Below are 50,697 nucleotides of genomic sequence, written 5' to 3' on the forward strand. Positions count from 1 at the left end.
CCTGCCTCGGCGGCTGCCAGGAATATGTAGAGCTTTGCCCAGAATCCTACCACAAATGGAATGCCCCCCAGGGAAAGAAGGAATAAGAGCATAGCCAGGGACAAGAAAGGTGCACGACTGTGAAGACTTCTGTAGGAGTCGAGCTCATCGCTCCCGGTAGCCCGGTGCACCGCCTCGGCCACCAGGAATGCACCCATGTTGGAAAAAAGATATGCCACGAAATAAAAGACGCTCATCTCCAGGCCGAACTTCGAGCCGCTGGCCAGTCCGAGAAGCATGTAACCGATATGGGCAATTCCGGAGTAGGCAAGGAGCCTTTTAATATTGCGCTGGGGCAGGGCCAGAAGGTTTCCTACTATCATGGTTAGAGCGGCGAGCCAAATTGCGTATAGTGTCCAGGCAGGAGCCAGAGGCTCTAGCGCCTCGAAGAAGAATCGGAAAAGTATTCCAAACCCGGCTATCTTCGGCGCTACTGAAAGAAAGGCTACGAAAGGGGTGGGAGCGCCCTCATAGGTATCCGGAACCCAGAATTGAAAGGGAAAAGCGGCAATCTTAAACCCGAACCCGGTAAGGAGCAGGATAAGCGCCAATGTACCCAGTGGGTCGTTTAATCCATTCAAAACATGTTCAGGGGACCAGCTCGTCGTCCCGGTTGCGGCGAAGAAAATCCCTATCCCTAAGAGCAGCAATGCAGATGAAACGGTCCCGAAGAGAAAGATTTTCATGGCCCCTTCCACGCTTCTTGAATTTTTTTTGTCGTACCCGGAGAGCACGTAAAGAGGAACGCTCATAAGCTCAAACCCGACAAATAGGAGGAGAAGCTCTCTTGACGAAACGGTTATCATCATGCCCAGGAGAGAAAAGAGAAGTAGAAGGTAATATTCCCCCTCTCTTCCCGCAAGCAGTTTCTCTGTATGGCTTAACGAACCCAACACGGCAAGGCCGGTGGCTATTATGAAAAGCTGTTTTAGAGTAACCGCAAACGAATCACTGATAAATGTCCCGGAGAAAGCGGTTCCGTAAATTGAATCACTGCCACTTATTCCCAGAATAAATATCAATAGAAGAAGGGTTAAGACTCCGAGAACCCGTTTTCTGTCCTGATTCAGAAAAAGGTCTAAGAGGAAAATTCCCAGTATTCCTATGGTGAGCGCTATTTCCAGAGAAAGCGGTTTAAACATGTCCGTTTTACAGTTGCTCTCTTACTTCAGTATCTCCTTCAAGAAATCCATAACCGAAATATCGACCAGGTCTAGAAGCAATTTCGGATAGAGTCCGGTCACGATTAAAACCGCAGATAAAAAAAGGGGAGCGACCCACTCCACACCGATTGCATCCCTCAAGTCCTTCGAATCTACTTTGCGAGAAGAAATATTTTCCGGACCGAAAAAAATCCATTTAAGAACCCGGAGAACATACACCGCTGTGACAAAGGCTCCGAAAACTGCCGGGATGAGCCACCAGGAATAAGACGATTTCCAGGCCCCGAGAAAGACCAGCAGCTCGGCCACAAAGCCGCTTAAACCGGGAAGCCCGAGTGATGTAAGCCCGCCTATGGCAAAGCATGTGGCGATCCCGGGCATACGCCTGGCGAATCCACCCATCTCCAGTATTTCCCGGCTGTGAGCCTTCTCGTATATAAGCCCTACCAGGGCGAAGAGAAGACCGGTCATGATACCGTGGGAGAACATCTGAAAGACCGCGCCGTTCATGCCCATCTCATTTAACGTGGCCGCTCCAAGCATCACTATCCCCATGTGAGAGACCGATGAATAGGCAACCACGTACTTCAAATCCCTCTGCCACATCGCCCCAAAGGCCCCATATACGATATTTATCACGGCAATCGTTCCGATTAGCGGAGCGAACGTTTGTGCCGCTTCCGGAAGAAGTCCCATACCCATCCGTATTATCCCGTAGGCGCCTAGCTTCATCAGAACCCCGGCGTGCATCATGGAGGTAGCGGTAGGCGCCGCCGCATGGCCGTCCGGAGACCAGGTATGTATGGGCCATATACCGGCAAGGCTTCCGAACCCGACGTACAATAGTAGAAAAAGCCAATTCTGGAGCGATGGGTCGAGACTAACCCCTGCCAGAGCTATGTAATTGAATGTTTTAAGTCCGGAAAAGCTGTATAGCCCGAGGAATGCAACCAGGATAAACGCCGAGCCGAAAAGGAGATATAGGGTCAGCTTCATGGCTCCATATTCCTTGCTCCCCAGGCCCATTTCCTTGATGGCGATGGCAAATGGACCCTTCGGCACTACGCTGGTGGAAGAGCCCCATATACCGATAAGGAGGTACATGGGAAGAACGGCAAGCTCGTAGAATAGAAAGAAGAGAAAGAGGTCAAGACAGGCAAAAACACCGAAAACCCCGGTAACCAGGAGGAGAAGGAGAATGTAGTATTCCTTACCCCTGAAAGGTGTCGTCCAGGAAGCAAACACACCGGCAATCAAGATGAAGGCAGTGAGAAGAATCAGTATGATACTCATCCCGTCTGCTCCAAAGTAATAAGAAATCCCCAGAGTCGGCACGATCGGAAAGAATTCAACAAACTGAAAACCCGCGGAGACGCGGTCGTAATATAGAACTAGGTATAAGCTTCCCAGAAAGGATACGAGTGAGAAAAATAGGGCGGTAAGCCTGACTCCGAGATTAAACTCTTTAGGCAGCAAAAGGAGAATAACAGCCCCAATAAACGGAGAAAGAATAATCAGGGAGAGAATTGGAAAGGTCTCACCTATCACGTCTGATATTATCCTCCTTGGAGCCCGTCAAGAGATCATACTTCACGGCGTTTTCTATTTTCTTGGTTGCGCTCCCACCGGTCGGAGATACTCCAAACGCAAGCCAAATGAGAAGAATAAGCGCAGCGATTATACCGTAGAGATAATCCTGAATACGGCCGGTTTGAATCTCCCTTAACCCGCGGGAGGACTGTCTTATAGACCAGGAGACGGCGTTTACTAGGCCGTCTACGATGTATCTATCAAACCAGCCGCAGAGAACGGAAAGGCCGTCCAAGACCCTCCGGTATAGCCATTCGTATATATCATCCAGCCAGAGCTTTTTCTCGAGCGCCAATGTGATAGGAGAAAAGGTTTCGGCTACCCGTGAGGGGTTGAAGAACTTTTTCTGATAAAAGAGCCAGGCCATTCCTATCCCCAGGACGGAGATAGCTAGGGGCAAATATGCTAATAAAGAGTGAAAGGATTCCGAGCCATGTTCCAGGAATTCAAAAAAGGTTTCTTTCGGAAATCCGCCCGCCAGGGCGAGCAGCCCTAGAACCCACATGGGGAGGGTCATGACCCATGGAGATTCATGCGCGTGCCCCTTCGGCTCTTTGTCTCCCACGAACACGACGAAGAAGGCACGGAACATATAAAAAGCGGTGAGAAATGCGGTGAGAAGAAGTATTAAGAAGTGAACGGTAAATCCTTTGCCATGCATCCAGACGAGAATCTCGTCTTTTGAAAAATAACCGGAAAAGGGAAAAATCCCGGAGAGGGCCAGGGCCCCTATGAGAAAGAGCATGGTGGTCTGGGGCATCCTCTTTGCCAGTCTTCCCATCTCCCAGATGCTGTTCGTATGAAGGGTATGGATTATGCTTCCTGCAGCCAGAAAGAGAAGGGCCTTAAAAAAGGCATGTGTAAAAAGGTGAAATAGGCTCAAGGCCTTTCCACCGGCGCCGGCGACGGCCATCATGTAGCCGATCTGAGAAACCGTAGAGTAGGCTAAAATACGCTTGATATCCCATTGAATAAGGGCCAGAGCCGCTCCTATCAGAGCGGTAATAGAACCTATCCACAGTATGAAAGAAAGCATCTCCGGGGATAACTGAAAAAGAGGAAAAAGGCGAATCACCAAATAGACGCCGGCTACCACCATCGTGGCTGCATGAATCAGGGCAGAAACCGGGGTCGGCCCCTCCATCGCGTCGGGAAGCCATACGTGAAGCGGGAACTGGGCGCTCTTTCCCATGGCCCCGAAGAATATGAGGAGCAAACATAGGAATAGATATGCGCTGGAGAGTTCCTGCGCTCTCACAAACAGCTCGGAGAGAAGAAAAGTACCCGTAGCACCCCATAGGATCACCATTCCTATGGCAAACCCAACGTCCCCAAACCGGGTTATCCAGAAGGCCTTAACTGCGGCGCGTGCCGCCTCCGGCCTCTGATACCAGAACCCGATGAGCAGATATGAGCAAAGACCGACCAGTTCCCAAAATATGTATATCTGAAGGAGATTGGAGGAAGCCACGAAGCCGAGCATGGAGAAGGCAAAGAGGGAATGGAACGTATAATAACGCCCGAAGCCTGAAGGCGTCTCTTCATTCATGTAGCCCAGGGAGTAAACCTGAACGATTAAGGCCACTAGAGCCACCACAAAAAGCATCACCACCGCCAACGGGTCGAGAGAGAAACCAAAATGGATTGGGGAGAATGTCTTTAAAGGAATCCATTCGAATAGCAGGGGCTCAAAATTGTGAACCCCTACACCCAGGGTTCTAACCAGAAGGAAAATCGAGGCTAGGGTCGAAACCAGCATCGAAAAAATGCTCACACCGGCTGCCCCTTTTTTACTCTTCCTTAAGGGCGGGATCAATCCGTTCAGGGCAAAGGAGACAAAGGGCGGAATGAGTATTAAGAGAAGAAGAATCGAGGTCATTTAGTTTTTCCCAGTTTCAAGTTGATTATTACTGCACCTCGTTGTAGGTTTAACACCAACGCCGCGAACACTACCCTCCCCTTGTCATTGCGAGTGATAGCGAAGCAATCTCGCATTTTTCAAAGGATTGCTTCGGTCGTTTCTCTCCCTCGCAATGACAGCGGAAATCCTGTGGCAAACCGAAGTGAATTCTCAAGCCAAACAACCCAGCCTTACATAAACTCATCCTATCCCTTCATCAAACTAATCTCGTCTGCCTCGACTGTTTTTCTAACCCTCTCCAAAAGGAGAAACAGAGCGAGCCCTACGGCTACCTCGGCAACGGTAATGGCAATGGCAAAAAGAGCAATTATCTGTCCGGTAAGTACTCCATAAGCCCAGGCAATAGAAACCACTGCCAGGTTGGCCGCATTAAACATGAGCTCGATCCCCATGATTACCGCCACCAGGTGTCGACGGCTCAAGACTCCAAAAAGTCCGATGGAGAAAACCAAAAAAGCTACCCAGAGTACGAAATAAAAGCTCATGTCCCCTCCCCGTCTCTTCTCTCCCGACGAGCCAGAACCAGCGCCCCCACTATTGCCGCCAGAAGAAGAAGAGAAAGCACTTCAAAAGGCAGAACCCATTCTCGAAAAAGATGCTCGGAGAGTGATTCAGAAACGTTAAATTGAGAAGAAGGCTTTGACGCGGCTAAAGACCGTATCTTGGGAGAGGTCCAGGTGAAGTAAACCAGAATGAAAAAAAAGAGTGAGGAGGCCATGAGAGCGGGCACTAGGGCACGATGGGTCTCCTCATGCTTCTTTACCTCTACAGTCTCCGTCAGCAAGATTACAAAGACTATCAGGGTAATAACCCCGCCGGTGTATAGAAGTATCTGGATGCCGGCAAGAAGCTCCGCTCCAAAAGAGATGTAGTATAGCGCAGTAAGAAGAAGGGAAAGAGCCAGGAAAATAGCACTTCGAAGTAAGCGCCTGGAGAAAACTACAGCGATCGAAGAGGCTACTATACCCAGGCCCAAGACCGAGAATGTGATGGTTTCCCCATTCACTTGAGGATCCGCCTTGTCATTTTTCCTAAACCGCTAGTCCTTAATCATTGTTCGAGTACTGAAAACGTATTACTTTTTAGGTTCGTGCAGGTCCTGCAATTTAAGCCCGGTAGCCCATGCGGCCCGGTAGACATTTTCATTCATCATGAGCTTATCCTTGTCTAGAATAAAATCCTCTCTTCTGGTTACTGGTGTCTCCATTCCCTGAAGCATCACTATAGCATCGGTCGGACAGACCTGGACACACAACTCGCACTGAAGGCACCCTTGGAGGTCTAGGACGAAGCTCTTCGCCCAGCCTCTTCCATCGTGTTTTTCCATCTCTACGTCTATGACCCCGGAAGGACAGATCTTCTCGCAGAGCTTGCATCCGATGCAGTTTTCATCACCGGTCTCCTTATCGGTAGTGAGGGCAAAAGTGCCGCCGCGCCATCTATCCGGTATGGGTCGCTTGACCATCGGATATTGAACCGTCACCGGCTTACGAAATAGATTCCTTAACGTAAACCAGAACGCCAAAAGCGTGAATTTAGCTAGCCGAATTTTGCTGACCTTGTATGCCATTACTAACCCCTCTTTACATTTTCAAGCTCACCCACAGACCGGCGAGAAGTAGGTTGGCCAGGGTAAGAGGCGTCAGAACCTTCCAGTTAAGCATCATCAACTGGTCGATTCTCACCCTCAAAAAACTCCACCTGATCCAAAGAACGCAGAGAAACACGACAATCGTTTTGATGGCTACCCAAACACCTCCGGGGAAGAAGGGGCCGAGCGGGCCGCCAAAGAAAAGAATACTCACCAGTAGTGAGATAGCTAGGAGGTGGACGTATTCCGCCAGATAAAAGTAAGCGAATTTCATCCCGGAATACTCCACGCTGAACCCGGCAACTAACTCCGACTCCGCCTCGGATAGGTCGAAAGGAATACGATTTCCCTCGGCTAGAGCGGCCAGGAGAAACGTCAAAAAAGAGACCTGCCCTACCAACGGAAAAAGAATAAACCAGTAACCCTCTTGAGCTTGAATAATATTCAGAAAGCTTAAAGAGCCGGCAAGCACTGCCGGGACAAGGAGCGAGAGTAGAAGCGGAACCTCATAAGCAACTACCTGTGCCGCCGATCTCAGCGCCGATATAAGCGCATACTTATTGTTTGAAGCCCATCCGGCCATGAATATACCGATCACGATTAGGGAACCGGTTGCGCTAAAATATAGAAGCCCCAGGTCAATATTGACCAGCACCCAACTGGCGGTAAGAGGGAGAAATGCAAAACCTATAAGGCTTGCTATTACCACCCACACCGGCGCCAGATTAAACAGGAACCCGTCCGATTTGGACGGGGTAATATCCTCTTTGATGAATAGTTTTAGGGCATCCGCTATCGGTTGAAGCCAGCCATGAGGGCGCCCGACCAGGTACGGGCCTACACGGGACTGAAGCCTTCCGGCAAACTTCCTCTCCACCCAAGTGAGATATGTAACTACTCCCAGGATTGCTCCAAGCAACATTATTCCATGTGCGACGGTTTCGGCGGATATCATCTGTCCACGTCTCCAAACACCGGGTCTAAAGAGCCCAGTATGGCTACTGCATCGGCCACCAAGTGTCCGGGCAGGATATAGGGAATAAGGGCGATGTTCGAGAATGAAGGGGACCTTACCTTCACCCGGTAGGGCTTGGAACTCCCATCTGAGACGATGAAGATTCCAAGCTCTCCGCGCGGAGATTCCACTTGAGCATAGGCCTCTCCCTTAGGCGGCTTGAGCAATAAAGGGCTCTTTACCGGTTTTCGAGAATGGATCGGCCCCTCCGGAAGCCCTCCTATCGCCTGATCGATGATGGAGAGGGATTGGAACATCTCCTCTAACCTGACCTGGTAGCGGTCATAGGCATCTCCGTCCTTTCCCACCGGGATCTGAAAGTCAAAATCGGAATAATCTGAGTAGGGTTTGTTCTTCCTTATGTCATAGGCCACCCCGGAGCCACGGAGGACGGGGCCGGAGGCCCCTACTTCCTTCGCAAGCTCTAGTGGTACTACACCAACACCCTTGGTGCGCTCTAAAAAAACGGGATTATTTTCGAGCATATCTTTATACTCGCCTATTCTTTCCTTAAGGTAACTCACTGTTTGAGAAACATCGCGATCAAACCCTGAATAGACATCGTATCTCACGCCGCCAACCTGGTTCATATTGGTGTGAAAGCGCGTCCCGGTGAGGGATTCCATCAGGTCAAGAACCTTCTCCCTCTCCCGAAAGCAGTAGAGAAAGAGGGTGGACCCTCCTCCCAGAGCGCCACCTAGGTCGAGTCCAAAGGTGCCGAGCCAAACCAGATGAGAAGCAACCCTTTGGAGCTCTGCTACCATCACCCGTAGGTAGCTCGCCCGCTTCGGTACCTCGATACCGGCCAGCTTTTCCACGGCAAGGACAAATGCCAGGGAATTGGCGGTTGGAGAGAGATAATCATCGCGCTCATAAACCGGGGGCAACATATCATAGTCCAACGTCTCCGAAAGCTTCTCCACGCCGCGGTGAAGATATCCGATATGGGGAACGACTTTTACCACCGTCTCTCCTCTGAGATGAAGCTCCATCCTAAAAACACCATGCGTCGAAGGGTGCTGCGGGCCCATATTCACGGCCAGCTCCCCAAACTCGCGCTCTATTACCCTTTCTTCCATGCCTCATACTCCTCTCTGGACGGACGGTAAGGTAGTTTTGGCGTGTCCATAAGGTAGCTTTTTTTCAAAGGGTTGCCCTCCCAATCATCGGGAAGAAGGATACGGCGGAGGTCCGGATGTCCGGTAAATTCAACCCCAAAAAGGTCATATACTTCACGCTCATGCCACTCCGCGCCCCTATATATATGTGTGATAGATGGGACAATAGAATTGGATGGGTCAACACTCACCTTCCAGTTTTGCTCATCGTTATTCTCTAGTGAGCGAACGCTATACACCACATCAATCCTGTCCATATAATCAACGGCGGTGATGTATGCTAAAAAATCAAAACCTCTATTCTTCAGGTCGCTGGCATAAGCCTCCACCTCGCCGGGTAAGATATATGTTCCGGTCCTGGGCATATCTACCATTTTTAAGGTTTTCGATTTAGACGATTCTGGCTGCAAGCCGTTTGAAGCTATATTCAAATGCGGTCTTGTCTTTCCCTCGGCGATAATGCCTTGAAGCTTGATCAGGCCTTCCATGAAGGCTTCCGGAGTGGGAGGGCAGCCGGAAACGTAAACGTCCACCGGGATGACCCAGTCAACACCGGGGACGACGCTATAGATGTGGCGATAATGGTCCCCGGATATGGCACAGCTCCCAGCAGCTATTACCCACTTGGGGAAGGGCATCTGGTCATAAAGTTTTTTTATGCGCTCGGCCATCTTAACCGTAACGGTCCCGGCTATTATCATCAAATCCGATTGTCTCGGAGAAGCCCGGGTGATTGCTCCAAAACGGTCCAGGTCAAACCGGGAGGCAAAGGTGGCCATCATCTCGATAGCACAGCAGGCCAGACCAAAGCTCAAGGGCCATAGACTCGATTTCTCCGCCCATGAAAAGATTTTTTTTGTCGAGGTAAGAAGAATGTTTAAGCCGGGCAGGCTAATTAAATCGCCCAGTGCTTCCAGCCCTGACCGGGGTCTCTGTCCGTCTACTGGCGTTCCCATTTTAAATCTCCCTTCTTAAAAGCGTAGAGCCATCCCAGAAAAAGGATGGACAGAAAAATAAGCATCTCTATAAAGGCAAGGAGCCCCAATTTTGACAGTGAAAGCACCCAGGGAAAAAGGAAGGCTACCTCCACATCGAATAAGACAAATACAAGGGCAATCAAGTAGAAGGAAATGGAAAAGCGCGTCCAGGCGTCGCCTACCGGGTCTTCTCCACACTCGTAAGGCTGGACCTTGACCGGGTCTATGTTTGGGTCTCGAAACCTGATTAACTTGGCCAGTAAAAGTGTGCCTACCGCAAATGAAAGTACTATACAGAAAAAGAGGAGTAAATTTAAATATGAAATCACTTATGTCCTCCTTAACCAATGAAGTGATACTGGCTCGTTATAAACCCGGCAAACACCTCTTCAGGAACCTCAGTTTGCAAATCCATGTTAATAACTTATATCAACCAATCTTAGTCGAATTTTCCGATAAAGTAAATGTTAAGCAACATATATATTATGTCCTACTTTTCCTCACCATTCACTCTTAGGCTATGTTTCGATGTTTGTGACGGTTCTTGTATGTGCAAAAGCTTGAATAAATCGGTTGCAGAGATTCTCCCCTTTCCATCATTCCCGCGCAACCGGGAATCCAATTTTTAATTGTGGATCCCCGATTACAGATTTCGGGGATGACATGCAGAGAGTAGCCTCGGTTGATTCCCGGTTCAACCGGGGAACAGGGATGACATGTGGAGAAGTGCTCCAATCTAATCTATGATTAGGATTGTGCTTGCAAAGTGTAGGGAAAGACCCTGCAACAAAGCAATCCCATTTCTAAAAACCAATGTCATAAGGACATACAGGGCTTAGGTGAACGGATATGATTTGGACACATTTACATAACAAACACCTAAGAAGGCAACCTGATTCGAAATTATCCGTTTTATCTGTAAAAGCCCTATTTTACAGGGATGGATTGTTTGATTCCTGATTATTTTGGACAGCAGTGAGGTGGGATATTCTTGCAGGAGATCAAGTAGGGGGCTCAAAATTTTGAACCCCTACGTTAGATACAGTCTTGGAATGGCCTTCTAATTTTACTTCACTTCCCACACGTCGCCGGAATATAGCAGGCGGTTAATATCCGGCGATAACTTCTCCTTGGCCCTTTTTATCTGCGCCTGTATCGAGTCCTCAAAGGTCGGCTGCTGAACCCTCCTGAATATCCCCATAGGCACCGGATACTCCGGCCAGTAGAGTCTTGAAAGAGAAAGGGCCAGAGAGAGGTTCGTCTCATCGTAAACCGTTATGTCGTCGGGCGGATTTCCGGATTTAAACTCCACTATCTCGATCCTTCCATCTTTAAACTTCAAACCCCTATCATTGTTCTTACCGAACAGGAGCGGCTTGCCGTGTTCCAGGACGATGTTTCTGTCCTCCCTTACGTCTTTCTCCGTGAACTGGTCGAATACCCCGTCGTTATACACATAGCAGTTCTGGTATATATGTATGAAGGAGGTCCCCTTGTGCTTGTGCGCCTCCACTATCAGCTCCACCAGGTGTTTCACATAAGCCGCCGATGTCCTAGCCACAAATGTAGCCCCGGAAGCCAGCGCCAGAGCCAACGGCTCTGCCGGCTCCTCTATCGTCCCCATCGGAGCGGATTTGTTGACAGTTCCCCGGTCACTCGTCGGTGAGTACTGCCCCTTGGTCAGGCCGTACACCCGGTTGTCAAAAAGAAGGATGTTTATATCCACATTCCTCCTCATTACGTGTATCAGGTGGTTTCCGCCTATGGATATGGCATCCCCGTCTCCGGTCATCACCCAGACCGATAGCTCCGGATTGGCTACCTTCACCCCGGTCGCCACCGGGATGGGCCTGCCGTGTATGGTGTGAAACCCATAAGTGGTCATGTAATAAGGCAGACGTGCGGCGCAGCCTATTCCCGATATTACCGCGTGTTTCTCCCTCGCTATTCCGATCTCGGCCAGGGCCGTCTGGAAGGCTTTCAGTATGGCGTAGTCCTCACACCCGGGACACCATCTTACGTCCTGGTCCGATTTAAAATCGTTAGGCTTATATTTTATTTGCTCTCTTTCTTCTACTGTCGTGCTCATTTTCTTCTCTCTTACCTCTCTAAATTGAGTTCAATGAATCTTTAACCCTTTATACTCCTCCTTGATAAATTCTAAAAGCTCTCCCACACCGAAAGGCTTCCCGGTTACCCGGTTATATCCAATTGCATCAACCAGATACTTTGCCCGCAGCACCAACTGCAACTGCCCCAGGTTTAGCTCCGGCACCAGCACCTTCTTGAACCTCCGGAGCACCTCTCCAAGATTCCGGGGAAGAGGATTCAGGTATCTGAGATTCACCATTGCTACCTTCATTCCATCGCCGTTTGCCATCTCCACCGCCGCTTTTATATGTCCGTAAGTGCTCCCCCATCCCACTACCAGCATATCCGCATCTGCAGGCCCGACCACCTGCACGTCCGGTATGTCTTGGGCCACCCTATCTACCTTTTCCGACCTCATCTTGGTCATCAGGTCGTGGTTCTCCGGGTCGTATGAAACGTTCCCGTAAATATTGCTCTTCTCCAGCCCTCCTATCCTGTGCTCAAGTCCCGGCGTCCCTGCCTTCACCCACGGCCGGGCCAGGGTCTTCTCATCCCGAATATACGGAAAGAACCCTTCTGGGTCGGTCCGGAAATTTATCTCTATCGGCGGTATATCGTCTAGCTCCGGCAACTTCCAAGGCTCCGATGAATGCACCAAAAACTGCTCCGAAAGCACCAGCACCGGGGTCATATACTTCGTGGCTAGCCTTACCGCCTCGATGGAGATCCAGAAGCAATCGGAGGGCGACGACGGGGCCAGTATTATGATGTGAGAATCGGATGGCCTCCCGTATAGAGCAAACAACAAATCCCCCTGCTCCGTCTTGGTAGGCATGCCCGTGGATATTCCCGACCTCTGGTAATCAAACACCACTAAAGGCAACTCGGTCATTACCGCCAGATTTAGAGACTCTATCTTCAGGGCCAGCCCCGGGCCGCTCGTCCCGGTCACGCCCAGTGCACCGGCATAAGATGCTCCTATGGCCATGGTAATGGCCGCTATCTCGTCTTCCGTCTGTATGGCTATGGCCCCGTGATGCTTCAGTGCAGAAAGAATATGCAGGACCTCGCTGGCCGGGGTTATGGGGTATCCGGAATATATGAGAGGCAGGCCCGACTTGTGCGAGGCGACTACCAGTCCATAAGCGGTGGCCAAGGCCCCGTTTATATTCCTATATTTACCCGGCTCTAACCGGGCCGGGGGAATCTGATAATGAACCGGGAATATCTCCATGGTGTCGCATATGTTATAACCGGCTTTGAGCGCATTCAGGTTTGCCTCTAATATTTCCGGTTTCGATGAAAACCGCTTGTTTAAAAAATTAATAATCGGCTCAAGTGGCCTTGAGAACAACCAGGATATGATCCCCAACGCTAGAAAATTCTTACACCTGAGCTTGTCCCGGTGCCCTATGTCCGTCTCTTTGAGCGCTTCCAAGGTCAGTTTGGTGATGGGAATCTTATAAACCTGATACGAGGTTAGTGTATCGTCTTCGAGCGGGTTAGTGGAGAATCCGGCCTTTTTCAGGTTCTGCTCGGTGAACTCATCCTCATTCACTACTATCGCCCCTCCCGGCTTCAGTGAGGACAGGTTTACCTTGAGCGCCGCAGGATTGAAGGCCACCAGCACGTCTGGATTATCGCCCGGGGTGTACACATCGTATGCGGCGAATTGGATTTGATAGGAAGAAACTCCGTAAGTCGTCCCCTGTGGCGCCCTTATCTCCGCCGGAAAGTCAGGCAATGTGGCAAAATCATTACCGACGACGGCGGTGACGTTTCCAAACTGGTCTCCCATGATCTGCACCCCGTCCCCGGAATCACCGGCGAACTTCACCGTTACTTTTTCTAATTTTTCTACCTTTTCCATGTGTTATATCCCTACCCGATAGCCTAAGATTATAGCCTTTTTATTATTAACAAGCCACAGGCTTACCATATTATTATAATGGAATTATCGCACGTTGAATTAACCCTTGTCAAGAAAAGGAATTTAACCCATGCCCAAGGTCGAAATAAGCGCCTCACGGCCTTTATCACAACGCTCGCCCTTCTACCCCGAGAAATAATTAATGTGAATCCAACAATTACTTGGGGCGAATCTTAGCCGGCAGTGAGCTAGTCGAACTGTATTCGCACGGTTTTTAACCGGTGAACACAAGGTTCACCCACACAATAAACACCCCTTCTCCTTCAGTGTCATTCCGAACCTTGTCCCGAATGAATATGAGGGAGCACGTGAGGAATCTTAAAGCTATTTCATTAATAATTCCAAGTTAAATCCAGTAAAAGTAGAAAACCCTCTTACTTCCTGAAAGGGATTGAAAGTAGCCTGTTAAAAAGTTTACGGGTTGGCTGGTTGAAAATACAGCTTTCCAGGAATAAAATCGACACCGTAGATTCCAGGCTCCATAACCAGCCTTTCAAAATCATTTCTTCCCATCGATATCGGTAAATTCACTTCTTAGTTTTCTTATTTAACACCCAAACACGCTAACTTACACAGTCTCTTACATGAGATCTAAGGGTTTCAAGAAACTCTGTTCTTTCGACAAGAAACACATGAAAAGAATTGATCGGATAGAGCTTTTCGAACCCTGAAAACCAAAGCCATATTTCTGTAATTTTAGAGACCCTATCCTAACTATATGGAATTGAAAAGAAATCTGTTAAAAGGTTTACGGGCTGGTGGGTTTGCCGGTTGAAAATAAAGCCGCCCCTGGAATCAAATCTATTCCGCAGATCCCCGGTTTAATAATCAATCTCTCAAACCTATCTTCTTCCCTCAAGATCGGTAAACCCAATTCATACATACCATACCCCAACATAAACTAGTAAACACGCAAACAGGCTGGCCAGTGTAGCCGCCTGCGGGGCGAACTAGCGGAAATAACCTTTTGAGGCGGTAACCGGCCTTATACAAAGGCGAACACACCCTTATTTTTCCGGGTGTCGAAACCCACAGTGCAATAGGGAACTAATTAGAAAATCTCAAAAAGGAATCTAGGAATAAGCTTACATGTCAGGCGAAGTTGTTAAGTTACCTTCCCGCCTAGAGTAGAGCTTACCAACTGCGGTGGCCACCTCCACGGCTGCCCCCGCTGCTTCCACCCCTTCTCCCTCCGCCGCCGCCGGGCCTTCTTCCCCTACCTCCAGCCCCCCCGCCTTCCCGACGATCGGTTCTAGGACGGGCTTCATTGACGTTTAATGTTCGTCCCTTCAACTCTTTCCCGTTCAACCCGTTGATTGCCGCTTGAGCACTCTCTTTGTCCGGCATCTCCACGAATCCGAATCCCCTGGATTCGCCGCTGAACTTATCCTTGATGATGTTTACTGATGTAATCTGTCCGAAACCCCCGAAAAGCTGTCGCAGATCATCCTCAGTAACGTCACGCGACAAATTACCCACGTATATATTCATTTATGTTGACCTCCTGTTTTGTTCACCGTGAGGTGAACATCTATAACTCCGCCTAACTCTACTTATATCAGGAAAGGAAGGTATTTTCTTTCCGTCCCATGCAGTATAACACGAAGAATAAAGAATATATATGGGCTAAAGCAATTTCCCTTGACATATTCCATTTAAGACTAAGATAAGGCAAGTAACGGTTAGGTTATGAACATAGAAAAGGGGCTAAGCCCCCTCTTTATCTCATCCCCTACTCTGATGATACACCGCCACCCTCCCTTTTCCCATAAATCATCCTTTATACCAAGTTTCGACAGGCACCCGCACCGCGACAACCTCTGCCCTCACCCGCTCATCTCCCCTAGAGAATAAAGAACAAAGAACGATGGTCTTTTTTCCTTTGACCTCTTTAATCCGCGAGCGCAGGGTAACTTCCTCTGCTATGGGAGTCGGACGGAGGTAATCTATCTTGAGAGATGCGGTAACGTACCAGATGAATGGGTCAGTGTTGATCTCTCTCTTCTCTCTACTGTAGGCATCGGCAATTGCTGTGCAGATAGAGTGGCAATCTATTACGGTGGCGATTATCCCGCCGTTAAGGAAGTCCTCCGGCCCGGCCATGTGATATGCTCTGGGCTTCCAGGTGCATACATATTCATCGCCGGAGGAATAGCTCTTTAAATGAAGTCCGTGCTCGTTACTACTCCCGCAGCCCCAGCATTTATTTCGATCCATATAATCCTGGATGGCAATTCGATTCATATGTGCGCTCTTTTTAGATTATTTGTTACGGGAATTGCAGAGAGTATACACCAGGAAGGAATCCCCGCAAATGAACCACCCTGCAGCAAGCTGCAGGGTATCCGAAAATTTCCCCTCCCTTGATGGGAGGGGATGAAGGGGAGGGTGAATCAACAACAGGCTTAATCCTCCCCCATCGAGGAGGAGGATGGATAAGGTAACCCTGTGGCAAGCCACAGGGAACTCTCAAGTTAAAACGATGTCATACATATCATCATAATGTGATAGAATGTTTAAGTTAAAATAAGAACGAGGAATTAACATGATCCCGGCAGAAGAAACCTTTGACCGCACTTTTACTTTTGAGCCCCGTTTTTCCCAGGAAGATCCACCGGAGACGCTGGTAGCCCTGGTTCAGCAGTTCAATCAGATGACCAAGTGAAGCGTGTTATACCCGGGAATATAAGACCCGAATCAAGCGCCCTCCCCAGGATCCGTAAAGCTGTTTTTATTTGCGGTTACCCTAAATACTTATCATAAACTTCCTTAGCCCAGAAAATTTGCGTACCCGATGAGAGAAGCGCCGTCATCATGATTGCTTCTCCAATTTCCTCTTTGCTTATTCCCAAAGCTATCGCTTTTTTTATCCGCGACTCGGTGCAGTGCGGGCATCTGCCATGCACCGATACGGAAATAGCGATAAGCGCCTTTGTTTTTTTATCCAGCACCGTGTCACCCTCTACCGCATTATAAAATTCCCACCAGCCATCGGCCATCTGTGGTGCGCGTTTTTCAAACCATCTCTTATCATCAGCCATTTTTCATTCCTCCTTGGCAGGTTATTTTTGTCTCTAAAGGGTAACACATCGATAAACCCTGTTGAACAGAAATTCTGGGTTAAATGATTGCTGTCCAAAATAATTAGAAACCAACTGTTCACACTCGTAAAACAAGTACTTTGGATAGATAAAAACATCTTTTTTTTCAAAATTCGGGTTCCCGTCCTGACAACCTTTAATCCTCTCCGGCAAGGGGGGAAGGAAAATTTTTGGCGTAAATTCCTTTGCCCTTGATGGGGGTTAGGATGAGGGTAAATGAAAATGAGCAACCCCTTGTCTTTCCCCCTGCTTAGACATGCTCGGATAAGCCGATAGCCCCGTTCGTCCTGAGCTGGTCCCCCGGTTTAACCGGGGGAAGGACGAACACCTCAAGGAACACCATCCTTCGATGTCGCTCAGGATGGTCGGATTCGCATCCGCTGTTAAAGTGTTAGAAAAAACCGTTCATTCTGAGCTTAGGTACCCCGGTTTTAAATCCTCTCCCCATGTCATCCCTGAATGTTACCCGCCAAAAGAGAGCGGGCACGAGCTTTATCGGGTGATCCACCCTGGTTGTCATCCCCGAATGTTCCCCAATAAAAACACTTGGGGACAGGATTAATCGGGGATCCATACTTAAAACAATGGATTCCCGCTTGCGCGGGAATGACAAATCGGCAGATTCCCACTTAAGCGCGTACCCGAAGATATTAATCGGGTAATACTTGGGAACGATAACATGAAAATAGGAGAAAATCTCTGGGACCGAATAAGATTCCTCATATAGTTTACCCTGAGGAGCCGAAGGGTTCGGAATGATATGTCATAATGGATTGCAGGTCAGACTCCACTTTGCGTCCAATTGAAGTACACAGGATTAATCATTGTCGTCATGACACATATATTAGGAATTCTCTAGTCAATTTTAAGGATACACAAGTCGGTTGACATCATTCCAGCACTGTGATAGCTTGCCTGAAACAAATAGAATTGGAGGTTCCCATGAAGTACCTGCATACTATGATTCGGGTGGGCGACCTGGAAAAATCCATACGATTCTATACCGAGGTTCTGGGACTCAAGCTTCATAGAAAGCAAGATTATCCAGGAGGAAAGTTCACTCTGGCTTTCTTGGGCTACGGCGGGGATACCGAGCCATTCTTAGAACTGACCTACAACTGGGATACAGATAAGTACGACCTGGGAAACGGTTACGGTCATATGGCGTTTGGGGTGACGGACATTTATGAAACCTGTAAAAAGATTGAAGCGCTCGGCGGAAAAATCGTCAGGGCGCCGGGTCCGATGAAGCATGGACAGACCGTTATTGCCTTCGTGGAAGACCCGGACTCCTACAGAATTGAGTTAATAGAGCGGAAAGATGATTCCGGAGAATATTGACCTGCTGCTCACAAACTTTTTCCCGAATAATTGAGCAGAACCCGGTTTGAACAGACGAGAATGACTTATCTAGCAATCAAGGCAACTAATAAAGTATTAAGTTATCAAGGATAAGATAATTTCATCGCCCCACCCTTATAACCTTATATTTCCGTTTGATGCATGTGGTTCCTTGGGACCCTCCCTCCCAATAACCAACTCAGATCCCACTGCGCATCAAATACTACACCCCCCCTCAAGGGGGGAGGATGGATTTTGTCCCAGGGTACTCAAACTAAAGATAAATGATGTTCGTTGCCAACCTTTTCCGAGTGGTTAATAGCAACCTAGGCCCGGGAGGCCAAAGTTTACTGTTCCACTATTTGCCCTTTTAAGCTCCCTACCAAATTGAGCAGCTCTCCCTTTTCCTTATCCGGCACCTTGAATTTATCGAGAGTTTCAGTGAGAAGCTTTACGGACAGATCCCAGTCGCTCTCGGTTATACCAAGCCCGGTATGCGAGGTTTTCATATCGCGCCCGGTGTATAGACAGGGTCCGCCGGTAGCAGAGCAGACAAAATCTACGGTGAGCTGCATGGCTTTCCTCTTAGAATCGGTGCTAAGTCCTATAAAATATTTTCCCAACTGCTCATTCGGCACCATTCTTCCAAAAAAATCTTCCACGACCAGGGCAATAGCGTCGTAGCCGCCTAGTCTTTTGTAAAGGGATTCTTCTTGCTTATCCTCGGCGACTGTCGGCGAGAAACCCCAACTGCTAACCAAGGCTAAAACCAGGAAAAAAGACAATACTCTACCTTGCCGTTTCATCTTACTCCTCCTTTTGTGGGTATTAAAAAATAATAAGCAATCTTCTAGGAATCAGCTTACACTGGACTAGGTGCATCCGTTTTTTATTATGTCAAAAATAGAGGAGGTTTGTCAATACTCCTATTGTGTATTGTGCGCCCTAAAAGGATATGGGCTGGGTAACTTCTAAAGCAGCGGGGGGAGAAATAAAAACCGGGAAGCAGGGTAGTGGCAAAGTAGAGAGATAAGCACTATTTCCTACCCGTGCTCCCCGAAGGTTTCAGTTAATTTGCCAATTATTTTGATGTTGTAATCGAATTAAGGCCTCCCGCTTGAGTGCCATACTTATCAGGTCAACCAGGCCAGCCAGCTCCTTTCTGTTCAGGCGAACGGAAATAGATCCAGTAGTTATATGGAACTGAGAACAGCACTGGCATCTATGAACCATTCCCAGCCTGTTATGTGTTAATAATTTCAGTTTATGCGTCATTGCCGTTCAACTCTCTCCCGTTTAAGTCGGATATGGCGCTACGTTCAAGGGCCTCGATAAGCATCTCGGCTAGGTCGAGTAAATCCCGGTGATCCAGCCTCAGGGTTATATTCCCCAAAGACAGGTGGTAATAACTACAGCAGGCACATTTACAGACGCTACCAATTGCCGACCTTGAAAGAACTAACCCCTCCTCCCTATCGGAGTGAATCCTGCTCATCGGATTCCCCCTTGAAAGCGAGGTTCGGTGTAGTTTCTATTGACCTTAAAGCCCTCAAGCAGTAATATACTAAATATATTAATATTGAAAATCAATTTCATTATACAACAATTTACCACACTGATTCCACCTGTCAATAGACTTTAATAAAAAGGCGCATATTTTAAGTGAATGCTCAACCTAAAGTACTTATTTGTTTAAATTCCTATGATTTATATAGTGGATATAGTGGGTTACACGGATTAAATTGGGTTTAAAATCACCGGGGGAAGTACCACTCAACGTTCCGCAGTTATAAAAGCTAAAAAATGAATCCCTTAAGTGGTGTTCTTTCCCAAAATCCGGTTATTGGCCATGGCTCGTGGATAGGTGTCATCCGGATTCCCTTCTATGGATTCGACCACCTTATTGAGCGTCTCGGCATAAGACTTTAGCTCGGCATAACTCAAACGCAGGGTGACATACCCGAAGGTGACATAATATCCCCCACAGCTACACTCCTGGATGTTACCATAGGGAAATGTAGATAATGTCTTTCTGATGCAGCTCTCACTCATAGCACACTCCTAACTTGGTTTATTCTTTCCCTATATTCTCTATTAAGAAGTTTTATCGAAAAAGAGCCTTAAAGAATAACTCAGATTCAAATCCGGTCTGCTAAAACTTACCTAAAGCTAATCAAAGGTTCAAATGATTGTTATCCTTGCATGAAACCAATGTATTAAGTAATCTGATTTGGCGGTTTATTAATTGAATAAATTTTGATCGAAGAAGCATGCGATTTCCGGAGTATTTTAAAGACAGCACAAAACCGATTATATCTTTTGAACTCTTTCCGCCAAAAACCGACCAGGGAATGAAGGCGTTGCTTCGGGTCATTCCGGAGCTTATTGACCTGGGCCCCGATTATATAACCGTAACGTATGGAGCCATGGGGTCTACACAGAAAATGACGCTTCAAATCGCATCGCTCATAAAAAACGGCTACAACATGGAAACAGCATGCCACCTGACCTGCGTGGGGGCTTCCCGCACGGGGCTGGATGAAATTCTTGAGCAGATTTTTACCGCCGGAATCCGAAATATAGTGGCTCTACGCGGTGACCCACCTATCGGTGAAAAAAACTATGTTCCACCTCCAGACGGTTACTCCCACGCATATCAGTTAGTAGAGCACATAAGACGCTTTGAAAAAAGGAAAGGTCAAGAGCCGTCAGGAATTGCTGTAGCCGGTTATCCCGAGAAGCACATCGAAGCGCCAAGCATGGAATCAGACATTGCCAACCTGAAACGCAAGGTAGAAGCCGGAGCCGACCTCATCATTACGCAGCTCTTCTTTGATAACTCCTATTTTTTTAACTATGTAGACAAAGTCAGGTCCGCCGGTATAAATCTACCGGTAGTCCCGGGGCTGATGCCTATTCAATCATCGAGACAGATCAAAAGGATTACCTCTATGTGCGGCTCCACCATACCTCCAGAACTTCAGGAAGAGCTGGACACCGCCCTTGATGACGATGAAAAGGCCAGTGATGTAGGGGTGAGACAATGCATAAGACAGGCTCGGGAGCTGCTCGCTAGGGGCGTTCCTGGACTCCACTTTTACGTACTCAACAAATCAAACCAAATGAAGCGGATCATGGAGGCGCTAAGGCGGTAGTATAGCCAGGAAAAGATTCTTCGACGAGAAATGTAGTGCAAATTAAGGCGAATAAAAATAAGCAGATGCAAGATTCATGATGCATGATCTTAAAAAAGAAAATTCATGAAATCTTTTACCTGCATCTTATATCAATGCCAATTTTACACGGAATACTCTTAAGTAACCCGTATCCTTTCGTTTCCGCCAATGGCAAAATTGTAAGACATGCCCGAAACCAAAACCCTTTTTAACACGGTTGCGAAAAACTACGACATGCTGAACACCCTATTCAGCATGGGGATAGATAGGCTGTGGAGAAAAAGACTGGTGCAGGAAATAGGAAACGCCGGCCTGGTGCTGGACATCGCTACCGGAACTGCGGAAGTGGCCGTTGAAGTTTTAAATCAACTAAAAAACAGCTACGCGGTCGGGGTAGACCCTAGTTTAGAGATGCTGGAGATCGGGAGGAAAAAGCTCCGCACACATGGGATAGACAAGAGAGCGATCCTCCTGCCGGGGACGGCGGAAAACCTGGCATTCAAGGATAACACCTTCGATGCCGTAACCATCGCCTTTGGGATTAGAAATACGGTTGACCCCAAGAAATCACTCATGGAGATGAACCGGATCCTTAAACCGGGGGCAAAAATCGCCATTCTAGAATTCGCTGTGCCCAGGAATAAAATCTTTAGCCCGGCATACATGTTCTATCTAAAGAATCTCATGCCCCTGGTCGGGGCGCTCTTTGGGACAAAAAAGGAATATAAATATCTGGGTGATTCCATCTCCATATTCCCGCAAAGAGAATCCTTCATCCAGCTAATGGAAGAGTGTGGATTCGATGTAAAGAAAACAATCGAGCTTACCATGGGAACAGTGATTATCTACGTTGGGATAAAGAAGGGCTAGGAAATAACCGCTGGCGCTAAGCGACGGTAGTTTCTATGCCCGATTTTTTCTCGCTAGAGAAAGTATTAATCGGATAACATGCGGAGATAGAATTAATCGAGCATCCTTCTTTTTAAAAACTGGATTCCCGCTTCCGCGGGAATGACACCCCAACCTGTCATCCCAGTCCTCCGGCTAAACCGGGGGATTGATTGGGAACTCTCTTTGATTGTCATCCCCGAGTGTTCCCGGCTAAAGCTTGTATCCGAAAGTATTAATCGGATAATATGCGGAAACAAGATTAATCGGGGATCCATCGCCTCCTGTCATTCCCGAAATCTTTAAATCGGGAATCCATCTTTTGAAAAACTGCATTCCCGTTCCCCGCATACGCAAGGACAAGCCTCACGGTAATGACCATTTCTTGTATGCCTCCTTCGCCAGCCCGCTCATGTCGTAATGATTGACTATCGGTTCATAATAGGGCAAGTCGTAGTTCAGCGGGTCGTGTATCATTTCCGGAGCCACCTTATTAAGCTCAGGGACATACTTTTTTATGTATTTGCATTCCGGGTCGAATTTCTGAGATTGTAAAATAGGGTTGAATATCCTGAGCGGTTTTGGGTCCGCTCCTACCGAGGCCGCCCACTGCCAGTTCCCTATGTCCACGTTTTCATCGTAGTCCACAAGATAGTGGAAAAAATGGTTATCGCCCCATCTCCAGTCTATCAATAAATCCTTGGTCAAGAATGAGGCCACTATCATCCTCACCCGGTTATGAATCCAACCCTCTTCCTTGAGCTGTCTCATTCCGGCATCGACTATGGGATACCCGGTCCTGCCCTCCTTCCAGGCTTCATACCATTTCTCGTTATTCATCCACTTAATACCTCTTCTCTTCTCCTGGAATTCCAGATCCCTGGTCTCCGGAAAGTGATGCATTATGTGGTACCAGAATTCTCTCCAGGCCAGTTCCGAGATAAAGGTGTTTGCGCCGTCGGCCAAGGATGAGGCGGTGCTATAGATTTTCCTTATAGATACAACGCCAAACCTTATATACGGTGAGAGTCTCGATGTTCCGTCGATGTAGGGGAAATTCCTGGTCTGGTCGTATCGGCGGAAATCAAACTCCCTAAGCCTTTTTTGTGGAAAGTCCATTTGCCAGTGTTTGTTAGTGGGAAATCGGTAATCCCGTTTTATTCTTTCTAACGAATCTATTTCCAGAACGGGTGAATTGATCTTTGTAATCTTGAGCAAATCACCCCTCTTATCAACCCCGGACCAGAGCTTGTAGAAGGGTGTAAACACCTTTCTCTCTGCTACCCTATCCGGCGGCACTAAGAACGTGTCCTCGTATTCCTTAAATTCCACCCCGTTCTTCAAGCACAACATTCTGACCACCTTATCCCTTTCCGCCCCGTCAAAACCGTAGGCCTTGTTGAGATAAAGAGCATCCGCTTTCTTTCTCTCGAATAAATCCGGGAATATTTTCTCTGGATCACCCTCGACAACCATCAGATAGGAACCAGCGGCCTTAAGCTCATTTTCCAGATTTTGGAGGGCTTCCATCAGGAAACCCAGTCTATGGTTGTCCGGGTTCAGTTTTTTTAGTATTTGTGGGTCCAGTATGAATAGGGGAATAACCTCTTTACTTTCCTTGACCGCATGATAGAGCCCGGTATTGTCCTCTACCCTTAGGTCCCTTTTAAACCAGAAAATCGTGCGCTTATTCATTGTCCATTACCGTATTAGTGCATTATTATCATTCTCAGTGGTACTGCTTGAGGGTACTTAATATATAGGGAAATTCAAAGAAAAACGGCTAGGGGGATTACCGCTGATGATAAAGACTATATGCAGGAAACAAGCCTTACCAAGTATACAACTCTTATGTCATCCCCGTCCCCCGGTTTAATCAGGGGATCAATCGGGGATCTACTCCTCTCTGTCATGCCCGAATGTTCCCCGCTAAAGCTTGTATCCGAAAGTATTAATCGGATAACATGCGGGGACAGGATTAATCGGGCATCCATCTTTTGAAAAACTGGATTCACGCTCCCGGATCATGGTCGAGGACAAGTTCTGCGGGAATGACAAGAGGGTAAACAACCGTATATTAGAACCGATCATTAAAAATCATTAAGACGGAATTCTAAGACTGCCAGAAGATAGAGAATCTTTAGCTTTATATATTGCTTTAAGACATACTACTTGACTTCCTATCCGATGTGCCGCTTTAAGAAGTCTAACGTAGTCTGGTTAAATTCCTCGGTCTTCTCGTACAGCCCGGCGTGAGAGCAATTCTTATAAACCAACAATTCAGAATTCTTTATGTTATTCTTCATCGCACCGGCAAAGCGCGTTGAGCATACCATATCAAACTCACCAAAGGTTATAAAAGTAGGCGCTTTTATCTTTCCTAGATGAGATTCACAGTCGTGAGCTATTACCGCATCAGACTGTCTCATAAATGCATCCAGGGGCTGCACTGGTCTTCCTCTTACAAAATCAGAAAGCGCCTTGATATAATCGGGTTTTGCGGCGTAAAGTTCTGGGGTAAAGCACCAGGGGAAAATGCCCTTAATAACCATTTCTGGAACACTCCCCAGAGCTTTTGCTATTAACTGCCAACCTTCTACAACGACTTTTAGATAAGGGTCGGTCTTTTGCCATGAACTGTGTAATGATAACGACTTAACCTTGTCCGGATACTTTGCCGCAAGCCACATACCCACCGCGGCACCCAACGAGACTCCCGCTACATGGGCTTTTTCTATTCCCAGTGCCTGCATTAATCCAGCAACATCATCAGCGAATAGCTCGGTAGAGTAGATACCTTCCGGCTTATCGCTTTCGCCACCTCCTCTTAAATCTATAGAGATACAGGTAACGTGCTTAGAATACTCCGGGATTTGAAAGGCGTAACAGGCATTGTCGGCGCTCAAAAAAGGTATAAGAATAAGAGGCTCCCCAGTTCCTTGCTTCTCATAATTCATATTTATACCATTTGCTTTAACTTTAGGCATTTTTTCCTCCTCGCTGGCTCATGTGAACCAGATGTATGTATAGGCCCTATTATATAACAAAATATAGTTTCTAATCAATTTCAAACCCGTCCAAAATAAAAGATTGCTTCACGGGGATCCGAGGTAATAAAAAGCCGTTCACCCTGAGCTTGGTCCCCGGTTAAACCGGCGGAAGGGCAAACACCTTACGTTTTAAATTCATCCTTCGATTAGACTCAGAGCCTGTCCGGAGTGGATCCCCGATCAAACCGGGGAAGGCATGAGCGGACGTACATCCGCTCAAGATATTGTTAATAAAATCGAGTTAGCGAGAACAATTACTTCTTAGAGTACTTCTCAAAAAAATTCCAAATCAATTCTTCCGCATAAATTTCGGTGCCAGCCTCACTAGAATGAGACTCCGTTAACTTCGTTCGCTTCATGAGACGAGGCCAGTTATGTCCGCCACCAATAATCCCGTAGAGCACTACCTCTGTGCTATCTCTGCAACCACTGTACGTCTTCCTCTTCACAGCTCTATTATTACTGGCTATATAGTCTTCCTCGGAAGATTTAGGGCAACCATTTATGTCACTCCACTTGCTCACTGTGGTCGGAATGGAAAGGATTCTCCACCCGGATATGCCTACACCCCTCACCTCTCCGCCTTGCCACGGTACAATAGAATCCTCAGTGCCGTGTACGTGCATCACCGAAACCGCCCTACCTGGATTGCAACTTGTAGATAGCTTCTCTGCCATGGTCCCGGCTACGGATGCAACAGCGGTTATTTTCTGAGATAGCTCACAGGCTAGACGTTGTACGAACATGCCCCCGTTGGAGTATCCGGTTGCATATACTCGACCGGAATCTATTCTGAACTCATTGCCGAGTTTATCAATGAGTGCGGAGACGAAACCCACATCATCGACCCCCGCCCTACCTGCCGGAGTCGCTCCGCTGCCGTCAGCCCAGCTCGCCTCGTAGCCGTCCGGATAGACGACCAGGAATCCCCTCCGGTCCGATAATTCGTTAAAGCCTGTTGCCACTTCCATCTCCCTGCCGCTTCCTCCGAGGCCATGAAAGACAAGCAGTAGAGGAACTGGTTTAGTCCGGTCATAAGAGGTGGGAACGTGGATGCGATAGGTTCGCTTGATTCCACCAAAATCAAGCGATGCATTATCGCTCACATTATATGCTTTATCCTTTCCAGCAATGTAGTAAGAGATGAAAAAAGCCAAGCCTAGAGATACAACTATGAGAAGGAACCTTCTTAGAGATTTGTGCTCAATCACCTATTCCTCCTCTGCTCAGGATTTTTGAATTGCGGTTGAAGCTTGGGAATCAATTTACCGATTCCGTTTATGTTATCATTCATAAATAAAAGACTATTGTCAACGTAAAATTCAAGTCTTTGCCAACAGCAGGAGATGAAACCTTAAAGTATTGGGTTCTTTTACTATTTCACCGAACCCTTAAAATGTATAGTAATCAAGCAGTCCGTAGAAAACTCCACGTTATGGCCTTGCGACGAAGCTGCTCGCAGCAGGGTATCCCAAAATTTCCCCTCCCTTGATGGGAGGGGATTAAGGAGAGGGTGAAAACACTTTCTATCACCTTGTATCCTCCCCCAGGGGGGATAATAATGTGGTAACTGTGTAGCAAGCACGATGGATTTTATTAAATTAAAATGTACTCAACAAAGAAGAACATCCTAATAACCGGGTTGCCCGGCATCGGGAAAACGACGCTTATGAAAAAACTCTCAAGCGAGCTGAAGGATCTCAATCCTGTGGGTTTTTATACCGAGGAAATAAGAGAGCAAGGTGTGAGAAAGGGATTCGGGCTCATCAGCCTTGACGGCAGAAAAGGCCTTTTATCCCACATAGCTATAAAGAGCCCTTATCAGGTGGGTAAATATAAGGTTGATATCAAAGGCTTCGAAAGTTTTCTAGATTCATTACAATTCTTCAACCTCTCGACCGGTCTCATCGTAATTGATGAAATAGGAAAGATGGAGTGTCTATCAGCTAAATTCAGAAAACTGGTAGAACAGGTCCTAGATTCTGACAAATTAGTCATTGCCACCATTGCGCTCAGGGGCGGTGGTATTATCGAGAAGATTAAGAAGAGAAGCGATGTAAAGCTTTTTGATATGACGTTGAGCAATAGGGATTCACTGCTGGATGAAATATTAAAAGAGGTGAAATCGGTATCGGCATGAACTGGAGCGATACCATAACGAAAATCCCTTTTCTCATCTTCCCCCTGCTTTTACCGGGAAATGCCTATCCATGGTCGACCCACTCGTTGATTACCGACATATCCCTCTCCGGCATTAAAGGAAATCTTTCTTCCGCTAAACACAGGGAGTCCTATCCTCCGTTTGAGGATAACTCCATTAATAAGAACTACGACCTTCTTTATGGGCATAAGTTGTTATCACCGGGTGAATTACTGGATAATGACCTCGATGAAAAAAGACCGGCGGGTGTAGAGGTCCCAAATGAGTTTCTTCCAATATTTAATCTACTGGCTATTTATTCCTCGGAGCCGGAATGGGGAATGGACAGGAATGTAGATACGGGCTTCGTTTCCGGGTTTATGGGCGGCTCGCAGGGTATGAGACATATGTATTATCCCGCTCTCTCAATCCATTTCCCTTTGTTTTTAATCCCGATGGGCAAAGCGCCGGAGAGAGCAGAGCATTATACTAAACTGGCTATCCGCGCATTCAGGGAGGGTAATCAATACTGGGGATGGAGATATGCCGCCTGGGCCCTCCATTACCTCCAGGACTTGGGCCAGCCCTACCACACCCGGCAGACCTATTATAAATTCATAGTCTTGTCCTCCCCGGTCAAAGGCACCACCAGGGTCACCAAAAACTACCATATAGGCTTTGAGAGGTTTACTTCATTCTTGTTGACAAAAGAATTGAACGGAGAACTTCCGCCCACACTTTTAAACTCGCTTCTTGAATGCAACTCCTTGAAGATAGAAGGGAGCATAGAAGGCTTTGCCAAAAATGTAGCAAAGCTCTCTAATAAAATGTCCGGAGATACATTCACCGTATCTATCAATCTCTTCCCCGACGAGATGATGGAGCCACGGAAAGTAAGTATCGATCGGGGTGAAGCGGAGAGATTAATCCAATCCGAGAATTTCAAGAATTACCTCGAAGTTGCCTCAAATGCCTTGTGTATTACCGGCGACATCACCAGGAAGTATGTAAGCTGGATGTGGAAGCAGTTTGAGCAGGCTAAGGACGAAAGTAAATTCTGAGAAACTTTTTACTGTAAACATCACATTCAAGAGCGGCGGTGTTATCGAGAAAATAAATACCATCATTCCCCAAGTTACCTCATTAATACCTTCGGGCATAAGCTCTAGCTGGAAGCTGTCTTATGTAGAGGCGCAAAATCTTGCGTCTCTACAATGGATGCACACTTAATCCTATCCCCAAACTTATTAATTTGGAACGTTCGGGTATGACAAGGAGAAGTGGATAGCCGATAAAACTTGTCCCACATGTTCAAAGCGGGCAGTATTCGGGCATTGTACACGAGTTAATCAATCCTAACCTTGCCCAACTGATTTTATCACGGCATTATTTTAATGGAAGCAAAGCCTAGGTTTTACTTCCTGGACTCCTTCGCTTCGTCTTCCCCAAGCCCAGCCTTTCATGCGTGAACCATTCCTTGCCCTTCTTTATGGCAATGAATTTTCCCCTGTTTATAAGGGTTCTCATACTGTCGGGCGAATAGCCGAGTATTTCCGCCACTTCTTTTGCCGGCTTGAGTTGAATACTCCTTTTTGCCTCCATCACATTTATGAAGATTCGGTCGAGACTGACCTTTAAAGCTTCATTTATAATCCGCTCCATTAATTTGGTCTTCATTGATCCTAATGACTTCAAAATTTTGTTCTTATCAAAGCCTCCCCGTGTGACCTTTTGCAGTACTCTATCTCCCTCCTCCAGGGCTTTGGAATAAACTTTTCTATTAACATCGTCTCCTTTTAAAATAATCGGAGGATAACCCCTTGATACAAAAAGGTAGTTAAGTATGATCCTTCCAGTCCTTCCGTTTCCATCCTCAAAGGGGTGAATCGTTTCAAACAAAATGTGCTGGGTAGCAATTAATTTTATAAAATCGGCAGTATATATGTTTTCTTCAACATATTCTTTATATAACCTCAACCACCTCTCGATATCATAGGAAACCGGTGGATTTATCTTTGCTCCTGCTACCCGGACGTCTCCCTTCCTGTAATCCCCTGAATTATTGATGCCTTCAAAAATCATCTTTTTTATCTGTTTAAACATAGATAAACTGAAAAGAAATTCTCCCGTTTTGAAGTTTTCATAAGCCATACCATAAAAGTATTTTGCCGCCCGAAAATAATTAAGAGCCTCCCTTTGGTTTTTCTTGAGTGGCACACCTTTGGCTAATACCTCTTCAAGTTCGTCCTCAGATATGAAAACACCCTCTATCATAATCGAGTTTCGCGTTTCCTCCTTAAGGATGTATAGCCATTCCTCGTTTATTATCTCAGGCTCAGGAAGCCCGCCCAGCTCGGTTAAAAGCTCTTTCCTCTCTCCTATGAAATTGTTTCGCATAATAGTAGTTTATTTTAAATATTACGTAACATCAATGAGTTAGATGTGTTTCGTAAAACCGCTTTTTTTGAAACGAAACAGTTTTTAGGATCCAAGGCTTTTAGTATGACTTTACTCTATCTCCTTAATTATCATTCTTCACACCTTGCCCAACCGATTTTATCACGGCATTATTTGTTATGGAATTGGAGAAAAGATCGGCAATTTGCAGAAAAGTTAGTTTTCCTTATTCGGTAAGGGAATTGGATGGATTCCTGCTTCCGCGGGAATGACTCTCCTATGACCTAAGCCCATCAAGGAGGTATTCAATGGCTGAAAGAGTGGCATTAGTAACCGGTGGAGCCAAGGGGATTGGGCGGGCGATAGCATTAGATTTGGCGGACAGGGGTTGGTCCATAGCTATCTGCTACCGAACAAGTGAAAAAGAGGCAAAAGAAACTGTAGAAGCTATCCAGAAAAAAGGTACCCGTGGACTCCGAGCAAAGTGCGATGTATCCGATTCAAGGGCTGCGGGTGACCTCGTCAAGCATGTAGAGAAAGAGTGGGGACGCATTGATGCACTAATTAACTGCGCCGGGCCTTATCACCGGGTGAACATCCTCGATGAGACGATCGAAGGCTGGCATTCCATGTTCGATAACAACCTCCATCCGGTTTTCTATCTGAGCAGGGCGGTAGCACCGGGAATGAAAGAGCGCAGGTGGGGAAGGATTATAAATTTCAGTATGGCCAATGCAGACAAGCTCTCCGCCCAATCCGACATTACTGCCCATTATATTGCTAAAGCGGGAATACTAATTTTAACCAGGTCCTTGGCCCGCACGCTGGCGCCTTTTGGAATCACTGTAAACGCAATCTCCCCCGGTTTTATCAATTCAGGAAGCGCGCCGGAAGAAGAGCTTTCTAAAATGGTAAAGATGATTCCGGCAGGATACGTGGGGAATCTGAAAGATGCGGTGGAAGCGGCACGGTTTCTCCTTTCGGAGGAGGCGAGTTATATTAACGGTGCAAACATTCACCTGAGCGGTGGGTGGGGGTTGTAGCAACCATTCAAATCCGGGCGCTCCAATTTCATCCTCTAATTGATTCATCCTTCGACTTTGCTCAGGATGAACGGATGCATAAAGAGAACGGTCTGATCATGTCGAAGCAATTATGCTCCGACGGTATAATAATGACACTTAAATACACAAACTTTAAATTTATAGAACGACCATGAGCTTACGATTTGTTGTACATGAGCACGATGCTACACACCTTCATTACGACTTCCGTCTGGAAATGGACGGGGTTCTTCGCTCCTGGGCAATTCCCAAGGGCCCTTCCATGGACCCTGCCGATAAGCGTCTGGCGGTACTGGTAAACGACCATCCGGTGGGCTACATCGATTTTGAGGGGATAATACCAAAGGGAAGGTATGGAGCAGGCCCGGTGGTTGTTTGGGATTATGGAACCTATGACCTCATCGAGAGAAAGAAGGATAAAATCGTTTTCTTCCTCAGGGGCAAAAAGCTGGAAGGAACCTTCACCTTGGTCCGGTTTAAGGGAAAGGAAAGGGAGTGGCTCCTCATAAAACAAAAAGATGAATTTGCTGTCCCCGGATGGAGGCTTAAAAGTGACCTCACCCCGGAAAAACTGGCAGGGCTTAAGGAAAGGTTACCCACTTGCGAGACCCCGTAAAACGAAAAAGAAACAATTACTGAAGAAAATAATTAGGAACGCAGCCTGTCCGAGCTGGTCCCCGATTTAATCCGGGAAGGATATGCTTTCCCTACAACCGTTTATCAAGTGTTTTCCCTAAACCCTAAAAACTAATCACCAAAAACTAATCACTGTCTTTTTAAGGGGCAAGCCTTTCTATAATCCAGCTTCCGTCTTTAACCAACCTATAGCGTAAGCGGTCATGGAGCCTATTTGGGCGGCCCTGCCAGAACTCTATTGATTCCGGCGCCAGTCTATATCCTAACCAGTATGGCGGCCTGGGAACATCCACATCGCTATATTTCGCCTCGAGCTCTTCCATACGATTGTCCAGAACTTTCCGACTTCTTATTACCCGACTTTGCTGAGACGCCCAGGCCCCTAGCTGGCTCCCCTTGGGTCTGGTCTTGAAATATGAATCAGCCTCCTCATCCGACACCTTCTCCACCCTTCCCTCGATCCGCACCTGCCGCTCCAGTTGAGACCACCAGAATACCAGGGCCGCCCTGGGGTTTTGACCGAGGTCCTCCCCCTTATTGCTCTCCGCATTGGTATAAAAAACAAAACCGCCCTCATCAAAGCCCTTGAGAAGCATCATCCGAGCCGACGGCTTTCCGCCCCGGTTAGCGGTAGCAAGGGTCATCGCGTTTGCATAAACCGGGTCCGCTTTCAGTGCTTCTTCAAACCACTTTTGAAATTGCCTGAAAGGATTTGAATCAAGGTCGCTTTCCCTAAGCTCCCGGAGCTTAAATTCTTTGTTAAAATCTGCCTTGGGTGTGTCCATGTGTTGTTCCGAGCCTCCTTCTCAAATTCCTAGAATGGATTTTTCTTCCACCAATTGGTTATCTTGGAACTTCTGAGCATCTCTGGCAATAGCCTGAACCAAATCGTTAAAAATGGCTTTATGGATTAGGATAATCTACAGTTTATTTTCCGTCCTCCCCAGCAGGTACCTTAATGCCCCCTCAAGCTCTGGGTATCGAAATTTATAACCGGTGTCCAGTAATTTCTTGGGTAAGGCGCGCGTGCTGGCAAGAAGCATTTCTTCAGCCATTTCTCCGGTCAGGATACGAAGAGCAAACTCCGGTACGGAAAGAAAGCTCGGACGTCTCAGCACCCGCGCCAGCGTCTTGGTAAACTCCCGGTTCGTAACCGGGTTAGGCGCCACCGAGTTCACCGGTCCCTTAAGATTTTCCTTGCTGATGGCATGATGAATAACACCGACCATGTCGTCTATGCTAATCCAGCTTATATATTGGTTTCCACTTCCGATCGTTCCTCCTACTCCCAAACGGAATGGAGTGAGCATAGTCTTCAAAGCCCCGCCTTCCGGGCTTAGCACCAGGCCGATTCTAAGATTGACCACCCGAATGCCCTTTTCCAGAGCGGGCTCACAGGCCAACTCCCACTCCCGGCACACCTCCGCCAGGAAGCCCTCGCCCGATTCGCTTTCCTCGGTGAGAATTTCGTCGCCACGGTTTCCGTAATAGCCTACGGCAGATGCGCAGACTAAAACCCTAGGCGGTTTTCCGAGTTCAGCCAAGGACCGGGAGAGAAGCCTAGTCCCTTCGACCCGGCTTTTACGAATCCTCTTTTTTTTCTCCTGGGTCCATATTCCGGCGACGTTTTCTCCGGCCAGATGCACCACGGCCTCATGTCCCTCGAGAGCAGCCGAATCTATATTCTTCGCATTAGGATTCCAATAGGCAACCGACTCTCCGATTTTACCCCCAGAAAAATTCTTGGAACGGGTCAGACGGGTTACGCCGTGTCCGCTCTTAGTAAGAAAAGGAACTAAAGCCGACCCGACCAGTCCGGTAGACCCGGTAACCAGGATTCGCATTTGGGAACCTCCGTAAACTTTATTGTTTAGATATCATCTTCGATCACTTGATGCCGGTATCTAAATAAGCTTTCGAGTTTACCCTGCACCAGGCTACCTTCTAATATCTTACCTAAAGGTCCAAAAGGTAAAGAATACTCACCAACTTTCCCCAGGGTGAATTGACAGGCTCTGAAGCACCGAGTCTTTCACGCCAACGATAAAAAACCTCTTCGACAGAGGCTTCAATGCCTGTGCGGAGACCAGACGTTCCCAATTCATGGTATTTTCACAGTGTTTAAATTAGCTATGGAATTTTGTTACCGAGCTAGCTGATATCCGCTACCCAGACATTAACCGAGGGAGGCAAACGAGTTGTGGGGAACGCACATGTGCGTTCCCTACCTGTAGGAAATTTTAGCAACTTAACTCCCATTCAGAGAGGTACTTCAATACGTCCATACCGTAATAAAGATTACTTTCGGGATGTTATGTTTAACTTATTTTCCAAAGGTCTCCAGTATAGCTTTTTGGTATTCCTTTACTTCTTCAAAATGCAAAAAGTAATGGGGCGCGCTTAGTATAGGAAGGTCGATGAATTCTCTATACTCCTCTATTTTCTTCCTGCATTCATCGGCGTCTCCTACCACTGCAAAGCTATCCACCATATCGTCGGTCACGTTCTCAATCATGGATTTAACATCCCTGTTGAAAAATGCCTCCCTGATTTTTCCGGCCTCTTTCTCGAATCCATGCATTTTGAAAGGGGGTTCGTACGTGCGAACCGTGGCATAGAAGGCTATCGTAGCCTTAGCCGCTTCTCTTGCTTCCTTGAGGTTGTTTGAGACGGCGCAGGTAATAATCGATGCCGTCTTAAAGTGCTCCCGCTTCCTTCCCGAATTCTCAAGCCCGGTTTTTATGCTTTTGCTTACGACATCTTTAATATACCGGAGGGAACAGACAACATGCCCCAAATACCCGTCGGCCACCTGCCCGGCGGCCTTCACCATGTATTTACCCACGCCGGCAAGGTAGATGGGGATATCGGTTCGCCAGGGTTTGAAAGGACGATGGTAGCCCCTGGTATTGATGTTGTAGTAATCCCCGGAATACGAAATCGGTTGTTCCAGATGAGAACCTTTCATGAGGAGGCGTATTACTTCGATACATTCCTTTATTCGGGACACCGGCTTTACGTGTGTTATCCCATGCCACATCTCATTTGTGCGCTTCGCCCCGGTTCCGAGCCCCAGGATTAACCTGCCATTTGAAGTCTCATCCAAGTCAAGAGCGGTAAGGGTGGTAATCAGCGGGCTCCTAACGAACGCAAGGGCTACAGCTGTTCCTAACTTTATCTCGTTAGTGGCGGGTACTATTGAGGAAAGCTGCTGAAAGGACGTCCGGTAAAGCTCCGTTGCCCAGACGGAGTCAAAGCCAGCGTCCTCGGCCTCCCTAGCCAAATGGGCCATGTCGGAAATGCTCTCGGCGTCGAGGATCAGCCCCGTATTTCCCATAGGTTCCCTTCTCCTTTATTCAGCATAACTAGTGTAATAAATAACAGAGGTAGAGAGGCATTGCAATGCGTCTCTACTATAAACGAATGTGCTCAGTATAGACACTGCGAAGAAAAGAACTCCGTGAGAGAAGAAGAGGTATTCATTCTTCGACTGTGCTCAGAATGAACGGGTTTTTTTATTTCTTTTTCCCAGCGGTTGCACCGTCCGCTCATTCCTTCATCGTACTCAAGATGGGCTCGGAGTTTATCGAAGGATGAATTTAAAACATAGGAGTTCGCCCTTCGTCACAGTTTATAGTGAGCGTAGTCGAACTGCTTCACCCTTCGTCTTCGCTCGAGCATGACAACATAAGCCGCTCGTGGATTCCGTCATATAAGAAGGGCTCCAGAATGACATTTATAAGAGTGAAATCATTCTATTAGATACAACTTGCTAAGGCGGTATCCGTTTGATTAAATCCTGGTTATTACAATTAAATGATAATCACAGAGGAAAATCGGTTATTCGACTTCCTTTTTGGTTTCGTTAGGAGCCTCTCCTTCGGAAAGAGGAGCCTCCTTTGCTTCCTCGGTTGGCTTTTCTTCGCTCCGTACCAGCCCTAACTCCTCTGCCGCTTCCTTTTTCCTGCTCTTTGCCTCTGCAGATGGTTCCCCGGTTTTCACCTTCTCCTCCGGGGCGGGCTTTGTTTTTTTACGACCCCTGGGTTTATACTCTTCTTCCACCAGCTCTAACATCGATATCGGGGCATTATCGCCACGCCTCATCCCTAGCTTTATAATCCGGGTATAACCACCGGGGCGTTCTTTATACTTGGGGGCTATTTCATCAAAGAGCCTCTTCAATACGCTTTTATCGCTTATAATCTCTGCCGCTTGTCTCCGAGCATGGAGGGTTCCCAGTTTAGCCAGGGTTATTACCTTCTCGGCAAACCTCCTCAGCTCTTTTGCCCTGGTGTCCGTCGTCTTAATCCTTTCGTGGCGAAGAAAATCGGTAACCATATTTCGAAGCATGGCTTTCCTGTGCTTAGTAACCACGCCGAGCTTTCGTCCCAGTCTTTTATGTCGCATCCAGAGTCCTCCAAAATGTCAGGAATGAGAAACCCTCTTCTCATTCTTTTCGTTTATCCGCTTGGCCTTCTCCGTCTCGAATACCTCCTTATTAATCTTGAGTCCGAGACCGAGACCGAGTTCGGAGAGTCTGTCTTTTATTTCTAGGAGTGAACGTTTGCCGAAGTTCTCCAGGTTTAATAGTTCTTCCTCCGTCTTTTGGACCAAATCCCCGGTCAAAACGACGCCAGCCTTTCTCAAGCAGTTCAATGACCTCGCCGAGAGTTCCAGGTCATCGATGGAAGTGAAGAGCACCTCTTCAGTCCCGCCTATCTCCTTTTCTTGCTCCACCTCCGATACACTATCCACATCCCTTTCGTCAAAATTTATGAACACGGTAAGCTGATGCTTCAGGATTTTTGCCGCATATGCCAGTGCATCCTCGGGAAGTATGGTGCCGTTAGTCCAGATTTCCAGCGTAAGCCTTTGATAATCTGTCCGCCTGCCCACCCTGGCGTTGGTAACCATGTAGTTCACCTTTCTTATGGGTGAAAAAAGGGCATCGATAGGTATAACCCCTATCGCCCCCTGAACCTCCCCCCGCCTCTCCACCGGTTGATAGCCCTGCCCCATCTCTACCGACATCTCCATCTCCAGTTTCGCTCCCTCCGAGAGTGTGGCTATGTGGTGATTCGGGTTTAGGACCTCAACCTGATGTCCGGTAATAATATCCCCGGCTTTGACGTCGCATTCCCCCATAGCGCTAATTCTCAAGGTCTGAGGCTCGTAGGTATGCATCCTAAGCTCAACACCTTTAAGGTTCAATATAACCTCCGTTACGTCCTCTTTAACACCCGGTATGGTGGAAAACTCATGCAATACCCCTTCAATCTTGATCGAGGTTATAGCAGGACCTTGAATTGAGGAAAGAAGTACCCTTCTCAGGGCATTTCCCAGGGTTATTCCATATCCACGCTCCAGCGGCTCGCATATGAATTTTCCGTAAAACGGGTTAGAAACCCGCTCATCCTTCTCCAACTTTTTGGGTCTTATAAGATCCTGCCAGTTTCTCTGAAAATCCTTCAACTTGCCTCCCTCCTTTTCGAATTGCGGATTGTAGGTTTCGGATTTCGGAATTAAAGATTTGTTAAATCCGCAGTCCGTTGTCCGAAATCCGCAATTGATCCGGTTATACTCTTGAATAAAACTCCACTATAAGTTGCTCTTCGATAGGAATAGTTACGTCCTCTCTAGCGGGCAGCTTTTTTATAACCCCTCTGTAGTTTTCCCTATCCAGCTCAAGCCACTCCGGGAATCCCCTTCTGGCCAGTCCGTCGAGCGACAAATTAATCCTATCCAGCTTTCGGCTACCCTCCGCTATCTCGATAACGTCTCCGATTTTTACCTGATAGGAAGGAATATCCACCTTTTTGCCGTTCACCAGGACATGGCCATGGCGTACCAATTGCCGCGCTTCTTTTCTCGAACTGGCAAACCCCAGGCGGTATAAAGTATTATCCAGTCTCCTCTCCAGGAGGGAAATAAGCAGTTTGCCGGTTACCCCCTTGACCCGGGAAGCCTTCTCGAAATAGCTACTGAATTGTTTTTCGGTAAGCCCGTAAATACGTTTGACCTTCTGCTTTTCCCTGAGCCTTATCCCGAACTCTGAAAACTTGGAGCGCAGCCGTCCATGTTCCCCCGGAGTTTGGTCTGGCCTCTTCTCCACGGCGCATTTTTCGGTGTAACACCTTTCGCCCTTGAGGAACAACTTCATTCCCTCCCTTCTGCAAAACCTGCAAACAGAACCCCTATACCTTGCCAATTACGTTGAGCCTCCCTTTTTCAATTTTCGATTTTGGAATTCGGATTTCGAAAAGTATTTCAAAACTCTTAACCGCACTCAGCATAAAATCCGCAACCCGCAATCTGCAATACGCAATCTTAATCATACCCTTCTCCTCCCCGGCGGTCTGCAGCCGTTATGAGGAATAGGGGTAACATCTCGAATCAGCACGATTCTAAGGCCGGCGGCTTGCAGAGACCGTATGGCCGGCTCCCTGCCCGGGCCGGGACCCTTGACATAAACGGACACGCTTTTCATGCCGAGACCTGCCGCCTTCCTGGCAGCATCCTCCGCTGCGATCTGTGCAGCAAACGGAGTCCCCTTTCTCGTTCCCTTGAATCCCTTCATCCCCCCGCTCGACCAGGCAACCACATTACCCTGGTTATCACTTATGGTGACTACGGTGTTGTTGAATGTCGCTTGAATATGAACCACTCCCTGCTCCACAAACTTTTTAGTCTTTTTGCCGGTCTTTTTCTTTGCCAACTTATACCTCCAGCTTATCCTTTGCTCGCTTTCTTCTTCTTAGCTATGGCCGTTCCCCGGGGCCCTTTCCTGGTCCTGGCGTTAGAGCGGGTCCTCTGACCGCGCGCCGGAAGCTTCAGCCTGTGTCTAAGCCCCCGGTAACAGCCGATTTCGATGAGACGCTTGATATTACCCTGGACCTCTTTTCTAAGCTCTCCCTCCACGGTATGTTCTCTCTCTATTATGTCCCTTATCTTAGCGATTTCCTGTTCGGTCAAGTCGTTTGAGCGCTTGTTTAAATCGATCTCCGCTTCGTTAAGAATCTTTCTGGACGCAAAGCGCCCTATGCCGTATATATAAGTGAGACCTACTTCGATACGTTTATTCGGTGGAATATCCACACCAGCAATCCTGGGCATGTCTTCCCTCCTAGCCTTGTTTTTGCTTATGCTTTGGGTTAGTACAGATTATGCGCACCGCGCCCCTTCTTTTTATTATTTTGCATTTGTCACAAATCTTCTTCACCGATGCTCTTATCTTCAATTTAGCTCCCTCACCAATGCTATTTTTTCAACCGGTAAGTGATCCTACCCTTGGTAAGGTCGTACGGCGAGAGCTCGACCTTAACCTTGTCCCCGGGAAGAATGCGTATGAAATGGGTTCTCATCTTTCCGGACACATAAGCCAATATCTTGTGGCCATTCTCAATCTCTACTCTGAACATCGCATTTGGAAGCGCTTCGATCACCTTACCCTCAAACTCTATTCTTTCCTCTTTCGCCATACAATCCTCTTCAATGTTCCTGGGTCAGGATGACCGGACCGTTGTCAGTAATTGCGACCGTGTGCTCAAAATGGGCGGAGAGCGTTCCATCCACCGTTACTGCAGTCCATCCATCGCTCAGTATCCTGATATCCGGCCTCCCTACATTAACCATAGGCTCTATGGCAATGACCATTCCTGTTTTTAATCTTATACCCTTCCCCCAGTTTCCATTATCAGGGACAAAGTTAGGAACCTGCGGGTCCTCGTGAAGATTTCTCCCAATTCCATGGCCGACAAAGGCCTTGACGACAGAGAACCCCTCCTGCTCGACATAGCTCTGTATAGCGTGGGAAATGTCAAAGAGCCGGTTTGTGGGGCGAGCCATATCTATGCCTTTATAAAGCGAATTCCTGGTCACCTCCAGAAGCTTCTCGGCAACGGTCGAAACTTTACCCACCGGTATGGTTATTGCCGAATCGCTGTAGAATCCATCGAGGTATACGCCGAAATCCAGGCTGAGAATATCCCCCTCTTTTAGGATCTTTTTTTTGGATGGGATGCCATGGACAACCTCGTGATTTATGGCAAAGCACACCGATGCTGGATAATCTCTATAACCTTTAAAGGCGGGTGTGGCCCCCCTACTCAATGCTACCTCTTCGGCAATCCTGTCTAGGTCCCAGGTGGAAATACCCGGTTTGGTTTCTTCCCTAAGCCTTGCCAAAACCTCGATAACCACTCGGGACGCAGCCCTGATTTTCTCTATTTCTTCCTCGCTCTTCAAAAAAATCATTTTTTTATAGTATTCAAAATTTTTTCAACCCGGCTGAATACCTCTTCGACCTTACCCATGCCATCAACCCTATATAATATGCCGGACTTACTATAATAATCTTTGAGAGGCTCCGTTTGGGCTCTGTAAACCCGTAGCCTATTCCTTATTACCCCTTCCTGGTCGTCATCCCGTTGATAAAGATTTCCACCACATCTATCGCAATACCCCGGTTTCTTCGGGGGTTCGTAGGCTATATGATACATTGCCCCACATTTTTCGCAAACCCGCCTGCCGCTAATCCTTTTTACAATCTCCTCGTCGTCCACCTCGATAGAAATAACCGCCTGTATCTTCAAGCCGTCTTCACTAAGCGTCCTATCCAACGCCTCGGCCTGGGGAATGGTCCGAGGAAATCCATCCAGCATAAATCCCTTCCTAGTTTCACCTTTCGTTATTCTTTCTTTAATTATTCCTATCACCACCTCGTCCGGGACCAACTCGCCTTTATCCATGAAGGATTTGGCCAGCTTTCCCAGGTCCGTACCTTCTTTGACCGATGCCCTGAGTATATCCCCCGTAGAAATGTGCTGAACGCCATACTGGCCGGATATACGTTGAGCCTGAGTTCCCTTTCCTGCTCCGGGAGGTCCAAAAAGTATCAACCTCATACATAACACTCCATAAAATCGTCATAGCTATTTAGCTGATCCATGATCCATTTAGATCTTTCATCCTGTATCCTGTACCGTGCATTCTGCATCCCGCTATATCCCAAACCTCCTAGGCCCTTTCATACCCCGCTTCTTTATGAAACCCTCGTAACTGTGGGTAATCAAGAAAGACTCTATCTGCTGGACCGTGTCCAGGGTGACCCCAACTACGATGAGAAGAGAGGTACCACCGAAAAAAAACGGAAGATTAAACGGCTTCGTTTGAAGAACCGACGGCAGCACGCATACCGCGGCCACATAGATAGCCCCGATGAAGGTTATCCTTCCCAGTATTTTGTCGATATATTCGGCGGTTTTTTTCCCCGGCCTTATCCCTGGAACAAAGCCTCCGTTTTTTCTCAGGTTCTCGGCCAGGTCATCCGGATTGTACACGACCGCGGTGTAAAAATAGGCGAAGAATATAATTAAGGCCGCATAAATAGCATTATATATGAACATATTTTGAAAGAAATAATCGCTTATATTCCGGAGCGTGGGGATATTGATGAAGGTAAGCACGGTGGCAGGGAATATCATCAACGAGGAGGCGAAAATGGGAGGAATAACCCCTGCCGTGTTCACCTTTAGCGGTAGATGCGAAGACTGTCCCCCGTATACCTTTCTCCCCACCACCCGCCTGGGGTATTGTACCGGGATCTTTCGGTAGGACCTCTCTACATACACAATGGCCCCTATGATCAAGGCCAGGAAACCAAAAAGCAGTATGACCCCAAATACGTTCATTTCCCCGGTTCCAACCAGCCTGAAGATATCCCATATACCAGACGGTATCCTAGCCATGATCGATGCGGCGATTATAAGGGATATACCGTTTCCTATTCCCCGCTCGGAGATCTGCTCACCTATCCACATGACAAAAAGACTGCCGGCGGTAAGTGTAATCACGGTGGTGATTCTGAATACCCATCCCGGGTCCTTCACAACCGAGGCGCCCAATCCGAGGCCTCCTTCGAGTGTAACCGCCAGCATGAAACCCTGAATGATACATATAAGTACCGTTCCATACCGGGAATACTGGTTTATCTTTCTTCTCCCAGCCTCACCCTCCTTTTGAATCGCTTCCAGGGTAGGAATGGCCTTCACCAGGAGGGACATGATGATAGACGAAGTTATGTACGGCATGACCCCCAGTGCAAACACTGAAGCCTGCTCCAGGGCGCCGCCGGAAAAAAGATTTAATATGTCGAATATAGTTCCCCTGGTTTGCTCAAAAATCCTGGATATCTGTTCCGGGTCTATACCCGGTGTAGGTACGAAGACGCCCAACCGGTAAACGATGAGCATCAAGGCGGTGAAGAGAATCCTTTTGTTTAATTCAGGAATCCTGGGAATTGCTGAGATATTTCTGCTCATAAAACCTCTGCTTGGCCCCCGCGCCCTTCGAGCTTTTTGACCGCTTCCCGGCTAAAGCTATTTGCTTTCACTTTTAGTGTCCTAGTTAGCTCCCCGTCTCCAAGAATCTTCACCGGTTTTTTCCCGCTTGCCAGGCCCGCTTTTTTCAGGACCTCCGGTGTTATAACATCCCCGTCGCTAAATTCGTTGAGGTCTCTCACATTTATCAGGTCATAGACGGTCTTCTTTGGGCTCTTGAACCCACGCTTTGGCGACCTTAGCTTGAGCGGCGTTTGTCCGCCTTCAAACCATGGGGAAACCATCCCCCCGGATCGGGAGCCTTGTCCCTTATGCCCGCGTCCGCTGGTTTTGCCATGGCAGCCCGGGCCCCTACCTACTCTTTTTCTCTCTTTTTTTGCACCAGACGGGGGTGTTAGTCTATTCAGCATTTCCATAACCTCTTGAACATTAATTCGACATATTAGCGTAATATCTAGGGAGGTCTAAATCTTTTACTTCCTTCCCCCTGACCTTTGCTACGTCCTCAGGCATTCTTAGAGAAGAAAGTCCGTTTATAGTGGCCAGCACCACATTCAAGGGGTTTGTCGAACCGAGCACCTTGGACAATATGTCCTGAATGCCGGCTAGCTCGACTACTGCCCTCACCGCACCTCCGGCAATAACCCCCGTACCGGGAGCAGCCGGCTTTAATATGACCCTGCTCGAACTGTGCTCACCCACGACCTCGTGGGGAATGGTGTTGTTACGCTTGGGAACCCTTATCAGGTTCTTCTTGGCTTTTTCTATTGCTTTTCTGATGGCATCCGGGACTTCATTTGATTTCCCCAAAGCGGTTCCGACGACACCGGCACCATTCCCGATTACCACCAGGGCAGTGAAATGAAACCTCTTGCCGCCTTTTGTTACTTTCGCCACCCTTCTGACGTGTACTATCTTCTCTTTTAAATCCAAACCAGTCGGATCAACTCTTTCCCTTTGCAATACCTCTTCTCCTTTAGATAAGAATCTAACTCAGCCTTTAAAATTCTAGTCCGGCCTCCCGGGCCCCCTCAGCCAGAGACTTAACCCGGCCGTGATAAGGGTATCCACCCCGGTCAAAACGTACCGTCTTTATACCTTTTGACAAAGAGAGCTCACCGATATATTTCCCCACGATTTTCGCCACTTCTATCTTCTTTTTGGGGTCCTGTTTTAATATCTCTCTAACCTTAGGGGTGTGCGAAGAAGCGGCAACCAGTGTTCGTTCCGCCACGTCGTCAATTACCTGAGCATAGATATGCTTCGAGGATTTAAACACGGTAAGCCTCGGCGTGCCAATGGAGGAGAATGCTTTTCTTTTAACCCTTAGATGCCTTATATCACGCCTTTCTTTCCTGCTTCTCTGCTTTATCATTTCTTAGCACCCGCCTTTCCCGGTTTGAGTTTGAGCATCTCACCGGTGTATCTTATACCCTTACCCTTGTAAGCATCCGGCGGTCTCAGTTCCCTTATCTTTGCCGCAGTGTTTCCCACCAGGTGCTTATCGATGCCCTGTATGATCACCCTTGTTCCCCTCTCCTCGACCGTAGCAGTCACACCCGGAGGCAGTGTAAATTCTACCGGGTTTGAATAACCAAGATTGAGTTTTAAGGCGCTCTTCCCGGAAAGCTCGGCCCGGTAGCCAACACCGACAATATCGAGCGAGCGGGAAAAGCCCTCGGTAACCCCCAAGACCATATTCGCGACCAAGGAGCGAACGAGGCCGTGAAGCGCCCGGTACTTTTTTTCATCGCTCTCCCTTTCCACATATAGTTCGTTGCCCTCTACCCTGGTTTTAATGCCTTCGGGCAGGTGTTGGGAGACCTTACCCTTCGGACCGGTAACCTCGATCAAACCGTTTTTAGCCTCTACCTTAACCCCACTGGAGAAATTTATTGGCTTTCTACCTATCCTAGACATAGCGATAACCTCACAGCACTGTGCATAAAAGCTCTCCACCAATCTTGAGACGCCGTGCCTCCGTCCCAGTCATAATGCCCCTTGAGGTGGAAACAATAGAAATTCCTAGGCCTCCTCGTACCCTGGGAAGTTCATTCTTGTTCACGTATACACGACAACCCGGTTTACTAACCCTCTTAACCTCTTTTATAACCGTTTCTCCATCGGGCGTGTAGAGAAGGTCGATCTTGATTATCTTTCTCGGCTCCTCTTCAAACACCTTGTAATCGGCTATGAACCCCTCTTCCTTAAGAATCCGGGCTATCTCTACCTTTATTCTTGAGGCCGGGACCTCTAGCGATTTATGGCGAGCTATAAGAGCGTTTCTTATTCTTGTAAGCATATCAGCAATAGGGTCGGTCATTTCATCTCCCTCTCTCGATTTCGGATTTTAGATTCCGGATTTCGGAATATTTTTATCCGCAATCCGCATCCCGCATTCCGAAATTGTACAAAATCACCAGCTTGCCTTCCTTACGCCGGGAATACTTCCGAAGCTGGCCTTATCCCTGAAGCATAACCGGCACATAGCGAACTTTCTTATGTACGACCTGGGCCTACCACAAAGCGGACAGCGGTTTCTTTTTCTAACTTTAAACTTTGGCTTTCTATTGGATTTCTCTAAAAGCGCCTTTCTGGTCATGAACACCCTCTCTAATTTTTTCTAAACGGCATACCCAGATTCGTCAAAAGCTCCCTGGCTTCTTCGTCGCTTTTGGCACTCGTTACTATAGTCACGTTCATACCCTTAACCTTTTCAATCTTGCCGTAATCGGCCTCCGGGAATATCAGGTGCTCTCTGATGCCCAGTGTGTAGTTTCCACGGCCGTCGAATGCATCCGCCGAAACACCCTTAAAATCTCTCACCCGGGGAAGCGCCAGATTGACCAGCCTATCCAGGAACTCGTACATGCGGTCTCCGCGTAGTGTGACCATGCAACCGATAGGAACCCCTTCTCTCAACTTAAAACCGGCTATAGATTTTCTGGCCCTGGTCACAACCGGCTTCTGTCCTACTATGGAAGACAACTCGTTGACAGCATCGTCTATTACTTTATTCTCCCTTCCCGCATCACTCAGCCTTCCGAGCCCCATATTCACCACGATCTTCTCCAGACGGGGAATCTGCATGGGGTTTTTATACCCAAACCGCTCTTTTAACTTTGGAGCCACCTTTTCTTTGTAAACCACTTTTAATCTTGGAGCCATCAGGTCTTAATTTCCTCGCCGCTTTTTTTGCTATATCTTACCTTTTCCTTCGTGGGGAGCACCTTATACCCCACCCTGACCGGGCGCTTTACCGTAGGGTCGTACGGCATCAGATTGGATAGATGAATAGGGGCTTCCTTCTCGATTATTCCACCGGTCGGATTTTTTTGAGAAGGACGGCTATGACGCTTTACCATGTTCAGCTTCTCCACCAAGGCCTTGTTCTTATCCCTCAAAACCCTTATCACCTTTCCGGTCTTCCCCTTGTCCTTACCGGCTATTACATAAACCGTGTCACCGGTCCTGATATGAAATTTTCTTCTTCCCAATCCCTTTTTTTTATTATCCCTGACCATAGAAACCAAATTAAACAACCTCCGGTGCCAGTGAGATTATTTTCATAAAGCCCTGAAGACGGAGCTCCCTGGCTATGGGGCCAAATACACGCGTTCCCATGGGCTCATTTTCCTTGGTTATGAGCACCGCCGCATTATTATCGAACCGGACATAGGAGCCGTCAGCACGCCTCTGTTCCTTTCTGGTGCGAACTATGACCGCCCGATGGACATCCCCTTTCTCCACCTTAGAATTGGGGAGTGCCTCCTTGACCGAAACCACGACGATATCACCCAGCCGGGCGTATTTCCGGTTAGAACCGCCCATTACCCTTATGCAGAAAAGCTTTTTCGCCCCGGTGTTGTCTGCAGATTCGAGAACCGTAGTAGGTTGAATCACTCCGTATTTCCTCCTTGCTCGGATAATTCCTCTATAACCTCGCCTTCGATAACAGTGGCATGCTCAAGAACCTTGCTTACCCTCCATCTCTTCGTCTTACTTAGAGGTCTTGTACCGATTATAAGAACCTTATCCCCCACTTTGCACTCCCCCTTTTCATCGTGAGCCTTGAACCGGGAGGTTGCCTTTATCGGCTTGAGGTAACTGGAATGTTTTTTAATTCTAGTCACATCCACAACCACCGTTTTATCCATCTTATCGCTAGTAACTACACCCACTAGCTTCTTAACCTTTCCTCTGGCCATAGGTCTTATTTTCTCCTTATTCCCAGTTCTCTCTCTCTTTTGAGGGTTAATACCCTGGCCAGGTCCTTCCTCAGTTTCCTTACCCTGGCCACATTTGTGGTCTGGTTGGTGGCAATTTGCACCCGGAGGTTGAAAAGCTCCTCCTTTGTATCCCTTTCCTTTTTCATCAACTCCTCGTCGCTAAGCTCTCTTATCTCACCTGGCTTCATGTGGTCAGAACCCCCTCTTCCCGGGCCACTACGCGCGTCTTCACCGGAAGTTTATGAGAGGCGAGCCGGAGCGCTTCCCTGGATACATCCTTGGGAAGGCCGCTTATCTCGTAGAGCATGGTGCCCCGATATATCGGCGCTACATACCCGGCAACATCTCCTTTTCCTTTTCCCATCCTGGTCTCCGCGGGTTTCTTGGTTATAGGCTTATCCGGAAATATCCTCACCCATAGCTTGGCGCCCCGTCTCACGTGACGGGTTATGGCCACTCGAGCCGCCTCAATCTGTTGAGAGGTCAGCTTGCCGCATTCTAGCGATTGAAGCCCGAACTCCCCGAAGGCCAAGGTTGCCCCCCTTGTCGCCTTTCCCCTTATTCTTCCCTTATGTTGCTTTCTATACTTTGTCCTAGCCGGCTGAAGCATTTTTTATTTCCCGCCTTGTTAAATCAACTTGTATGTCTTGCCTTTCTTTCCAAAACCTCGCCCTTGAATATCCATACCTTTACACCTATGACTCCATAGGTTGTTTTTGCCTCGGCCAATCCGTAATCTATGTCTGCCCGGAGAGTAGTAAGAGGGACTCGTCCCTCCCGGTACCACTCTTTTCTGGCTATCTCCGCTCCGCCCAACCTACCAGCCACCATAACTTTTATACCAATTGCCCCAAGCCTGAGAGCAGAAGCCATCGCCCTCTTCATGGCCCGTCTATATGCAACCCTCCTGGAAAGTTGAAGGGCTACATTCTCCGCCACAAGCTGGGCATCCACCTCCGGACGTTTTACTTCACGGATATCCAGATAAACATCCTTACCGGTCATTTCGTGGAGGCTTCGCCTTAAAGATTCGATCTCCTGTCCCTTTCTGCCGATTATCATGCCCGGCCGTGCCGCATATATCACCACCCTTACCCTCTCTGATGCGGCCCTTTCCAACTCAATCTTGGAAATACCAGCCTGATAAAACTCCTTCTTGATGATGGACCTGATCTTTATGTCCTCGTGAAGAAGCTCGGTGTATTTTTGCTTCTCGGCATACCACTTTGAATCCCAACTTTTGGTGATCCCGATCCTGAGCCCTATAGGGCAAACCTTTTGTCCCAAGTTATAACCCCCTTTCTTCAAGCACTATCGTGAGGTGACTCATCCTTCTCTTCCTGGAATAAGCCCTTCCCATCGCTCTTGGCCTAATCCTCTTGAGCACCGGGCCTGGGGAAGCGTAAGCCTCCTTTACGTACAAGGTCTCGGTACTGGTATGCCCTTTCTCGGCGGCATTAGCCACGGCGGACTTAAGGAGCTTGGCCACGATTGGCGCCGGCCTTCTCTTAACTGACCCGAGGACCGAAAACGCCTCCTCGACCCCGTTTCCTCTTATCAAGTCCAATATTACCCTAGCCTTTTTTGGCGATGTTCTAGCGTACTTATGCACTGCCCGGGAGACCATCTCTTCACCCTTTTAACCTGTGGTTTTTTCAAGTTTTGCCTTCTTATCTCCTCCGCCATGCCCGGTAAAGGTGCGCGTGGGAGAAAACTCTCCTAACTTATGACCCACCATGTATTCGGTTATGTATACCGGAATAAACTTCTTCCCGTTATAAACGGCAAAGGTAAGACCTATCATGTCTGGAATAATCATCGAATCCCGGGACCAGGTTTTGATGATACGCTGGTCTCCTGAAGTCTTCGCTGCTTGAATTTTCTTGAGCAGTTTTGAGTCTACATAAGGGCCTTTTTTATTCGACCTTGCCATGTTTACTCCTTCTCTTGATTGCGGATTTTAGATCTCGGATTTCGGATTAAGATATTCCGCAATCCGCATTCCGATTTCCGAAATCTATTTGTCCATTCCATAACCTATTCTTCTGCGTTTTACTATGAATTTATCCGTCCTCTTGTTTTTTCTTGTCTTGTATCCTATTGTAATCCAACCCCATGGTGAAACCGGATGAGGATTTCCTTTCGTGGCCTTCCCCTCTCCCCCGCCGTGTGGATGGTCTACTGGATTCATCGCCACCCCCCTTACATGAGGGCGTCGGCCCATGTGTCTAGTTCTTCCGGCCTTACCTATTACCACCAACTCGTGCTCCAGGTTCCCCACTCTGCCGATGGTAGCCATGCAGTTAAGTGGAACCAGACGAATCTCTCCGGAGCTTAGCTTTAGCTGGGCATAATCCCCCTCTTTAGCCAATATCTGAGCGGAAGCTCCGGCCGCTCGCAGTATTTTGCCGCCGCCGCCCGGCTTTAACTCCACGTTGTGTATCAAGGTCCCCAGGGGGATATTTTTTAGGGGAAGGGCATTACCGGTAACAATATCCACGCTCTCCCCGGAGGACACCACCGTATCCCCGACGTTTAAGCCGTCTGGCGCTATTATATAGCGTTTCTCCCCGTCTTTATAATTTAGAAGTGCTATTCTTGCCGAACGGTTAGGGTCATACTCTATAGTAGCTACCTTTGCCGGGACGTCGAATTTATCCCTCTTGAAATCGATAATCCGGTAAAGCCGCTTGTGCCCACCCCCGCGATGGCGAGATGAGACCCTGCCCTGAGAGTTTCTACCCGCTCGTTTCTTGAGCGACTCCGTGAGCTTTTTGTGGGGCCTGTCCGTTGTGACCTCAGAAAAATCGAGAGAAGTTTTAAACCGCGTTCCCGGGGTCTTTGGATTATATTTTTTAATACCCATATTTAAACACCCTCAAAAAATTCTATCTTTCCTTCTTTAAGCTTTACATATGCCTTCTTTAGCGGGGACCTACGCCCTACGGGACGCCCAAACCTCTTTACTTTCTTTCCGGGGACTATCAGTGTCCTTACTGCTTCTACCTTCACCTTGAATACCTTTTCTACCGCTTCCTTTATTTCTTTCTTATTAGCCTTCCTTCCAACTGAAAAAACATACCAGCCGCTTTCCTTTATGGCCGAAGACTTTTCTGTTATTATGGGGCGCTTAATTGTCTGCAATGGTTCTTTCAACCCTTGAGTACCTCCTGAACCTTGAGAAGTGAGTCCTCTGTCATAACCAAGGTATCGAATCTGAGGAGATCATAGACGTTTAGCCCTTCTGACTTCAGCACCTTGACGCTTTTCAGGTTTCTTGCAGATTTAGTAAGATTCTCGTTTTCTCCGCTAATGACTACGAGGGCTCGGTCAAGCTCAAAAGTCCTGATAAAATCCACTACCAGTCTCGTCTTCACCCGGTCAAGATTAAAATCCTTTAGTATGACGATGTGACCATCCTTATGTTTTAGAGAAAGTGCGCTTCGCAACGCCCCGCGTCTTACCTTCTTAGGAACAGCATAGGACCAATCCTTGGGCTTCGGCCCAAAGATAACGGCTCCCTTTCTCCATTGCGGGGCTCTTATACTTCCTTGGCGCGCCCGCCCCAGATGCTTCTGTTTCCAGGGCTTCCTTCCTCCCCCGCTCACCTCTCCCCTGGTCTTGGTTGATGCAGTTCCGGAACGATGGTTGGCTAACTGCCAATTAACTACGTAATAAAACAAATGCTCCTTGATGGGAGATTCAAATATCTCTGGATCAAGCTCGATAGAGCCTACCTTGTTCCTATTCAAATCGTATATATCATACTGCGGCACTTTTGACTCTCCCTTTTGTCGTGTGCTTGAGTATCAGGATACCCCCGTTTGGCCCGGGGACTGACCCCTTTATGACTATCAGGTTTTTATCCGGGTCTATCTTCACCACTTTGAGTCTCTGCATAGTAACCTTTTCCGCACCCATATGACCGGCCATTCTAAGCCCCTTCCATACCCTAGCCGGAAAGGAGTGTTGGCCTATCGACCCCGGTTTTCGGTGAGACATGCCGCCATGGGAATCAGGCTGTCCGGCAAAGCCGTGCCTTTTCATAACCCCGGCGAAACCCTTTCCTTTGCTGGTTCCGGTAACATCTATGAGGTCTCCTTCCTTGAAGACATCGACCCTTATCACATCACCCGGCTTGTAATCGTCGGCCTTGCCGTCGAGAACTGCGAACTCCTTTATGACCCTCAAGGGTGGAACCCCGGCCCTTTTTAGATGTCCGAGAAGGGGTTTATTAAGCCTCTTCGGTTTTATCTCTTCAAAACCCACCTGAACGGCCTCGTATCCGTCTTTGTCCTGTCTCTTCTTGTCAATCACGAAGCACGGTCCGGCTACGACCACTGTGGCCGGCACAGCCGTGCCGTCATCGAAGAATAATTCGGTCATTCCTATTTTTTTACCTATCAGTCCTTCAATCATCAGCTTTAAGACCCCGTAAGTTTTATCTCAACCTCAACCCCCGAAGCCAGGTCGAGTTTCATCAGAGCATCTATGGTTTGCTGTGTGGGCTCCAGTATATCCACCAGCCTCTTGTGTGTCCTGACCTCGAAATGCTCTCTCGAATTTTTATCCACATGCGGCGACCTTAGCACGCAATAACGACTTATATCGGTCGGTAATGGAACTGGACCGGCTACTCTTGCCCCGGTTCTTTTAGCCGTCTCTACGATTTCCGATGCAGACCTATCCAGCAACTTGTGGTCAAATGACTTGAGCTTAATTCTGATCTTGGCAGCACGATTCATGTCTTGTTATCCCTGAAACCCTATTCGATGATTTTAGTAACTACACCTGCTCCCACCGTCCTTCCCCCTTCCCTTATCGCAAACCTCAGCTTCTCCTCCATCGCCACCGGCGCTATCAACTCCACCTCCATGTTCACGTTATCCCCAGGCATCACCAT

The 50,697-nt window shown here is 47.8% G+C and carries 63 protein-coding genes and 1 pseudogene; 7 read left to right on the plus strand and 57 right to left on the minus strand.

Annotated features, from left to right (window positions below):
- From VNN20_17620 to VNN20_17695, 16 genes and pseudogenes are all read right to left on the minus strand, one after another.
- The coding region (locus VNN20_17620) for an NADH-quinone oxidoreductase subunit N (protein HWP94006.1) at nucleotides 1-1,181 on the minus strand (1,181 nt) is incomplete at its 3' end.
- A gap of 21 nt (nucleotides 1,182-1,202) precedes the next feature.
- Nucleotides 1,203-2,750, minus strand: coding sequence for an NADH-quinone oxidoreductase subunit M (locus VNN20_17625; protein HWP94007.1), 1,548 nt, complete (start codon nucleotides 2,748-2,750; stop codon nucleotides 1,203-1,205).
- Nucleotides 2,740-4,671: an NADH-quinone oxidoreductase subunit L gene (gene nuoL, locus VNN20_17630; protein HWP94008.1), complete on the minus strand. Its 1,932-nt coding sequence runs from the start codon at nucleotides 4,669-4,671 to the stop codon at nucleotides 2,740-2,742. The genes VNN20_17625 and nuoL overlap by 11 nt, the downstream gene beginning before the upstream one ends.
- Nucleotides 4,672-4,898: 227 nt before the next feature.
- A complete protein-coding gene (gene nuoK, locus VNN20_17635; protein ID HWP94009.1) occupies nucleotides 4,899-5,198 on the minus strand; it encodes an NADH-quinone oxidoreductase subunit NuoK in 300 nt (99 codons plus the stop codon).
- Nucleotides 5,195-5,719 carry an NADH-quinone oxidoreductase subunit J gene (locus tag VNN20_17640; GenBank protein ID HWP94010.1) on the minus strand — a complete coding sequence of 175 codons (525 nt, stop codon included), beginning with the start codon at nucleotides 5,717-5,719 and terminating at the stop codon, nucleotides 5,195-5,197. Before VNN20_17640 ends, nuoK begins: the two co-directional genes overlap by 4 nt.
- Nucleotides 5,720-5,788: 69 nt before the next feature.
- Nucleotides 5,789-6,283, minus strand: coding sequence for an NADH-quinone oxidoreductase subunit I (locus VNN20_17645; protein HWP94011.1), 495 nt, complete (start codon nucleotides 6,281-6,283; stop codon nucleotides 5,789-5,791).
- A 13-nt stretch (nucleotides 6,284-6,296) separates the two neighbouring features.
- Nucleotides 6,297-7,259 (minus strand): NADH-quinone oxidoreductase subunit NuoH, encoded by a 963-nt coding sequence (gene nuoH, locus VNN20_17650; GenBank protein HWP94012.1) that lies wholly within the window; start codon nucleotides 7,257-7,259, stop codon nucleotides 6,297-6,299.
- Entirely contained in the window at nucleotides 7,256-8,398 is a 1,143-nt protein-coding gene (locus VNN20_17655; GenBank protein ID HWP94013.1) for an NADH-quinone oxidoreductase subunit D, read from the minus strand. The genes nuoH and VNN20_17655 overlap by 4 nt, the downstream gene beginning before the upstream one ends.
- Complete coding sequence (locus VNN20_17660; GenBank protein HWP94014.1) at nucleotides 8,383-8,811, minus strand: NADH-quinone oxidoreductase subunit C; 429 nt, start codon at nucleotides 8,809-8,811, stop codon at nucleotides 8,383-8,385. Before VNN20_17660 ends, VNN20_17655 begins: the two co-directional genes overlap by 16 nt.
- 69 nt (nucleotides 8,812-8,880) lie before the next feature.
- Nucleotides 8,881-9,327, minus strand: a pseudogene (locus tag VNN20_17665) (NADH-quinone oxidoreductase subunit B family protein).
- Nucleotides 9,328-9,377: 50 nt separating this feature from the next.
- Entirely contained in the window at nucleotides 9,378-9,743 is a 366-nt protein-coding gene (locus tag VNN20_17670) for an NADH-quinone oxidoreductase subunit A (GenBank protein HWP94015.1), read from the minus strand.
- A 737-nt stretch (nucleotides 9,744-10,480) separates the two neighbouring features.
- On the minus strand, nucleotides 10,481-11,503 hold the full coding sequence (locus VNN20_17675; protein ID HWP94016.1) for a 2-oxoacid:ferredoxin oxidoreductase subunit beta: 1,023 nt from the start codon (nucleotides 11,501-11,503) through the stop codon (nucleotides 10,481-10,483).
- 30 nt (nucleotides 11,504-11,533) lie between these two features.
- Entirely contained in the window at nucleotides 11,534-13,375 is a 1,842-nt protein-coding gene (locus VNN20_17680) for a 2-oxoacid:acceptor oxidoreductase subunit alpha (GenBank protein ID HWP94017.1), read from the minus strand.
- A gap of 1,194 nt (nucleotides 13,376-14,569) precedes the next feature.
- Nucleotides 14,570-14,926, minus strand: a complete 357-nt coding sequence (locus VNN20_17685; protein ID HWP94018.1) for an RNA-binding protein — start codon at nucleotides 14,924-14,926, stop codon at nucleotides 14,570-14,572.
- Between the two features lie 282 nt (nucleotides 14,927-15,208).
- Nucleotides 15,209-15,679, minus strand: a complete 471-nt coding sequence (locus VNN20_17690) for a PaaI family thioesterase (GenBank protein HWP94019.1) — start codon at nucleotides 15,677-15,679, stop codon at nucleotides 15,209-15,211.
- A 497-nt stretch (nucleotides 15,680-16,176) separates the two neighbouring features.
- Complete coding sequence (locus tag VNN20_17695; GenBank protein HWP94020.1) at nucleotides 16,177-16,476, minus strand: carboxymuconolactone decarboxylase family protein; 300 nt, start codon at nucleotides 16,474-16,476, stop codon at nucleotides 16,177-16,179.
- Between the two features lie 1,002 nt (nucleotides 16,477-17,478).
- Between VNN20_17695 and gloA the strand changes: the two genes are divergently transcribed.
- Entirely contained in the window at nucleotides 17,479-17,877 is a 399-nt protein-coding gene (gene gloA, locus VNN20_17700) for a lactoylglutathione lyase (protein HWP94021.1), read from the plus strand.
- 347 nt (nucleotides 17,878-18,224) lie between these two features.
- Here gloA and VNN20_17705 read toward each other — a convergent pair whose 3' ends face one another.
- From VNN20_17705 to VNN20_17715, 3 genes are all read right to left on the minus strand, one after another.
- Nucleotides 18,225-18,683 (minus strand): group 1 truncated hemoglobin, encoded by a 459-nt coding sequence (locus VNN20_17705; protein ID HWP94022.1) that lies wholly within the window; start codon nucleotides 18,681-18,683, stop codon nucleotides 18,225-18,227.
- 458 nt (nucleotides 18,684-19,141) lie between these two features.
- Nucleotides 19,142-19,372: a hypothetical protein gene (locus VNN20_17710; protein HWP94023.1), complete on the minus strand. Its 231-nt coding sequence runs from the start codon at nucleotides 19,370-19,372 to the stop codon at nucleotides 19,142-19,144.
- A 317-nt stretch (nucleotides 19,373-19,689) separates the two neighbouring features.
- Nucleotides 19,690-19,929, minus strand: a complete 240-nt coding sequence (locus VNN20_17715) for a hypothetical protein (GenBank protein HWP94024.1) — start codon at nucleotides 19,927-19,929, stop codon at nucleotides 19,690-19,692.
- Nucleotides 19,930-20,147: 218 nt separating this feature from the next.
- Between VNN20_17715 and metF the strand changes: the two genes are divergently transcribed.
- Together metF and ubiE are read left to right on the plus strand one after the other, a co-directional pair.
- Nucleotides 20,148-21,032, plus strand: a complete 885-nt coding sequence (metF, locus tag VNN20_17720; protein HWP94025.1) for a methylenetetrahydrofolate reductase [NAD(P)H] — start codon at nucleotides 20,148-20,150, stop codon at nucleotides 21,030-21,032.
- 207 nt (nucleotides 21,033-21,239) lie between these two features.
- Nucleotides 21,240-21,923, plus strand: a complete 684-nt coding sequence (gene ubiE / locus VNN20_17725; GenBank protein ID HWP94026.1) for a bifunctional demethylmenaquinone methyltransferase/2-methoxy-6-polyprenyl-1,4-benzoquinol methylase UbiE — start codon at nucleotides 21,240-21,242, stop codon at nucleotides 21,921-21,923.
- A gap of 384 nt (nucleotides 21,924-22,307) precedes the next feature.
- On the opposite strand, the gene VNN20_17730 is transcribed toward ubiE, so the two are convergent.
- The 3 genes from VNN20_17730 to VNN20_17740 all read right to left on the minus strand — a co-directional run bounded on the left by VNN20_17730 (nucleotide 22,308) and on the right by VNN20_17740 (nucleotide 26,202).
- A complete protein-coding gene (locus tag VNN20_17730) occupies nucleotides 22,308-23,636 on the minus strand; it encodes a deoxyribodipyrimidine photo-lyase (protein ID HWP94027.1) in 1,329 nt (442 codons plus the stop codon).
- 485 nt (nucleotides 23,637-24,121) lie between these two features.
- Entirely contained in the window at nucleotides 24,122-24,928 is an 807-nt protein-coding gene (locus VNN20_17735) for an alpha/beta hydrolase (GenBank protein HWP94028.1), read from the minus strand.
- 317 nt (nucleotides 24,929-25,245) lie between these two features.
- Entirely contained in the window at nucleotides 25,246-26,202 is a 957-nt protein-coding gene (locus VNN20_17740; protein HWP94029.1) for a PHB depolymerase family esterase, read from the minus strand.
- A gap of 395 nt (nucleotides 26,203-26,597) precedes the next feature.
- On the opposite strand from VNN20_17740, the gene VNN20_17745 reads away from it, so the two are divergent.
- Entirely contained in the window at nucleotides 26,598-27,131 is a 534-nt protein-coding gene (locus VNN20_17745) for an NTPase (GenBank protein HWP94030.1), read from the plus strand.
- Complete coding sequence (locus VNN20_17750; protein ID HWP94031.1) at nucleotides 27,128-28,192, plus strand: hypothetical protein; 1,065 nt, start codon at nucleotides 27,128-27,130, stop codon at nucleotides 28,190-28,192. Before VNN20_17745 ends, VNN20_17750 begins: the two co-directional genes overlap by 4 nt.
- A gap of 346 nt (nucleotides 28,193-28,538) precedes the next feature.
- Here the strand turns inward: VNN20_17750 and VNN20_17755 are convergent, their stop codons facing one another.
- Nucleotides 28,539-29,528, minus strand: coding sequence for a Fic family protein (locus tag VNN20_17755; GenBank protein HWP94032.1), 990 nt, complete (start codon nucleotides 29,526-29,528; stop codon nucleotides 28,539-28,541).
- 308 nt (nucleotides 29,529-29,836) lie between these two features.
- Here VNN20_17755 and VNN20_17760 point away from each other — a divergent pair, with 308 nt between their 5' ends.
- Together VNN20_17760 and VNN20_17765 are read left to right on the plus strand one after the other, a co-directional pair.
- Complete coding sequence (locus VNN20_17760) at nucleotides 29,837-30,571, plus strand: SDR family oxidoreductase (protein ID HWP94033.1); 735 nt, start codon at nucleotides 29,837-29,839, stop codon at nucleotides 30,569-30,571.
- 172 nt (nucleotides 30,572-30,743) lie between these two features.
- On the plus strand, nucleotides 30,744-31,208 hold the full coding sequence (locus VNN20_17765; protein HWP94034.1) for a DNA polymerase ligase N-terminal domain-containing protein: 465 nt from the start codon (nucleotides 30,744-30,746) through the stop codon (nucleotides 31,206-31,208).
- 160 nt (nucleotides 31,209-31,368) lie between these two features.
- On the opposite strand, the gene pdxH is transcribed toward VNN20_17765, so the two are convergent.
- The 34 genes from pdxH to tuf form a co-directional block, all read right to left on the minus strand.
- The gene (gene pdxH / locus VNN20_17770; protein HWP94035.1) at nucleotides 31,369-32,013 is read right to left on the minus strand and encodes a pyridoxamine 5'-phosphate oxidase; all 645 of its coding nucleotides are present in this window, start codon (nucleotides 32,011-32,013) and stop codon (nucleotides 31,369-31,371) included.
- Nucleotides 32,014-32,148: 135 nt separating this feature from the next.
- A complete protein-coding gene (locus VNN20_17775; GenBank protein ID HWP94036.1) occupies nucleotides 32,149-33,072 on the minus strand; it encodes a TIGR01777 family oxidoreductase in 924 nt (307 codons plus the stop codon).
- Between the two features lie 479 nt (nucleotides 33,073-33,551).
- Nucleotides 33,552-34,565: an LLM class flavin-dependent oxidoreductase gene (locus VNN20_17780; protein HWP94037.1), complete on the minus strand. Its 1,014-nt coding sequence runs from the start codon at nucleotides 34,563-34,565 to the stop codon at nucleotides 33,552-33,554.
- A gap of 503 nt (nucleotides 34,566-35,068) precedes the next feature.
- On the minus strand, nucleotides 35,069-35,635 hold the full coding sequence (gene rplQ, locus VNN20_17785) for a 50S ribosomal protein L17 (protein ID HWP94038.1): 567 nt from the start codon (nucleotides 35,633-35,635) through the stop codon (nucleotides 35,069-35,071).
- A gap of 18 nt (nucleotides 35,636-35,653) precedes the next feature.
- The gene (locus tag VNN20_17790) at nucleotides 35,654-36,700 is read right to left on the minus strand and encodes a DNA-directed RNA polymerase subunit alpha (protein ID HWP94039.1); all 1,047 of its coding nucleotides are present in this window, start codon (nucleotides 36,698-36,700) and stop codon (nucleotides 35,654-35,656) included.
- A gap of 103 nt (nucleotides 36,701-36,803) precedes the next feature.
- Complete coding sequence (rpsD, locus tag VNN20_17795) at nucleotides 36,804-37,436, minus strand: 30S ribosomal protein S4 (GenBank protein HWP94040.1); 633 nt, start codon at nucleotides 37,434-37,436, stop codon at nucleotides 36,804-36,806.
- Between the two features lie 123 nt (nucleotides 37,437-37,559).
- Complete coding sequence (rpsK, locus tag VNN20_17800; protein ID HWP94041.1) at nucleotides 37,560-37,961, minus strand: 30S ribosomal protein S11; 402 nt, start codon at nucleotides 37,959-37,961, stop codon at nucleotides 37,560-37,562.
- Nucleotides 37,958-38,341, minus strand: a complete 384-nt coding sequence (gene rpsM / locus VNN20_17805; protein HWP94042.1) for a 30S ribosomal protein S13 — start codon at nucleotides 38,339-38,341, stop codon at nucleotides 37,958-37,960. The genes rpsK and rpsM overlap by 4 nt, the downstream gene beginning before the upstream one ends.
- Nucleotides 38,342-38,351: 10 nt before the next feature.
- Complete coding sequence (gene rpmJ, locus VNN20_17810; protein ID HWP94043.1) at nucleotides 38,352-38,465, minus strand: 50S ribosomal protein L36; 114 nt, start codon at nucleotides 38,463-38,465, stop codon at nucleotides 38,352-38,354.
- A gap of 19 nt (nucleotides 38,466-38,484) precedes the next feature.
- Nucleotides 38,485-38,706 (minus strand): translation initiation factor IF-1, encoded by a 222-nt coding sequence (gene infA / locus VNN20_17815; GenBank protein ID HWP94044.1) that lies wholly within the window; start codon nucleotides 38,704-38,706, stop codon nucleotides 38,485-38,487.
- A gap of 10 nt (nucleotides 38,707-38,716) precedes the next feature.
- Nucleotides 38,717-39,481, minus strand: a complete 765-nt coding sequence (gene map, locus VNN20_17820; GenBank protein ID HWP94045.1) for a type I methionyl aminopeptidase — start codon at nucleotides 39,479-39,481, stop codon at nucleotides 38,717-38,719.
- Nucleotides 39,478-40,131, minus strand: a complete 654-nt coding sequence (locus VNN20_17825) for an adenylate kinase (protein HWP94046.1) — start codon at nucleotides 40,129-40,131, stop codon at nucleotides 39,478-39,480. The genes map and VNN20_17825 overlap by 4 nt, the downstream gene beginning before the upstream one ends.
- A gap of 96 nt (nucleotides 40,132-40,227) precedes the next feature.
- Nucleotides 40,228-41,547: a preprotein translocase subunit SecY gene (secY, locus tag VNN20_17830; protein HWP94047.1), complete on the minus strand. Its 1,320-nt coding sequence runs from the start codon at nucleotides 41,545-41,547 to the stop codon at nucleotides 40,228-40,230.
- Complete coding sequence (gene rplO, locus VNN20_17835) at nucleotides 41,544-41,981, minus strand: 50S ribosomal protein L15 (protein ID HWP94048.1); 438 nt, start codon at nucleotides 41,979-41,981, stop codon at nucleotides 41,544-41,546. Before rplO ends, secY begins: the two co-directional genes overlap by 4 nt.
- Nucleotides 41,982-41,994: 13 nt before the next feature.
- Nucleotides 41,995-42,528: a 30S ribosomal protein S5 gene (rpsE, locus tag VNN20_17840; protein HWP94049.1), complete on the minus strand. Its 534-nt coding sequence runs from the start codon at nucleotides 42,526-42,528 to the stop codon at nucleotides 41,995-41,997.
- Nucleotides 42,529-42,565: 37 nt separating this feature from the next.
- A complete protein-coding gene (rplR, locus tag VNN20_17845; protein HWP94050.1) occupies nucleotides 42,566-42,940 on the minus strand; it encodes a 50S ribosomal protein L18 in 375 nt (124 codons plus the stop codon).
- The gene (gene rplF, locus VNN20_17850) at nucleotides 42,937-43,485 is read right to left on the minus strand and encodes a 50S ribosomal protein L6 (protein ID HWP94051.1); all 549 of its coding nucleotides are present in this window, start codon (nucleotides 43,483-43,485) and stop codon (nucleotides 42,937-42,939) included. The genes rplR and rplF overlap by 4 nt, the downstream gene beginning before the upstream one ends.
- A gap of 10 nt (nucleotides 43,486-43,495) precedes the next feature.
- Nucleotides 43,496-43,888, minus strand: coding sequence for a 30S ribosomal protein S8 (gene rpsH, locus VNN20_17855; protein HWP94052.1), 393 nt, complete (start codon nucleotides 43,886-43,888; stop codon nucleotides 43,496-43,498).
- Nucleotides 43,889-43,981: 93 nt separating this feature from the next.
- Nucleotides 43,982-44,167 (minus strand): type Z 30S ribosomal protein S14, encoded by a 186-nt coding sequence (locus VNN20_17860; GenBank protein ID HWP94053.1) that lies wholly within the window; start codon nucleotides 44,165-44,167, stop codon nucleotides 43,982-43,984.
- Nucleotides 44,168-44,178: 11 nt separating this feature from the next.
- Entirely contained in the window at nucleotides 44,179-44,733 is a 555-nt protein-coding gene (rplE, locus tag VNN20_17865; GenBank protein ID HWP94054.1) for a 50S ribosomal protein L5, read from the minus strand.
- A complete protein-coding gene (gene rplX, locus VNN20_17870) occupies nucleotides 44,733-45,089 on the minus strand; it encodes a 50S ribosomal protein L24 (GenBank protein ID HWP94055.1) in 357 nt (118 codons plus the stop codon). The genes rplE and rplX overlap by 1 nt, the downstream gene beginning before the upstream one ends.
- A 10-nt stretch (nucleotides 45,090-45,099) precedes the next feature.
- Nucleotides 45,100-45,468: a 50S ribosomal protein L14 gene (rplN, locus tag VNN20_17875; protein HWP94056.1), complete on the minus strand. Its 369-nt coding sequence runs from the start codon at nucleotides 45,466-45,468 to the stop codon at nucleotides 45,100-45,102.
- A complete protein-coding gene (rpsQ, locus tag VNN20_17880; GenBank protein ID HWP94057.1) occupies nucleotides 45,465-45,773 on the minus strand; it encodes a 30S ribosomal protein S17 in 309 nt (102 codons plus the stop codon). Before rpsQ ends, rplN begins: the two co-directional genes overlap by 4 nt.
- Nucleotides 45,774-45,778: 5 nt before the next feature.
- Nucleotides 45,779-45,982: a 50S ribosomal protein L29 gene (gene rpmC, locus VNN20_17885; GenBank protein ID HWP94058.1), complete on the minus strand. Its 204-nt coding sequence runs from the start codon at nucleotides 45,980-45,982 to the stop codon at nucleotides 45,779-45,781.
- Nucleotides 45,979-46,404, minus strand: a complete 426-nt coding sequence (gene rplP, locus VNN20_17890) for a 50S ribosomal protein L16 (protein ID HWP94059.1) — start codon at nucleotides 46,402-46,404, stop codon at nucleotides 45,979-45,981. The genes rpmC and rplP overlap by 4 nt, the downstream gene beginning before the upstream one ends.
- A gap of 23 nt (nucleotides 46,405-46,427) precedes the next feature.
- Nucleotides 46,428-47,081 carry a 30S ribosomal protein S3 gene (gene rpsC / locus VNN20_17895; GenBank protein HWP94060.1) on the minus strand — a complete coding sequence of 218 codons (654 nt, stop codon included), beginning with the start codon at nucleotides 47,079-47,081 and terminating at the stop codon, nucleotides 46,428-46,430.
- A 1-nt stretch (nucleotide 47,082) separates the two neighbouring features.
- Nucleotides 47,083-47,421, minus strand: coding sequence for a 50S ribosomal protein L22 (gene rplV / locus VNN20_17900; protein HWP94061.1), 339 nt, complete (start codon nucleotides 47,419-47,421; stop codon nucleotides 47,083-47,085).
- A 12-nt stretch (nucleotides 47,422-47,433) separates the two neighbouring features.
- Entirely contained in the window at nucleotides 47,434-47,727 is a 294-nt protein-coding gene (rpsS, locus tag VNN20_17905; protein ID HWP94062.1) for a 30S ribosomal protein S19, read from the minus strand.
- Between the two features lie 84 nt (nucleotides 47,728-47,811).
- Nucleotides 47,812-48,660 carry a 50S ribosomal protein L2 gene (gene rplB / locus VNN20_17910; protein HWP94063.1) on the minus strand — a complete coding sequence of 283 codons (849 nt, stop codon included), beginning with the start codon at nucleotides 48,658-48,660 and terminating at the stop codon, nucleotides 47,812-47,814.
- Nucleotides 48,661-48,662: 2 nt separating this feature from the next.
- Nucleotides 48,663-48,950, minus strand: coding sequence for a 50S ribosomal protein L23 (gene rplW / locus VNN20_17915; protein ID HWP94064.1), 288 nt, complete (start codon nucleotides 48,948-48,950; stop codon nucleotides 48,663-48,665).
- Nucleotides 48,947-49,570 (minus strand): 50S ribosomal protein L4, encoded by a 624-nt coding sequence (gene rplD, locus VNN20_17920; protein HWP94065.1) that lies wholly within the window; start codon nucleotides 49,568-49,570, stop codon nucleotides 48,947-48,949. Before rplD ends, rplW begins: the two co-directional genes overlap by 4 nt.
- Complete coding sequence (gene rplC / locus VNN20_17925) at nucleotides 49,557-50,213, minus strand: 50S ribosomal protein L3 (protein HWP94066.1); 657 nt, start codon at nucleotides 50,211-50,213, stop codon at nucleotides 49,557-49,559. Before rplC ends, rplD begins: the two co-directional genes overlap by 14 nt.
- Nucleotides 50,214-50,218: 5 nt before the next feature.
- Complete coding sequence (gene rpsJ / locus VNN20_17930; GenBank protein HWP94067.1) at nucleotides 50,219-50,539, minus strand: 30S ribosomal protein S10; 321 nt, start codon at nucleotides 50,537-50,539, stop codon at nucleotides 50,219-50,221.
- A gap of 20 nt (nucleotides 50,540-50,559) precedes the next feature.
- Nucleotides 50,560-50,697, minus strand: a 138-nt coding sequence (gene tuf / locus VNN20_17935) for an elongation factor Tu (protein HWP94068.1), incomplete at its 5' end; no start/stop codon positions are given.

The organism is Thermodesulfobacteriota bacterium, assembly GCA_035559815.1.
In the GTDB taxonomy this organism is placed as follows: domain Bacteria; phylum Desulfobacterota_D; class UBA1144; order Nemesobacterales; family CSP1-2; genus DATMAT01.

Bases quoted from the DNA above. Each gene is read 5' to 3' on its own strand.
- rplF (HWP94051.1), bottom strand. From the start codon at position 43,485: ATGTCTAGGATAGGTAGAAAGCCAATAAATTTCTCCAGTGGGGTTAAG.
- rplX (HWP94055.1), bottom strand. From the start codon at position 45,089: ATGGTCAGGGATAATAAAAAAAAGGGATTGGGAAGAAGAAAATTTCAT.
- gloA (HWP94021.1), top strand. From the start codon at position 17,479: ATGAAGTACCTGCATACTATGATTCGGGTGGGCGACCTGGAAAAATCC.
- VNN20_17710 (HWP94023.1), bottom strand. From the start codon at position 19,372: ATGAGCAGGATTCACTCCGATAGGGAGGAGGGGTTAGTTCTTTCAAGG.
- VNN20_17715 (HWP94024.1), bottom strand. From the start codon at position 19,929: ATGAGTGAGAGCTGCATCAGAAAGACATTATCTACATTTCCCTATGGT.
- infA (HWP94044.1), bottom strand. From the start codon at position 38,706: ATGGCGAAAGAGGAAAGAATAGAGTTTGAGGGTAAGGTGATCGAAGCG.
- VNN20_17780 (HWP94037.1), bottom strand. From the start codon at position 34,565: ATGGGAAATACGGGGCTGATCCTCGACGCCGAGAGCATTTCCGACATG.
- VNN20_17755 (HWP94032.1), bottom strand. From the start codon at position 29,528: ATGCGAAACAATTTCATAGGAGAGAGGAAAGAGCTTTTAACCGAGCTG.
- pdxH (HWP94035.1), bottom strand. From the start codon at position 32,013: ATGGACACACCCAAGGCAGATTTTAACAAAGAATTTAAGCTCCGGGAG.
- VNN20_17660 (HWP94014.1), bottom strand. From the start codon at position 8,811: ATGGTAGATATGCCCAGGACCGGAACATATATCTTACCCGGCGAGGTG.
- VNN20_17735 (HWP94028.1), bottom strand. From the start codon at position 24,928: ATGCCTAAAGTTAAAGCAAATGGTATAAATATGAATTATGAGAAGCAA.
- rplV (HWP94061.1), bottom strand. From the start codon at position 47,421: ATGGTCTCCCGGGCAGTGCATAAGTACGCTAGAACATCGCCAAAAAAG.
- rpsQ (HWP94057.1), bottom strand. From the start codon at position 45,773: ATGGCCAGAGGAAAGGTTAAGAAGCTAGTGGGTGTAGTTACTAGCGAT.
- rplQ (HWP94038.1), bottom strand. From the start codon at position 35,635: ATGCGACATAAAAGACTGGGACGAAAGCTCGGCGTGGTTACTAAGCAC.
- rplC (HWP94066.1), bottom strand. From the start codon at position 50,213: ATGATTGAAGGACTGATAGGTAAAAAAATAGGAATGACCGAATTATTC.
- VNN20_17690 (HWP94019.1), bottom strand. From the start codon at position 15,679: ATGAATCGAATTGCCATCCAGGATTATATGGATCGAAATAAATGCTGG.
- VNN20_17765 (HWP94034.1), top strand. From the start codon at position 30,744: ATGAGCTTACGATTTGTTGTACATGAGCACGATGCTACACACCTTCAT.
- VNN20_17645 (HWP94011.1), bottom strand. From the start codon at position 6,283: ATGGCATACAAGGTCAGCAAAATTCGGCTAGCTAAATTCACGCTTTTG.
- VNN20_17730 (HWP94027.1), bottom strand. From the start codon at position 23,636: ATGAATAAGCGCACGATTTTCTGGTTTAAAAGGGACCTAAGGGTAGAG.
- rplE (HWP94054.1), bottom strand. From the start codon at position 44,733: ATGGCTCCAAGATTAAAAGTGGTTTACAAAGAAAAGGTGGCTCCAAAG.
- VNN20_17745 (HWP94030.1), top strand. From the start codon at position 26,598: ATGTACTCAACAAAGAAGAACATCCTAATAACCGGGTTGCCCGGCATC.
- VNN20_17695 (HWP94020.1), bottom strand. From the start codon at position 16,476: ATGGCTGATGATAAGAGATGGTTTGAAAAACGCGCACCACAGATGGCC.
- metF (HWP94025.1), top strand. From the start codon at position 20,148: ATGCGATTTCCGGAGTATTTTAAAGACAGCACAAAACCGATTATATCT.
- secY (HWP94047.1), bottom strand. From the start codon at position 41,547: ATGAGCAGAAATATCTCAGCAATTCCCAGGATTCCTGAATTAAACAAA.
- VNN20_17860 (HWP94053.1), bottom strand. From the start codon at position 44,167: ATGACCAGAAAGGCGCTTTTAGAGAAATCCAATAGAAAGCCAAAGTTT.
- VNN20_17775 (HWP94036.1), bottom strand. From the start codon at position 33,072: ATGCGAATCCTGGTTACCGGGTCTACCGGACTGGTCGGGTCGGCTTTA.
- VNN20_17825 (HWP94046.1), bottom strand. From the start codon at position 40,131: ATGAGGTTGATACTTTTTGGACCTCCCGGAGCAGGAAAGGGAACTCAG.
- nuoK (HWP94009.1), bottom strand. From the start codon at position 5,198: ATGAGCTTTTATTTCGTACTCTGGGTAGCTTTTTTGGTTTTCTCCATC.
- rpmC (HWP94058.1), bottom strand. From the start codon at position 45,982: ATGAAGCCAGGTGAGATAAGAGAGCTTAGCGACGAGGAGTTGATGAAA.
- VNN20_17750 (HWP94031.1), top strand. From the start codon at position 27,128: ATGAACTGGAGCGATACCATAACGAAAATCCCTTTTCTCATCTTCCCC.
- map (HWP94045.1), bottom strand. From the start codon at position 39,481: ATGATTTTTTTGAAGAGCGAGGAAGAAATAGAGAAAATCAGGGCTGCG.
- rpsS (HWP94062.1), bottom strand. From the start codon at position 47,727: ATGGCAAGGTCGAATAAAAAAGGCCCTTATGTAGACTCAAAACTGCTC.
- rplP (HWP94059.1), bottom strand. From the start codon at position 46,404: ATGCTTCAGCCGGCTAGGACAAAGTATAGAAAGCAACATAAGGGAAGA.
- rplR (HWP94050.1), bottom strand. From the start codon at position 42,940: ATGATAAAGCAGAGAAGCAGGAAAGAAAGGCGTGATATAAGGCATCTA.
- VNN20_17685 (HWP94018.1), bottom strand. From the start codon at position 14,926: ATGAATATATACGTGGGTAATTTGTCGCGTGACGTTACTGAGGATGAT.
- VNN20_17655 (HWP94013.1), bottom strand. From the start codon at position 8,398: ATGGAAGAAAGGGTAATAGAGCGCGAGTTTGGGGAGCTGGCCGTGAAT.
- nuoL (HWP94008.1), bottom strand. From the start codon at position 4,671: ATGACCTCGATTCTTCTTCTCTTAATACTCATTCCGCCCTTTGTCTCC.
- rplB (HWP94063.1), bottom strand. From the start codon at position 48,660: ATGGGTATTAAAAAATATAATCCAAAGACCCCGGGAACGCGGTTTAAA.
- VNN20_17675 (HWP94016.1), bottom strand. From the start codon at position 11,503: ATGAGCACGACAGTAGAAGAAAGAGAGCAAATAAAATATAAGCCTAAC.
- ubiE (HWP94026.1), top strand. From the start codon at position 21,240: ATGCCCGAAACCAAAACCCTTTTTAACACGGTTGCGAAAAACTACGAC.
- VNN20_17760 (HWP94033.1), top strand. From the start codon at position 29,837: ATGGCTGAAAGAGTGGCATTAGTAACCGGTGGAGCCAAGGGGATTGGG.
- nuoH (HWP94012.1), bottom strand. From the start codon at position 7,259: ATGATATCCGCCGAAACCGTCGCACATGGAATAATGTTGCTTGGAGCA.
- rplO (HWP94048.1), bottom strand. From the start codon at position 41,981: ATGGAAATGCTGAATAGACTAACACCCCCGTCTGGTGCAAAAAAAGAG.
- VNN20_17705 (HWP94022.1), bottom strand. From the start codon at position 18,683: ATGAAACGGCAAGGTAGAGTATTGTCTTTTTTCCTGGTTTTAGCCTTG.
- rpsH (HWP94052.1), bottom strand. From the start codon at position 43,888: ATGACCGACCCTATTGCTGATATGCTTACAAGAATAAGAAACGCTCTT.
- VNN20_17680 (HWP94017.1), bottom strand. From the start codon at position 13,375: ATGGAAAAGGTAGAAAAATTAGAAAAAGTAACGGTGAAGTTCGCCGGT.
- rpsM (HWP94042.1), bottom strand. From the start codon at position 38,341: ATGCCCAGGATTGCTGGTGTGGATATTCCACCGAATAAACGTATCGAA.
- rpsJ (HWP94067.1), bottom strand. From the start codon at position 50,539: ATGAATCGTGCTGCCAAGATCAGAATTAAGCTCAAGTCATTTGACCAC.